54 protein-coding genes, 1 tRNA gene and 1 riboswitch (1 of these 56 running past the window's edge) are annotated in these 55151 nt (G+C 66.5%); of the genes, 32 read left to right on the top strand and 23 right to left on the bottom strand.

Annotation, left to right across the window (positions count from 1 at the left end; translation table 11 throughout):
• Positions 1-147: the final stretch of a phosphonate metabolism protein/1,5-bisphosphokinase (PRPP-forming) PhnN gene (phnN, locus tag M4578_RS01185; protein ID WP_258091604.1), read on the top strand. The gene continues 396 nt to the left of window position 1, outside the view; only the last 147 of its 543 coding nucleotides appear in the window; the start codon falls outside the window, past its left edge; it ends in the stop codon at positions 145-147.
• Here the strand turns inward: phnN and M4578_RS01180 are convergent.
• Complete coding sequence (locus M4578_RS01180) at positions 129-824, bottom strand: DUF1045 domain-containing protein (RefSeq protein WP_258091603.1); 696 nt, start codon at positions 822-824, stop codon at positions 129-131. The genes phnN and M4578_RS01180 overlap by 19 nt on opposite strands.
• Positions 825-868: 44 nt before the next feature.
• Here M4578_RS01180 and M4578_RS01175 point away from each other — a divergent pair, with 44 nt between their 5' ends.
• A complete protein-coding gene (locus M4578_RS01175) occupies positions 869-2038 on the top strand; it encodes an alpha-D-ribose 1-methylphosphonate 5-triphosphate diphosphatase (protein ID WP_258091602.1) in 1170 nt (389 codons plus the stop codon).
• A gap of 93 nt (positions 2039-2131) precedes the next feature.
• Here M4578_RS01175 and M4578_RS01170 read toward each other — a convergent pair whose 3' ends face one another.
• Positions 2132-2389 carry a BolA family protein gene (locus M4578_RS01170; RefSeq protein WP_258091601.1) on the bottom strand — a complete coding sequence of 86 codons (258 nt, stop codon included), beginning with the start codon at positions 2387-2389 and terminating at the stop codon, positions 2132-2134.
• Between the two features lie 74 nt (positions 2390-2463).
• On the opposite strand from M4578_RS01170, the gene M4578_RS01165 reads away from it, so the two are divergent.
• Positions 2464-3090, top strand: a complete 627-nt coding sequence (locus M4578_RS01165) for a J domain-containing protein (RefSeq protein ID WP_258091600.1) — start codon at positions 2464-2466, stop codon at positions 3088-3090.
• A 35-nt stretch (positions 3091-3125) separates the two neighbouring features.
• A complete protein-coding gene (locus tag M4578_RS01160) occupies positions 3126-3899 on the top strand; it encodes an SDR family NAD(P)-dependent oxidoreductase (RefSeq protein ID WP_258091599.1) in 774 nt (257 codons plus the stop codon).
• 313 nt (positions 3900-4212) lie between these two features.
• Here M4578_RS01160 and msrB read toward each other — a convergent pair whose 3' ends face one another.
• From msrB to fabI, 4 genes are all read right to left on the bottom strand, one after another.
• Complete coding sequence (gene msrB, locus M4578_RS01155; protein WP_258091598.1) at positions 4213-4689, bottom strand: peptide-methionine (R)-S-oxide reductase MsrB; 477 nt, start codon at positions 4687-4689, stop codon at positions 4213-4215.
• Positions 4690-4828: 139 nt separating this feature from the next.
• Positions 4829-5347, bottom strand: coding sequence for a DUF4177 domain-containing protein (locus tag M4578_RS01150; RefSeq protein ID WP_258091597.1), 519 nt, complete (start codon positions 5345-5347; stop codon positions 4829-4831).
• A 271-nt stretch (positions 5348-5618) separates the two neighbouring features.
• Positions 5619-6809 carry an acetate/propionate family kinase gene (locus tag M4578_RS01145; RefSeq protein WP_258091596.1) on the bottom strand — a complete coding sequence of 397 codons (1191 nt, stop codon included), beginning with the start codon at positions 6807-6809 and terminating at the stop codon, positions 5619-5621.
• A 94-nt stretch (positions 6810-6903) separates the two neighbouring features.
• Positions 6904-7668 carry an enoyl-ACP reductase FabI gene (gene fabI, locus M4578_RS01140; protein WP_258091595.1) on the bottom strand — a complete coding sequence of 255 codons (765 nt, stop codon included), beginning with the start codon at positions 7666-7668 and terminating at the stop codon, positions 6904-6906.
• A 365-nt stretch (positions 7669-8033) separates the two neighbouring features.
• Here fabI and M4578_RS01135 point away from each other — a divergent pair, with 365 nt between their 5' ends.
• A complete protein-coding gene (locus M4578_RS01135; RefSeq protein WP_258091594.1) occupies positions 8034-8738 on the top strand; it encodes a Crp/Fnr family transcriptional regulator in 705 nt (234 codons plus the stop codon).
• Positions 8739-8834: 96 nt separating this feature from the next.
• Here M4578_RS01135 and M4578_RS01130 read toward each other — a convergent pair whose 3' ends face one another.
• The 3 genes from M4578_RS01130 to M4578_RS01120 form a co-directional block, all read right to left on the bottom strand.
• Positions 8835-8999: a hypothetical protein gene (locus M4578_RS01130; RefSeq protein ID WP_258091593.1), complete on the bottom strand. Its 165-nt coding sequence runs from the start codon at positions 8997-8999 to the stop codon at positions 8835-8837.
• A gap of 15 nt (positions 9000-9014) precedes the next feature.
• Positions 9015-10367, bottom strand: a complete 1353-nt coding sequence (locus tag M4578_RS01125; protein WP_258091592.1) for an ammonium transporter — start codon at positions 10365-10367, stop codon at positions 9015-9017.
• Between the two features lie 318 nt (positions 10368-10685).
• Positions 10686-11420: a type 1 glutamine amidotransferase gene (locus M4578_RS01120; RefSeq protein ID WP_258091591.1), complete on the bottom strand. Its 735-nt coding sequence runs from the start codon at positions 11418-11420 to the stop codon at positions 10686-10688.
• Positions 11421-11685: 265 nt separating this feature from the next.
• On the opposite strand from M4578_RS01120, the gene M4578_RS01115 reads away from it, so the two are divergent.
• The 4 genes from M4578_RS01115 to M4578_RS01100 all read left to right on the top strand — a co-directional run bounded on the left by M4578_RS01115 (position 11686) and on the right by M4578_RS01100 (position 16963).
• On the top strand, positions 11686-12564 hold the full coding sequence (locus M4578_RS01115; RefSeq protein ID WP_258091590.1) for a choline/ethanolamine kinase family protein: 879 nt from the start codon (positions 11686-11688) through the stop codon (positions 12562-12564).
• Positions 12561-14996 (top strand): GcvT family protein, encoded by a 2436-nt coding sequence (locus M4578_RS01110; protein ID WP_258091589.1) that lies wholly within the window; start codon positions 12561-12563, stop codon positions 14994-14996. Before M4578_RS01115 ends, M4578_RS01110 begins: the two co-directional genes overlap by 4 nt.
• A gap of 30 nt (positions 14997-15026) precedes the next feature.
• Complete coding sequence (locus M4578_RS01105; RefSeq protein ID WP_258091588.1) at positions 15027-16178, top strand: iron-containing alcohol dehydrogenase; 1152 nt, start codon at positions 15027-15029, stop codon at positions 16176-16178.
• A gap of 146 nt (positions 16179-16324) precedes the next feature.
• Entirely contained in the window at positions 16325-16963 is a 639-nt protein-coding gene (locus tag M4578_RS01100) for a helix-turn-helix domain-containing protein (protein WP_258091587.1), read from the top strand.
• 61 nt (positions 16964-17024) lie between these two features.
• Here the strand turns inward: M4578_RS01100 and pepN are convergent, their stop codons facing one another.
• Entirely contained in the window at positions 17025-19574 is a 2550-nt protein-coding gene (gene pepN, locus M4578_RS01095; protein ID WP_258091586.1) for an aminopeptidase N, read from the bottom strand.
• 110 nt (positions 19575-19684) lie between these two features.
• Here pepN and M4578_RS01090 point away from each other — a divergent pair, with 110 nt between their 5' ends.
• Together M4578_RS01090 and M4578_RS01085 are read left to right on the top strand one after the other, a co-directional pair.
• Positions 19685-19942 carry a hypothetical protein gene (locus M4578_RS01090; protein ID WP_258091585.1) on the top strand — a complete coding sequence of 86 codons (258 nt, stop codon included), beginning with the start codon at positions 19685-19687 and terminating at the stop codon, positions 19940-19942.
• A 108-nt stretch (positions 19943-20050) separates the two neighbouring features.
• Positions 20051-20722, top strand: coding sequence for a DNA-3-methyladenine glycosylase I (locus M4578_RS01085; RefSeq protein ID WP_258091584.1), 672 nt, complete (start codon positions 20051-20053; stop codon positions 20720-20722).
• On the opposite strand, the gene M4578_RS01080 is transcribed toward M4578_RS01085, so the two are convergent.
• The gene (locus M4578_RS01080; RefSeq protein ID WP_258091583.1) at positions 20719-21591 is read right to left on the bottom strand and encodes a LysR family transcriptional regulator ArgP; all 873 of its coding nucleotides are present in this window, start codon (positions 21589-21591) and stop codon (positions 20719-20721) included. The genes M4578_RS01085 and M4578_RS01080 overlap by 4 nt on opposite strands.
• A 103-nt stretch (positions 21592-21694) precedes the next feature.
• Between M4578_RS01080 and M4578_RS01075 the strand changes: the two genes are divergently transcribed.
• The 7 genes from M4578_RS01075 (at position 21695) to M4578_RS01045 (ending at position 26985) form a co-directional block, all read left to right on the top strand.
• Positions 21695-22288 carry a LysE/ArgO family amino acid transporter gene (locus tag M4578_RS01075; RefSeq protein WP_258091582.1) on the top strand — a complete coding sequence of 198 codons (594 nt, stop codon included), beginning with the start codon at positions 21695-21697 and terminating at the stop codon, positions 22286-22288.
• Positions 22289-22349: 61 nt separating this feature from the next.
• A complete protein-coding gene (locus M4578_RS01070; protein WP_258091581.1) occupies positions 22350-23249 on the top strand; it encodes a DMT family transporter in 900 nt (299 codons plus the stop codon).
• Between the two features lie 113 nt (positions 23250-23362).
• The gene (locus M4578_RS01065) at positions 23363-23560 is read left to right on the top strand and encodes a hypothetical protein (protein WP_258091580.1); all 198 of its coding nucleotides are present in this window, start codon (positions 23363-23365) and stop codon (positions 23558-23560) included.
• Between the two features lie 94 nt (positions 23561-23654).
• Positions 23655-24221, top strand: a complete 567-nt coding sequence (betI, locus tag M4578_RS01060; RefSeq protein ID WP_258091579.1) for a transcriptional regulator BetI — start codon at positions 23655-23657, stop codon at positions 24219-24221.
• Positions 24218-25876, top strand: a complete 1659-nt coding sequence (gene betA, locus M4578_RS01055; RefSeq protein WP_258091578.1) for a choline dehydrogenase — start codon at positions 24218-24220, stop codon at positions 25874-25876. Before betI ends, betA begins: the two co-directional genes overlap by 4 nt.
• A gap of 88 nt (positions 25877-25964) precedes the next feature.
• The gene (locus tag M4578_RS01050; protein WP_258091577.1) at positions 25965-26636 is read left to right on the top strand and encodes a thermonuclease family protein; all 672 of its coding nucleotides are present in this window, start codon (positions 25965-25967) and stop codon (positions 26634-26636) included.
• Positions 26637-26739: 103 nt separating this feature from the next.
• The gene (locus M4578_RS01045; RefSeq protein ID WP_258091576.1) at positions 26740-26985 is read left to right on the top strand and encodes an HP1242/YdcH family protein; all 246 of its coding nucleotides are present in this window, start codon (positions 26740-26742) and stop codon (positions 26983-26985) included.
• Positions 26986-27026: 41 nt separating this feature from the next.
• Here M4578_RS01045 and M4578_RS01040 read toward each other — a convergent pair whose 3' ends face one another.
• The gene (locus M4578_RS01040; protein WP_258091575.1) at positions 27027-27542 is read right to left on the bottom strand and encodes a glutathione peroxidase; all 516 of its coding nucleotides are present in this window, start codon (positions 27540-27542) and stop codon (positions 27027-27029) included.
• A gap of 104 nt (positions 27543-27646) precedes the next feature.
• Between M4578_RS01040 and M4578_RS01035 the strand changes: the two genes are divergently transcribed.
• On the top strand, positions 27647-27916 hold the full coding sequence (locus tag M4578_RS01035; RefSeq protein ID WP_258091574.1) for a DksA/TraR family C4-type zinc finger protein: 270 nt from the start codon (positions 27647-27649) through the stop codon (positions 27914-27916).
• A gap of 296 nt (positions 27917-28212) precedes the next feature.
• Here the strand turns inward: M4578_RS01035 and M4578_RS01030 are convergent, their stop codons facing one another.
• The 5 genes from M4578_RS01030 to M4578_RS01010 all read right to left on the bottom strand — a co-directional run bounded on the left by M4578_RS01030 (position 28213) and on the right by M4578_RS01010 (position 34036).
• A complete protein-coding gene (locus tag M4578_RS01030; protein WP_258091573.1) occupies positions 28213-30027 on the bottom strand; it encodes a M3 family oligoendopeptidase in 1815 nt (604 codons plus the stop codon).
• A 96-nt stretch (positions 30028-30123) separates the two neighbouring features.
• Entirely contained in the window at positions 30124-31719 is a 1596-nt protein-coding gene (locus tag M4578_RS01025; RefSeq protein ID WP_258091572.1) for an ATP-dependent DNA ligase, read from the bottom strand.
• Entirely contained in the window at positions 31716-32738 is a 1023-nt protein-coding gene (locus tag M4578_RS01020) for a ligase-associated DNA damage response exonuclease (RefSeq protein ID WP_258091571.1), read from the bottom strand. Before M4578_RS01020 ends, M4578_RS01025 begins: the two co-directional genes overlap by 4 nt.
• Before the next feature lie 37 nt (positions 32739-32775).
• Entirely contained in the window at positions 32776-33744 is a 969-nt protein-coding gene (locus M4578_RS01015; RefSeq protein ID WP_258091570.1) for an alpha/beta fold hydrolase, read from the bottom strand.
• Between the two features lies 1 nt (position 33745).
• A complete protein-coding gene (locus M4578_RS01010) occupies positions 33746-34036 on the bottom strand; it encodes an SCP2 sterol-binding domain-containing protein (protein WP_258091569.1) in 291 nt (96 codons plus the stop codon).
• Between the two features lie 125 nt (positions 34037-34161).
• On the opposite strand from M4578_RS01010, the gene M4578_RS01005 reads away from it, so the two are divergent.
• The 5 genes from M4578_RS01005 (at position 34162) to M4578_RS00985 (ending at position 39237) form a co-directional block, all read left to right on the top strand.
• Positions 34162-34671 (top strand): tetratricopeptide repeat protein, encoded by a 510-nt coding sequence (locus M4578_RS01005; protein ID WP_258091961.1) that lies wholly within the window; start codon positions 34162-34164, stop codon positions 34669-34671.
• Between the two features lie 28 nt (positions 34672-34699).
• Positions 34700-37654, top strand: coding sequence for a helicase-related protein (locus tag M4578_RS01000; protein ID WP_258091568.1), 2955 nt, complete (start codon positions 34700-34702; stop codon positions 37652-37654).
• Positions 37655-38038 (top strand): RNA-binding S4 domain-containing protein, encoded by a 384-nt coding sequence (locus M4578_RS00995; RefSeq protein ID WP_258091567.1) that lies wholly within the window; start codon positions 37655-37657, stop codon positions 38036-38038. It begins immediately after the preceding gene.
• A gap of 58 nt (positions 38039-38096) precedes the next feature.
• Positions 38097-38435: a ferredoxin FdxA gene (fdxA, locus tag M4578_RS00990; protein ID WP_258091566.1), complete on the top strand. Its 339-nt coding sequence runs from the start codon at positions 38097-38099 to the stop codon at positions 38433-38435.
• Between the two features lie 292 nt (positions 38436-38727).
• Positions 38728-39237, top strand: coding sequence for a CarD family transcriptional regulator (locus M4578_RS00985; protein WP_076702946.1), 510 nt, complete (start codon positions 38728-38730; stop codon positions 39235-39237).
• Positions 39238-39441: 204 nt separating this feature from the next.
• On the opposite strand, the gene M4578_RS00980 is transcribed toward M4578_RS00985, so the two are convergent.
• The gene (locus M4578_RS00980) at positions 39442-41316 is read right to left on the bottom strand and encodes a monovalent cation:proton antiporter-2 (CPA2) family protein (RefSeq protein ID WP_258091565.1); all 1875 of its coding nucleotides are present in this window, start codon (positions 41314-41316) and stop codon (positions 39442-39444) included.
• 179 nt (positions 41317-41495) lie between these two features.
• A riboswitch (SAM riboswitch) is annotated at positions 41496-41573 on the top strand.
• Positions 41574-41636: 63 nt separating this feature from the next.
• Here M4578_RS00980 and metZ point away from each other — a divergent pair.
• The 3 genes from metZ (at position 41637) to M4578_RS00965 (ending at position 44412) form a co-directional block, all read left to right on the top strand.
• On the top strand, positions 41637-42818 hold the full coding sequence (gene metZ, locus M4578_RS00975) for an O-succinylhomoserine sulfhydrylase (protein WP_258091564.1): 1182 nt from the start codon (positions 41637-41639) through the stop codon (positions 42816-42818).
• A 110-nt stretch (positions 42819-42928) separates the two neighbouring features.
• Positions 42929-44020 carry a GTP cyclohydrolase FolE2 gene (gene folE2, locus M4578_RS00970; protein WP_258091563.1) on the top strand — a complete coding sequence of 364 codons (1092 nt, stop codon included), beginning with the start codon at positions 42929-42931 and terminating at the stop codon, positions 44018-44020.
• Positions 44021-44184: 164 nt separating this feature from the next.
• A complete protein-coding gene (locus M4578_RS00965) occupies positions 44185-44412 on the top strand; it encodes a hypothetical protein (protein ID WP_258091562.1) in 228 nt (75 codons plus the stop codon).
• 86 nt (positions 44413-44498) lie between these two features.
• Here M4578_RS00965 and M4578_RS00960 read toward each other — a convergent pair whose 3' ends face one another.
• The gene (locus M4578_RS00960; protein ID WP_258091561.1) at positions 44499-45587 is read right to left on the bottom strand and encodes an alpha/beta hydrolase; all 1089 of its coding nucleotides are present in this window, start codon (positions 45585-45587) and stop codon (positions 44499-44501) included.
• A 293-nt stretch (positions 45588-45880) separates the two neighbouring features.
• Here M4578_RS00960 and M4578_RS00955 point away from each other — a divergent pair, with 293 nt between their 5' ends.
• From M4578_RS00955 to M4578_RS00945, 3 genes are all read left to right on the top strand, one after another.
• Positions 45881-46327: a cyclophilin-like fold protein gene (locus tag M4578_RS00955; RefSeq protein ID WP_258091560.1), complete on the top strand. Its 447-nt coding sequence runs from the start codon at positions 45881-45883 to the stop codon at positions 46325-46327.
• A 150-nt stretch (positions 46328-46477) separates the two neighbouring features.
• Positions 46478-47371: a LysR family transcriptional regulator gene (locus M4578_RS00950; protein ID WP_258091559.1), complete on the top strand. Its 894-nt coding sequence runs from the start codon at positions 46478-46480 to the stop codon at positions 47369-47371.
• Between the two features lie 123 nt (positions 47372-47494).
• Positions 47495-48943, top strand: a complete 1449-nt coding sequence (locus tag M4578_RS00945) for a TrkH family potassium uptake protein (protein ID WP_258091558.1) — start codon at positions 47495-47497, stop codon at positions 48941-48943.
• A 244-nt stretch (positions 48944-49187) separates the two neighbouring features.
• Here M4578_RS00945 and M4578_RS00940 read toward each other — a convergent pair whose 3' ends face one another.
• The 4 genes from M4578_RS00940 to M4578_RS00925 all read right to left on the bottom strand — a co-directional run bounded on the left by M4578_RS00940 (position 49188) and on the right by M4578_RS00925 (position 53593).
• Positions 49188-52265, bottom strand: coding sequence for a valine--tRNA ligase (locus M4578_RS00940; protein ID WP_258091557.1), 3078 nt, complete (start codon positions 52263-52265; stop codon positions 49188-49190).
• Positions 52266-52368: 103 nt separating this feature from the next.
• Complete coding sequence (locus tag M4578_RS00935; RefSeq protein ID WP_258091556.1) at positions 52369-52800, bottom strand: EamA family transporter; 432 nt, start codon at positions 52798-52800, stop codon at positions 52369-52371.
• A gap of 283 nt (positions 52801-53083) precedes the next feature.
• Positions 53084-53159: transfer RNA gene (locus tag M4578_RS00930), tRNA-Ala, on the bottom strand.
• Between the two features lie 35 nt (positions 53160-53194).
• Positions 53195-53593: an excinuclease ABC subunit B gene (locus M4578_RS00925; protein WP_258091555.1), complete on the bottom strand. Its 399-nt coding sequence runs from the start codon at positions 53591-53593 to the stop codon at positions 53195-53197.
• A 201-nt stretch (positions 53594-53794) separates the two neighbouring features.
• Here M4578_RS00925 and M4578_RS00920 point away from each other — a divergent pair, with 201 nt between their 5' ends.
• Together M4578_RS00920 and M4578_RS00910 are read left to right on the top strand one after the other, a co-directional pair.
• The gene (locus tag M4578_RS00920) at positions 53795-54595 is read left to right on the top strand and encodes an I78 family peptidase inhibitor (protein WP_338054469.1); all 801 of its coding nucleotides are present in this window, start codon (positions 53795-53797) and stop codon (positions 54593-54595) included.
• Between the two features lie 76 nt (positions 54596-54671).
• The coding region (locus M4578_RS00910) for an REP-associated tyrosine transposase (protein ID WP_258091554.1) at positions 54672-55151 on the top strand (480 nt) is incomplete at its 3' end.

The raw sequence follows: 55151 nt of genomic DNA, 5'->3' as shown, positions 1-55151 counted from the left end.
GAGAGCGCGGAGGAGATTGCGCGGCGGCTGGCACGGGCCGGCGCGTCGCTGCCCGAGGGGCTGACGGTGCATGAGATCGACAATTCCGGCGCGCTGGAGGCGGCGGTGATGCGGCTTGTGGCGCTGCTTCAGCCGGCGAGGGCGTAGCGGTGCAGGATGTGGAAGCGCCCGTCCGGCGCCTCGCCGAAGAGCACCAGCGACGCGACCCGGAAGGGGCGCGGCAGCAGCGGTGCGAGGGCGGGCTCCAGAACGTCGGCGGTCTGCGTGGCATCCTCGGGCGAAAGCCGGCCCGACAGGGTGAGGTGGAAGCGGAATTCCTCCATCACGTAAGGGTAGCCCCAGCGCGCGAGGTTCTCTTCCTGCGCGGGCGAGAGCCGCGCCTTGCGGCGGCGCTCCAGCTCGGCCTCGGAGGGCGGCGCGCGGTGGGCATCCAGCGCGCGCACCGTTTCGGCGGCGAGGGCGGCCAAGGCCGTGGTGTCGCCCTGAGGGGTGAGCGCCAGGAACGAGCCGAGCCGCGAGAGTGTCAGCCCCGGCATCTCGACCGGGGCGAGGCGCTGGGCGAGGGCCGCCAGATCCGCCTCCAGCGCGGCGCGGGTGCCGGTGAGGCGGAAGGGCGGCTTCAGCGTGCCATGGAAACCGTATTTGCGCGGGGTGGCGGTGATCTCGGCCACCGGCAGCGGCAGGCCGGGCAGGTCGGGATGCGGGCACGGGGTGCCCGCTGCGGCATCCCAGCCCAGCCAGCTTGCGCAGAAATCGGCAAACGCGCCCGGCTCGGGCGCGTAGTAGATCGCGAAACGGGTATAATCGGTCATGGGGGCGGGCATAAGCGCCTCATGTCACGGAATGATGACGGAGCAAAGAGCAGATGATGGGCGAGATGAGTGTGGGCCACATGCAGGCCATGGGCGAGCTGGCGCTGGCCAATGCGCGGATCGTGCTGGAGACGGAGGTGATCCGGGGCTCTGTGCTGATCCGCGACGGGCGGATCCAATCGGTGGATCAGGGCGCGGCGCCCATGGGCGCGGTGGATTGCGGCGGCGATCTGCTGATTCCGGGGCTGATCGAGCTGCATACGGACAATCTCGAACGCCATATCCAGCCGCGCCCCAAGGTCGACTGGCCGCATGCGGCGGCGATCCTTGCCCATGACGGCGAGCTGGCCTCGGTGGGTATCACCACGGTGTTCGACGCGATGCGCGCGGGTTCGGTGGTCGAGGGGCGCACGGATTACCGCAAATACGCCCGCGCGCTGGCCAGCGAACTGATGCAGGCGCGCGCCAGGGGCATGCTGCGGATCAGCCATTTCCTGCATCTGCGCGCCGAGATCTGTTCGGAGACGCTGCTGGAGGAACTGGCGGAGTTCGGAGAGGCCGACCGGGTGGGTATCCTGTCGCTGATGGACCATACGCCGGGGCAGCGGCAGTTCCGCGATATTTCGAAGCTGAAGGATTACGTCTGCGGCAAGCACGGGCTGTCGGAAAGCGAATTCGCCGATCACGTGGCGCATCAGAAAGCGCTGCGCGCCCGGCTGGGGGCGGCGCATGAGGCGGGCGCGGTGGCGGCGGCGCAGCGGCTGGGCGCGGTGCTGGCCAGCCATGACGATACCACGGCCGAGCATGTGGCGGTGAGCGCGGCGCATGGCATCCGCCTGGCCGAGTTCCCGACGACGGTGGAGGCGGCGCGGGCCTGCCACGATCACGGCATCGCGGTGATGATGGGGGCGCCGAACCTGATCCGGGGCGGCTCGCATTCCGGCAATGTGGCGGCGGCGGAACTGGCCGAGAAGGGGCTGCTCGACATCCTGTCGTCGGACTATGTGCCCTCGGCGCTGATGACGGCGGCGTTCCAGCTGGCCGATCTCTGGGGCGACCTGCCGCGCGCGGTGGCCACGGTCACGGCAGCGCCGGCGCGGGCCACGGGGCTCGACGATCGCGGGGTGATCGCCAAGGGGCTTTTCGCCGATCTGGTGCGGGTCACGCATCTCGACGGGGTGCCGGTGATCCGGGGTGTCTGGAGCCACGGGCGGCAGGTCGGCTGAGCCGCCGATCAGGTGACCATTGCTCCTGGGCACAACGACAGGCGCCGCGTCCGCAAGGCGGGGCGGTTTGCCGCAACGTAAAGGCCCCTGAGATCAGGTGCCGAGATCCAGCGACAGCGCGTGGATCGCGCTCACCAGCTCGGGACCGAGCGCCGCGTGAACCGCGCGGTGCCGCGCGATGCGGCTTTTGCCGGCAAAGGCCGCCGTGCGGAGATGCACATGAAAATGGCTCTCTCCGCTGCCGTCATGACCGGCATGGCCCGCATGCCGGTCGCTGTCGTTGCGCACAACCAGCTCGGTCGGCGCAAAGGCCTCGCGCAGCCGTGTCTCGATTTCCGCCGAGCGTGACAAATTTCGCCTCCTGCCCTCTTCAAACTGACTGAGGATTGTCTAAACTCCCTCGTCCGAGTCGAAAAGGTGAGACCATGAGCAGAGATGACCCCTTCGGTTTCGATATGTCGGTGAAGTCTTCGAAGAAGAAGAATCCGCGCGGACGACGCGGCATGTCCGGCGAACAGGAGACATCAACCCGCATCTGCGATCATGACGGATGCGAGGAACCGGGCAAATTCCGGGCGCCCAAGGCGCCGGATGTGCTCGACGAGTATTTCTGGTTCTGCAAGGACCACGTGCGCGAATACAACAACCAGTGGAACTTCTTCCACGGCAAGACCGAAGCCGAGATGAATGCGCAATTGACCGAGGACAAGGTCTGGGAGCGCAAGACCAAGGATTACCGCGACCCCGAGGCCCGCGCCTGGGCGCGGCTGGGCATCGAGGACCCGCATCAGGTGCTGGGCGAAAACGCCACGCGCAACCCCGGGCGCAACGGCCAGGCGAGCGGGCGGCGCCTGCCGCCGACCGAGAAGCGCGCCATCGAGATCCTGGAAGTCCGGGAAAGCGCCAGCAAGGCCGACGTGCGCAAGGCCTACAAGGCGCTGATCAAGGTGCTGCACCCCGATATGAACGGCGGCGACCGTAGCCAGGAAGAGCAGTTGCAGGAAGTGGTCTGGGCCTGGGACCAGATCAAGGACAGCCGCAATTTCAAATAGGCACAGCCTGACGCGGCCCCGGCGGGAGTGACACGATGAGCCCGGAACGCGCGGGGATCTCTCTGGAGGGGAAGACGGTGCTGGTCACCGGCGCGTCGGGGGGCATCGGCGGTGCGATCGTGCGCCGGATCGCGGCGCTGGGCGGGATGCCGGTGATCCATTATGCGCGCAATGCCGCCGCCGCCGAGGCGCTGCTGTCCGAGATCGGCGGCGCGGGCACGCCGGTGCAGGCGGATCTTTCGGTGCCCGAGGGGGCGACGGCGCTCTGGCAGGAGGCGGTTGCGCGCTGCGGGCGGATTCATGCGCTGGTCAACAATGCCGGGGTGCGGGGGCTGGCCCGGGTCGGGGACGATCTGGCGCTTTGGCAAAGCGCCTGGGACAGCGACCTGCGGGTCAACCTGCTGGCGCCGGCGGATTTGTGCCGTCTCGCGATCCGGCATTTCCGGGACGCGGGCGGCGGGCGGATCGTCAATATCGCCAGCCGTGCCGGGCAGCGCGGCTATACCGAGGATCACATGCCCTACGGGGCGTCCAAGGCCGGGCTGATCAATCTGACGAAATCCATCGCGCGGAATTTCGGCAAGGACGGGGTGACGGCGGTGGCCATCGCGCCGGGCTTTGTCCGGACCGAGATGGCCGAGAGCTTTGTCGCGGCGCACGGGCGCGCGGCGGCGGTCGGTGACATCCCGACGGGCGAGATGGTGACGCCGGAAGAGCTGGCCGATCTTGTCGCCTTTACCTTGCGCGACGCGCAAGTTTCGCTCAACGGGGCGACGCTGGATGTGAACGGCGGCAGCTATTTGCGGTGACATGCGGCGGGGGGCAGGGGGCCTCGGGCAGCGGGCTTCCGGAAGGGCTGTTTCCGGCTTTGCCACAATATTGGGATCTTTTCGGAAATTCTTGAAGAATCTCTCTTCCTACGCATTTCTGGCGATAGACATACCCGTTTGGGTTGTGCTAGCGTGAGGTTACGGCGTGCTTGTCACGTCGCGACGTTTCCGGGCTCCCTGCTCCGGGCACTCACGGACCGAACGGACCTGTGCGCCAATCCCCTGGGCGCACAGGTCTTCGTGTTTTTGGGGCGGCGTTTTCCTTGGTGTTTTCCTTGAGGTGCCGGTCGTGTCAGGCCGGGCGGAACCGCAGCGACACGCCGTTGATGCAGTGGCGCTTGCCCGTGGGGGCGGGGCCGTCGTCGAAGATATGGCCCAGATGCGACCCGCAGCGCCGGCAGTGGCATTCGGTGCGGGTGACAAAGAGCTTGCGGTCGGGCTTGGTGGCGATGGCACGGGGCAGCGCCTGGTAGAACGAGGGCCAGCCGGTGCCGCTGTCGAACTTGGTATCGGAGGCGTAGAGCGGCAGGTCGCAGCCCCGGCACAGGAAGGTGCCCGCGCGTTTCTCGTCGTTCAGCGGCGAGGTGAAGGCGCGCTCGGTGCCTTCCTCGCGCATCACGCGGTATTCCAGATCGCTGAGCATCGCGCGCCACTGGGCTTCGCTGCGGGTGATCTCGAACCGTTCGGCGGCATTGGCCTGTGCGGGGCCCAGAACGGGGCCCAGACCCAGCGCCGCGGCGCTGGCGGCGAGGAAACCTCGGCGGGTCATGGTGGTCCTCCTCCTGTATCGGTGTTGCAGAAGGATGCGCCTCCGGCCCCGCTGCGTCCAGCCAACGGCCATGCACGATTGCGCGAGAGGTTGAAACCTTTGCGGCGGCGCGGGGCGCCGTGCCGAGGCGGCGGGGCGGTTATTCGGCCGCGGAACTCTGCCGCAGACGCGCCGCGCGGTCGGCGAGGATGCTGCTGGGCCCGTCGAGCGAAAGCGTGTCCTCTACCCCGTTGTCGCTTGTGATCGGGGCGCCCAGGCGCATCGGCGCCGCGTCGTTCTCGGCCTCCTCGCCCGGGGTCATGGCGGGCGCCGCTTCGGGGGCGGCGCTGCCGGGCGCCTCGGTCTCGTCATCCTCCTCGACGAGATCGGGCGCGGCGGCCAGACGGCGGCCTTCGAGCGTGTCGGGGGGCTCTGCCGTCTCGGCGCCGCGCGGGCGGCGGAACACCAGCAGGTTGCGCCAGACCGTCTGGCTGGAGGTCAGCCCGCTGCGTTCCTCGCTGGGCAGCGTTTCGGCGCGCTGGTATTCCCAGCCCTCCGCCGCCATCTCGTTCATCAGCCTTTCGATGGCAAAAGCGAAGCGCCCCTCGGGCCCTTTGACGCCGCGCGTCTTCTCGCCCTTGGCGGGGGCGGGAACAACCTTGTATTCGTAAGTCGCCATGAAAACACTTTCCCGTTGCGTTTCCGCATCCTAGCAGCGGAGTTCCGCGCCGTCACCCCACGCAAAAGCCGGGAGGCGGCACTTGGCCCGCCCCCCGGTGCGTGCTGAAAAAAGGATGCAGCTATGCGGTTTGTTCCGCCTCCGATCTATCCTGGAAACGGTGCCGAGCGTCTCACGGACCCGGTGGGAAATCTTTAGCATCATTCCCCTTTCCGGGCCGAGTCAGGGATTCCTTACGTTCGGGAATACGCATCCATGCGCCGCCCGCCCGTCAGTCCCGCGTGTCGAGGAAATGCTTGGCGGCGCGGGCGATGACCAGCTCTTCGTTGGTGGGCACCACCATGACCCGCGCGCGGCTCATCCCGGTCGAGATCACCGTGTCGTTGCGTCCGTTGCGCTCGCGGTCGAGCTCGAGCCCGATCCAGCCCATGCCTTCGCAGACCCGTTCGCGGATCAGCCGCGAGTTTTCGCCGATGCCGCCGCAGAACACCAGCGCGTCGAGCCCGCCGAGGGCTGCGGCCAGACCGCCCAGCTCGCGGCGGATGCGGAAGACGAAATAGTCGATGGCCTCATTGGCCTCGACGGTGCCGGCGGCCTCGAGCGCGCGCATGTCGTTCGACAGGCCCGAGAGGCCCAGCAGACCGGATTTCGAATAGAAGAGCTGGCGCACCTCGTCGATGCTCATGCCCTCCTGCTGCACCATGTAAAAGATCACGCCCGGGTCGATCTGGCCGGTACGTGTGCCCATCGGCAGCCCGTCGAGCGCGGTGAAGCCCATGGTCGAGGCCACCGAGCGCCCGCCGATCATCCCGCACATGGAGGCACCGTTGCCCAGATGCGCGACGATCACCCGGCCGTCGTGGATCAGCGGCGCGATGCGCTTCAGCTCGCCCGAGATGTAATCGTAGCTCAGCCCGTGGAACCCGTAGCGCCGCACACCCTTGTCGTAATATTCGCGGGGCAGGGCGAAGACATCGTTCACCTTGGGGTGCGTGCGGTGGAAGGCGGTATCGAAACAGGCGACCTGAAGCGCGTCGGGAAAGGCCGCGACCGCCGCCTCGATGCCGGCGAGGTTGTGCGGCTGGTGGATCGGCGCAAAGGGCGAGAGCCGGCGCAGCTCGGTCATGACCTCGGGGGTCAGCACCATCGGCTTGTCATAGCTCGGCCCGCCATGCACCACGCGGTGGCCCACCGCGCTGGCCCTGGCATCGGGAAAATGCTCGCGCAGCACCGTGAGCGCGGTGGCCAGCGCCGATTTGTGATCGGCGGCCTCGGCCGGGGTGAGATCGCGGCTGACCGGCGACATGCCAGGCCCGAAGCTGGCCTTGAGCCGGGGTGTCTTGCCGATGGATTCGATCAGCCCCACCGCCATTTCCACCGGCGTGCTCTCGATCGAGAAGAGGCCGAACTTGAGCGAGGAACTGCCGGCGTTGAGGGTCAGGGCGACGGAGGTGGTGGTCATGATGCGATTGGCTCTTGTCTCGGGGTCGGAAGGGGCGTGCGCGTCCCCGGGGCACTATCTCTAGCGCGCGGGGCGGGCACAACCGGCATCGGGATCAGGCGGTGATGGAATAGCCGCCGTCGATCTCGTGAATGCCGCCGGTGAGGTGGCTGGCCTCGGGCGCGGCGAGAAAGGCGGCCATGGCGCCGACATCTTCGATGCTGGCCAGCACATGCATCGGCGCGCGCTCGGCGGCGCTGTTCAGCAGATCGTCGAAATGGCCGATCCCCGAGGCGGCGCGGGTCTTGAGCGGGCCGGGCGAGAGCGCATGCACCGAGATGCCCTTCTCGCCCAGTTCGGCGGCGGCATAGCGCACGGCGCTTTCCAGCGCCGCCTTCACCGGGCCCATGATATTGTAGTTCTTCACCACCCGCATGGAGCCCGAAAAGGACACCGTGAGGCAGGTGCCGCCCTGCGGCATCAGCGGTTCGGCAAGGCGGATCATGCGCAGGAAGGAATGCACCGAGACATCCATGGCCAGGGTGAACCCCTCGGCCGAGCTGTCGATGACCCGCCCGTGCAGATCTTCCATCGGTGCGAAGGCGATGGAGTGCAGCAGCGTATCGAGCCGCCCCCAGCGCGACTCGATCTCGGCAAATACCGCGTCGAGCTGGCCCGGTTCGCTGACATTCAGCGGCAGGATGATCTCGGCTCCCAGCTCTTCGGCGAGCGGGCGCACAAAGCGTTCGGCCTTGTCGTTGAGATAGGTGACCGCGATCTCGGCCCCCTGTGCGCGCAGCGCCCGGGCGCAGCCCCAGGCGATGGAGTGCTCGTTGGCGATTCCGACGATAAGGGCCTTCTGCCCGTCCAGTGAAAACATCCCGGTTGCTCCTGCTGATTCGCGGTCCGATCCTGTGTTTCAGCATCGGCTCTAGGCGATGAACGTGAAGTTTCTGCGGCGCAGCGACGCGGGCAAAGCGGCGGAATGTCAGGAAATAGGCGGGGTTTCGGCGCTCACGGGCAAGCGTGATGCGAAAGCGGAGAAGGCGCGCGGATACAAGCAGGCCACGCGCGGGAACGCGCCCGCGCGTGGCCTGAGGGCTCAACCTTTACCGAGAAGACCAGAAACCGTGATGATCGAGGATCATCAACCCCGCGCCTTCTCTATTGCGCTTCCCCGGCAAGATTGTTCAAAAGCCGACAATCGGAACGAATTTAAGCACTCTTTTCACGACCTTTCGCGACATGAAACTGATCGAGACAGAGATGGCCAGTCTATGGACCGTGGCCGAACGGGGCTGGCTGGGCGAGCGCTCCGGAGGATTCCGGCAGGCGCTGCGGCGGGAGGCGCATCTCCAGCGGTTTGCCCAAGGCGAATATACCCATCACATCGGCGACGGTCCCGGCGGCATCTACGGTGTCGTCGAGGGCAGTTTCGGCGTCTACACCCAGAGCGAGGCGGCGGGGGTGGTGCTGGTGCATATCTTCCGCCCGGGCGCCTGGTTCGGGCAGGGGCCGCTGACCTCGGGCCGGCCGCGCTATCTGGCCTTCCGCGCGATGGAGCCGTCGCGGGTGGCCAGCGTCGCGCTGCCGGCGGTCGAGCGGGTGATCCGCGACCGGCCCGATGCGCAGCGCGAGGTCCTGTCGCTGTCGGAATACAATCAGGTGCTGATGGCGCGGGCCTTGTCGGAAGTGCTGATCCGCAAGGCGGATCTGCGCATCGCCTCGGTTCTGCTGCGGATTCTGGAGAACGGCGCGCAGGAGGCCGAGGCGGATCGGCTCTGGCACGGAAGCGTGACCCAGTCGGAGCTGAGCGAGATGGCCAATGCCTCGCGCCACACGGTCAACACGGTGCTGAAACGGTTCGAGGCCGCAGGCTGGATCACGCTTGGATACGGGCGGATCGGGTTGCGCGACGCGGCGGCGCTGCGGGCCTTCACGCTGGGCTAAAGCGCCGTCCGATCCCGGGCCAGCGGGCGCTTCGGCGCAAGTGAAAGGGGGCGGCCCGCATGGGCCGCCCCCTTCCTTTTCACAGACCAAGGGACGTCAGTGATTGTTGTAGGCGTGCTTTTCGTGCACCGCCGCGATGATGATCGTGCCGAAGGTGATCACCACGGCGATCAGCAGGAACAGCATCATGATGGCCGGCTTGTCGGCGAAGGTGAAATAGGCTTCGGCGCCGTCCCAGCTTTCGATCGGAGAGGTGTTCATGAGAAAGATCCTTTCTTACTCGGCCGGGGTAGCGGCGGCATCGGGGGTTGCAGTGTTGACCGGAGCCGGGGTGTAGCTCTCGGGATAGGCCGCGACCGGAACCTTGACGATGTCGAGGCCCTTTTCCTGGATGTGATCCGGCACGCGCAGCAGGCCGAGCACTTTCAGGATGTAGGAGGCGACATAGCCCGGCACAAAGCCCAGCACCGCCATGGTCACGGCGCCGACGATCTGGCCCCAGAGGGTGACCGGCGGCATGCCATCGACGTTCGGATAGCCGGCGGCGAAGATCCCGCAGGACACCACGCCGATCAGGCCGCCCACACCGTGCACCGGGAAGGCGCCCACGGCGTCGTCGATGCCCATCTTTTCGAGCTGGGTGGCGACCATCGGCACGACGAAGCCGCCGAAGGTGCCGAGCGCGAAGGCCACCGGCGGATAGTAGACATCGAGGCCCGAGGCCGCGGCGAAGATGCCGATCAGCGCGCCGGACATCATCCAGAACGGATCGCGGGTCTTGACCCAGGCGCCGATGATGCCGCCGGCCATGCCCATCAGGGTGTTGAAGGCAAAGGCGGACAGGGTGGTCGGCTGGCCGTAGATGTTGATCCACTGTTCGCCGGGCATGTAGATGATGCAGCCGCCGAGGAAGCCGAAGAAGCCCACGATGATCAGCATCAGGCCGGTGATGGTGAAGGGCACGTTATGCGCCATGATCGCATTGGCGCTGCCGTCCGCGTTGAACTTGCCCACGCGCGGGCCGAGGTTCAGCAGCACCCCCAGCGCGAAGAAGCCCGCGACCATGTGCACGACGCCGGCGGCGCCCACATCGTGATAGCCGAACTTGACGGTCAGCCAGCCGGTCGGGTGCCAGCCCCAGGCGCCGCCCAGGATCCACACGACCGAGCCCAGCAGGATCGCCAGGATCAGGAAGCCCGCGGTCTGGATGCGCTCGATCACCGCGCCCGAGAAGATCGAGGCGGTGGTGGCGGCAAAGAGCGTGAAGGCGGCCCAGAAGATGCCGGTGGCGTTGTCGGCGAGGTTCGGCCCCATCGACAGCTCCCACGGCAGGCCCGAGGCGTCCTCGGCGGGCAGCAGGCCGTTGTAGAAGGACAGGTAGATGTACCAGCCGAAGAAATAGAAGGTCGGCACCATGAAGGCGAAGGCGAGGATGTTCTTGATCCCCGAGGCCAGCACGTTCTTCACGCGGCTGGCGCCCATTTCATAGGCCAGGAAACCTGCGTGGATGGCGATCATCAGCGCCGTACACCACCAGTAGAAGATTTCCGAATTGATCGTGCCCGACATCGCGGTGCTGCTCTCCAGAGCAGCCAACCGCTCAGTCAGCGCGGCGAGTTCCTGTTCCATCGTTCATAATTCCCCATTGCGGATTTTATGTGTGGGAGGGTCGTGCCTCCTGAAATCAGGAGTGAATAAAGTTTCCTCAGGGCAAAACGTGACGATGGGCCCAAGCGGTGGATTCCCCTTGTTTGTTCAATCTGCGGTGCGTTTGCCTCGGATCTGCCCGTTTCACAGGCAATGCGTGAACGGTGACTGCCGTTTGGGCGAGTCTCTATCTTGATATGAATAATTTATTCTTTATGGGAATATTTCGGATGCATGGCAGCGCGCCCGACCGAACGATCCGCGCGGGGATCCGTTGCCGCCCCGGAGTTCTTCGACGTGTCAGTTCTGGGCCGGGGCGATCTCTGCCGAGGGGATCCCGCATTCCCGGCACCAGTTGTCGAAGACCTGGCGCGCGGCGGTCGTAAAGCCCGCCATCTTCGCCTGGGCCTCTGCCTCGAGCCGCGCCACGGCGCCGATGCCGAGGGTGTCTTCCAGCGATCGGGCATATTCCGGGATCGCCGACCATAGCGCCACCGTGTCGGGCTCCACTTCGAGGTGAAACTGCGTGGAGAAGGCACGTGGCCCCCAGCTCATCGCCTGCACGGCGCAGGCCGGAGAGCGGGCAAGCACGTTTGCGCCCTCGGGCACCGCCGTTACCTCGGCCCCGTGCCATTGCAGCACGTCCAGAGGGTCGGGCACGCTCTCCAGAAACGGCGAGGCTGCGGTCTGCGTCACTTGCAGAATGCCCACCTCTGCCTGACCCCGTCCGCAATCGCCGCCAAGCGCGCAGGCCAGAAGCTGATGGCCGAGACAGAGCCCGAGATAGGGCAGGGCGCGGCCCACAACCGCCTCGCGGATAAAGGCTTTCTCGGCTTTGAGCCAGGGGTGTGCGTCTTCCTGCCAGACATCCATCGGCCCGCCCAGCACCCAAAGCGCATCGACCCCGTCGAGCGCGGGCAGAGCCTCGCCCTCGTTCAGATGCACCGGGGTCCAGTGATGCCCGGCGCCCTCGATCATCGCGCGAAAGCTCGCCGGATGTTCGATCCGCTCATGTTGCAGGACGAGAAAATGCATGTCCGTCTCCCCGGCTTTGGGCCGCTGCCTCATCCTTGGGCAACGCGCCGCGCGTCTTTGGCAAACTCTCACCGCCCCGCCGGATCGGCAAGAAAGTTTATTGCGCATGGGTGAAGATTTGTAACCATGAGGAAAACCTGCACAAACGGAGCACAAGGGTGATGAGAATTTGCGGGATCGCGCCCGGTTTGCCGCCTGAGCGGAGGGCTGGCCCCGGCGCAGTCGGAAGGTCCAGGACCGCCCCGGCGAAAGGACACGCCGCCGCATGACTCCCGAAGACCGCGTGCGGGCGATGGGCTTCTGGTCCGGCCCGGTAACGATCGAACCGCTGTCCGGCGGGATCACCAATCTGAACTACGTCGTCACCGACGGCGGGCGCCGATATGTGGTGCGGCTGGGGCAGGACATCCCGGAACATCTGGTGATGCGCTGGAACGAACGCGCCCTGACGGCGGCGGCGGCGGAGGCGGGGATCTCGCCCGCGCTGCGCCATGCCGAGCCGGGGATCATGGTCACCGATTTCGTGACCTCGCAGGCGCTGGCCGAGGCCGATCTGCACGAGCCGGAAACGCTGTCGCAAGTCGTGGCGCTGGTCGCCCGCGTGCACCGCGAACTGACGCCGCGCGTCACAGGCCCTGTGCTGACCTTCTGGGTCTTTCATGTGCTCCGCACCTACGCGGCCTTCCTGACCGAACGCGGATCGCCGCATCTGGCAAAGCTGCCGCGCCTCATGGGCGAGGCGGCAGAGCTGGAGGCGGCGGTGGGCAAGGTCGGGCTGATCCTCGGGCACAACGACCTCCTGCCGCAGAACATCCTGCGGGCCGAGGACGGGCGCTTCTGGCTGGTCGACTGGGAATATGGCGGCTTCAACTCCGCGCTTTTCGATCTGGGCGGGCTCGCCAGCAATTCGGGTCTTCCCGAAGAGGCGGAGGCCGAGATGCTGCGCCTCTATCACGGTCACACTCCCGACACGGGCTATATGCGACGCTACGGCGCCATGAAATGCGGCTCGCTCTTGCGCGAGGCGATGTGGAGCATGGTGTCGGAGCTGACCTCCGAGATTGATTTCGACTACGCGGCCTATACGGCAGAGAACCTTGCCCGCTACGCCGCAGCACTGGACGCCTGGAAGGAGGGCGCATGAACGACTTTCCCACCACCGCGCAGGCGGTCATCGTCGGCGGCGGGATCATCGGCTGTTCGACGGCCTATCACCTGGCCAAGCTCGGCTGGGAGGTGGTGCTGCTCGAACGTCACAAGCTGACCTCGGGCACCACGTTCCATGCGGCGGGGCTGGTCGGCCAGCTGCGCAGCTCGGCCAATATCACCGAGCTTCTGGGCTATTCGGTGAAGCTTTACGATACGCTGGAGCAGGAGACCGGGCAGGCCACCGGCTGGAAGCGCAACGGCGGGCTGCGGCTGGCCTGCAATCAGGAGCGCTGGACCGAGGTCAAGCGCCAGGCCACCACCGCGCGCAGCTTTGGCCTCGACATGCAGCTGCTGACGCCGAAAGAGGCGCAGGTGCTCTGGCCGCTCATGGATGTGAGCGACGTGGTGGGCGCGGCCTTTCTGCCCACGGACGGGCAGGCAAACCCCTCGGACATCACCCTGTCGCTGGCCAAGGGCGCGCGCATGGCGGGCGCGCGGATCATCGAGGATTGCGCAGTGCTTTCGGTCACCCGCGAAAAAGGCGTGATCACCGGGGTCGAGACGCAGCACGGCTTTATCAAGACCGGCATCGTGGTGGCCTGCTGCGGCCAGTGGACCCGCGATTTCGCGGCGCCTCTGGGCGTGACCGTGCCGCTCGTCTCGATGGAACACCAGTATATGGTGACCGAACCCATCGACGGTGTGACCCGCGACCTGCCGACGCTGCGCGACCCCGACCGGCTGACCTACTGGAAGGAGGAGGTGGGCGGGCTGGTCATGGGCGGCTACGAGCCGAACCCCAAGCCCTGGGCCGTTTCGGGGATTCCCGAAGGCTTTCATTACACGCTGCTCGACAGCGATTTCGACCATTTCGAACAGATCATGGAACTGGCGCTGGGCCGCGTGCCCGCACTGGAAACGGCGGGGATCAAGACGCTCACCAACGGGCCGGAGAGTTTCACCCCGGACGGCAATTTCATTCTGGGCGAGGCGCCGGAGCAGCCGGGCTTCTTTGTCGGCGCCGGGTTCAACGCCTTTGGCATCGCCTCGGGCGGCGGTGCGGGCATGGCGCTGGCGGAATGGGTGGCCAAGGGCGAGCCGCCCTTCGACCTCTGGCCGGTGGACATCCGCCGCTTTGGCCGCCCGCATTTCGATACGGACTGGGTGCGCACCCGCACGGTCGAGGCCTATGGCAAGCATTACACCATGGCCTGGCCCTCCGAGGAACACGACAGCGGCCGCCCGGCGCGGCGCTCGCCGCTTTACGAGCGGCTGAAGGCCAAGGGCGCGGTGTTCGGCGAGAAACTGGGCTGGGAGCGGCCCAACTGGTTCGCCGCCGAGGGAGAGCCGGCCAAGGATATCTACACCTTCCAGCGGCCCAACTGGCATAAGGCGGTGGCGCGTGAGCACAGGGCCGCGCGCGAGGCGGCGGTGCTGATCGACCAGACGAGCTTTGCCAAGTTCACGCTCAAGGGGCCGGACGCCGAACCCGTGTTGCAGCAGATCGCCGCCAACGATGTCAGCGGCCCGGTGGGCAGCCTGACCTATACGCAGATGCTGAACGACAAGGGCGGGATCGAGGCGGATGTGACCGTGGCCCGCGTGGCGGAGGACGCGTTTTACATCGTCACCGGCACCGGCTTTGCCACCCGCGATTTCGACTGGATCAAGCGCGGTATCCCGGCGGGCGCCAATGCCCAGCTCATCGACGTGACCTCGGGCTATGCGGTGCTCTCGCTCATGGGGCCAAGGGCACGCGACATCCTGCACCATGTCACCCGCGCGGATGTGTCGAACGGTGCTTTCCCCTTCGGCACCGCGCAGAAACTTGCCATCGCGGGCGCGCCGGTCTGGGCGCTGCGCGTCTCCTACGTGGGCGAGCTGGGCTGGGAGCTGCACCTGCCGGTGGAATACGCGCTCACGGTCTATACCGCGCTGCATATGGCGGGCGCCGATCACGGGCTGGTGGATGCGGGCTATCGCGCCATCGAGACGCTGCGGCTGGAAAAGGGCTATCGCGCCTGGGCGGGCGACATCGGGCCGGATACCACGCCGCTGGAGGCGGGTCTGGGTTTTGCGGTGAAACTCTCGAAACCGGCCTTCCGGGGGCGCGAGGCCATCGTCAAGCAGAAGGAGGCGGGCGTCAAACGGATGCTTGCGACCTTCACCGCCGCGCCGGAGGTCATCCTGCTGGGCCGCGAGACGATCTTCCGCGATGGCGTGCGGGTGGGTTATCTCAGCTCCGGCGGGTTCGGCCATACGCTCGGGCGATCCATCGGCATGGGCTATATCAGGAACCCCGAGGGCGTGACCCGCGCTTATATCGAAAGCGGGCGCTACGAGCTGGAGGTGGCGACCGAGCGCGTGCCCTGCGAGGTGACGCTCGCGCCCCTTTACGACCCGACGCACAGCCGGCTGAAATCGTAGCCGCAAGACAAGACAGCAAGGACACGACCCATGACGCTTTCCGCCAACTGGTCCTACCCCACCGCCATCCGCTTTGGTGCGGGCCGGATCGACGAGCTGCCCGAGGCCTGCCGCGCCGCAGGCATCAAGAAACCGCTGCTGGTCACCGACCGGGGGCTGGCGGATCTGCCGATCACCGCGCGGGCGCTGGAGATCCTCAGCCGCGCGGGCTTTGACGCGGATCTGTTCGCCGATGTCGATCCCAACCCGAACGAGCGCAATCTGGGCGTGGGTGTGGTGATGTTCAAACAGGGGCGCCACGACGGGGTGATCGCGTTCGGTGGCGGCTCGGGGCTGGACCTGGGCAAGCTCATCGCCTTCATGGCGGGGCAGAGCCGCCCGGTCTGGGAGTTCGAGGACATCGGCGACTGGTGGACCCGCGCCGATGCCTCGGCCATCGCGCCGATTGTGGCGGTGCCCACCACCGCCGGGACCGGCTCGGAAGTGGGCCGGGCGGCGGTGCTGACCAATTCCGAAACGCATGAGAAAAAGATCCTCTTTCATCCCAAGATGCTGCCCGCGCAGGTGATCTGCGACCCGGAGCTGACCGTGGGCATGCCGCCCGCGATCACCGCAGGCACAGGCATGGACGCCTTTGCCCATTGTCTCGAAGCCTATTGCTCGCCTGCCTATCACCCGATGGGCGACGGCATCGCGCTGGAAGGCATGCGGCTTTGCAAGGACTACCTTCTGCGCGCCTACAGGGACGGCACCGACCTTGAGGCGCGGGCGCAGATGATGACGGCGGCGGCGGCAGGGGCGACGGCCTTTCAGAAGGGGCTGGGGGCGATCCATTCGCTGAGCCATCCCATCGGCGCGCATTACGACACCCATCACGGCACCACCAACGGGGTGGTGATGCTGCCGGTGCTGCGCTTCAACCGGCTCGCTATCGAGGACAAGCTCGCCCGTGCCGCCGCCTATCTGGGGCTGGAGCCGAGTTTTGACGCCTTCTACGGTTTTACCGAAGGGCTGATCGCGGCGCTGGACATCCCCGCGACGCTCGACGCGCTGGGCGTCACCGATCCCGATTTCGGCGTGCTGTGCGCCGCCGCGCTGAAAGACCCGACCGCGGGCACCAACCCGGTGCCGATGACCGAGGACAATATCCTGCCGCTCTACCGGAGCTGTTTCAAAACGTGAGGTGTGTATGACCATCCATCGCCGGTTTTCCGTCCCCGTCCCCCGCCGTGCCCACGTCGGTCAGGGCTTTGTGATCCGGGAGGAGGGTTGACATGCCCACCGCCGCGCCTGCACCACGGGACACCCCAACCGGCGATGGAAAGAGTATGAAGAACGGCTCCCGGTCGAAACTGAACCAGAACCCGCATGCCGTCCGCGAGCTGCGGGAAAAGAACCTCGAAGTGGCCATCGGGCGGCAGGTGCGCGAGCTGCGCAAGCGCCAGCGCATGACCGGATCCGAGCTGGCCCAGCAGACAGGCCTGTCGGTCGGCATGCTGTCGAAGATCGAGAACGGGGTGATTTCGCCCTCGCTCAACACGCTTCAGGCGCTGGCCAATGCGCTGCGGGTGCCGCTGGTGCAGCTATTTTCCGGCTTCGAGGAGCCGCGCGGCGCAATGCATGTAAAGGCGGGCCAGGGCGCCGAGATCGAGCGCGCGGGCACACGGGCGGGCCATCAGTACAACCTGCTGGGCCATATCGGGTCGAACAATTCCGGTGTGGTGGTGGAGCCCTATCTGATCACGCTCGACAGCGAGAGCGACCGCTTTCCGGCCTTCCAGCACGAGGGGATCGAGCTGATCTATATGCTGGAAGGGGTGATCAATTACCGTCACGGCGATCAGCTCTACCTGCTGGAACCGGGCGATTCGCTGCTGTTCGATTCCGATGCGCCGCACGGGCCCGAGGTGCTGATGGAGCTGCCCTCGCGCTATCTGTCGATCATCACCTATCCACAGGCGCGGTAAGGGGCGCCCCGCGCGGGGCGCCGCCGCCTTTCGCCTTGCAGGGGCCGCGCGCGGCAGCCGGTCAGGACAGAAGCCGGGTCACCATCTCGGTCACGTCGCGCGACAGGCCGGGCTTGGCGGCGATGCGTTCCAGTTCGGCTTTCATCAGCGCCTGACGGTCGGCGTCATAACGTTTCCAGGTCTGGAAGACCGAGCACATCCGCGCCGTGGTCTGCGGGTTCTTTTCATCCAGTTTGATGAGCCAGTCCGCCAGCAGCCTGTAGCCGCGCCCGTCCCTGGCGTGGAACCCCGCATGGTTCATCGCCAGCGAGCCGAAGACCGCGCGGAACCGGTTGGGATTCTTCCAGTCGAAATCGGCCCGCTGCGTCAGCGCCTCGGCCCGGGCGGCGGCGTTTTGCGGCGCCGTCGCCGCGACCTGTAGCGCAAACCACTTGTCCATCACCAGCCGGTCGTCTTTCCACTGCGCCTCGAAAGCGGCCAGAGCCGCCTCTTCGGCGCCGGCCTGCACCAGACAGCTCAGCGCGCCGAGTTGCAGCGTCATATTGTCGGCGGCGTCGAACTGCGCCTGCGCGGCGGCACCGCCGTCGAGCCGGGTTTGCAGCGCCATCACCACATTCCCCAGCGCCCGCTTGCCCGATTGCACCGCGTCGGGGCTGTAGGCCGCATCGACCTTCGCTTCGGCCATCAGCGCCGGAAGCGCGGCCTGCCAGCGCTCGGCCATGGCGTTGCGCAGCGCCTCGGTGGCGGCATAGATCGCGTCCGGGTCGGGCGTGACGCCCTTGGCATGTAGCATCTGCGCCAGTTCCGACTGGGTCGGCAGCGCCAGCATCAGCGCCCGGAACGCCGGGTCGAGCGTATCTTCCCGCACCACCCGTTCCAGCGCGTCGAGCCAGGCGGTATCGGGCGCCGCGCCCGTGGTGATCGTCGCAAAAAGGCTGGCGCGGGCCAGATCGCGGCTGGCCTCCCAGCGGTTGAAGGCATCGGTGTCATGGGCCAGAAGGAAGGCGCGTTCCTCGGCGCTGCTCTCCCGTTCGAGCACCACAGGGGCGGAAAAACCCCGCAGGATCGAGGGCACCGGCTTGCTGCTCAGCCCCTCGAAGGAGAAGCTCTGCTCGCCTTCGGTCATTTCCAGCACCGTGGTCGGCACCACCTCGTCGCCATTGGGATTGAGCAGCCCCACGGCGATGGGCAGCACCTGCGGCGCCTTCTCGGGCTGGCCGGGGGTGGGGGGCGTATCCTGCCTGAAGGTCAGCGTGTAGGTGCCGTCGGCATAGTCTTCGGCGACGCTGAGATGCGGGGTGCCCGATTGCGAATACCAGCGCTTGAACTGGGTGAGGTCGCGGCCGGTGGCATCCTCGAACACCTTCAGCCAATCCTCGATGGTGGCCGCGTCGCCGTCATGCCGCTGGAAATAGAGATCCAGCGCCTTGGCGTAATCGGCATCACCCACGAGGCGTTTGAGCATGCCGATGACCTCGGCGCCTTTCTCATAGACCGTTGCGGTGTAGAAGTTGTTGATCTCCTGAAAACTTTCCGGGCGTACCGGGTGCGACAGCGGCCCCTGATCCTCGGGGAACTGGCGCGCGCGCAGGTCGATCACATCCGAGATCCGCTTCACCTCGGCCGAGCGCATGTCAGAGGTGAACTGGCTGTCGCGGAACACCGTCAGCCCCTCTTTCAGACAAAGCTGGAACCAGTCGCGGCAAGTGATGCGGTTGCCCGTCCAGTTGTGGAAATACTCATGCGCGATGATCGCCTCGATGCGCTCGAAATTCGCGTCGGTCGAGGTCTCGGGAGAGGCGAGAACGCAGGAGGAGTTGAAAATGTTCAACCCCTTGTTCTCCATCGCGCCCATATTGAAGTCATCGACCGCAACGATATTGAAAATATCCAGATCGTATTCGCGCCCGTAAACCTCTTCGTCCCATTTCATCGAGGCTTTCAGCGCCTCCATGCCGAAGGCGCATTTGCCCTCGTCGCCGGGGCGGACCCAGATGTTCAGTTCGACCGTCTTGCCGGACATCGTGGTGAAACTGCCGGGGTGGTTCACCAGATCGCCGGCCACCAGCGCAAAGAGATAGGCCGGTTTCGGCCAGGGATCGTGCCATTCGGCCCAGCCCTCGCCGCTGCCGGTGGGGTTGCCGTTCGATAGCTTGACCGCCTCGTCGCCCTCGATGCGCACGGTGAAGGTGGACATCACGTCGGGGCGGTCGGGGTAATAGGTGATCTTGCGAAACCCCTCGGCCTCGCATTGCGTGCAATACATGCCGTTCGACATGTAGAGCCCTTCGAGAGCAGTGTTCTCCTCGGGCGCGATCTCGACCTCGGCTTCCCAGAGGAACGGGCCCGAGGGCACCGCGCAGGTCAGCCCCTGCGGCGTGATCTCGGGGGTGACGGTCTCTCCGTCGATCGCCGCGCGGATCAGCGTCAGTTCCTCGCCGTGCAGGAAGAAGCTCTGCGCGGGGGCGTCCGGGGCGGGGGTGAAGTGGATGCGCGAGGTCACCCGCGTGGCCCGGGGCGCCAGGGTGACGGTCAGATGGACATCGGCGACCTGCCAGCCGAACGGTGTGTAATCCTCGAGATGGATCGTCTGGGGGCTCGCGTCTTTCATGTCTCGCATCCTTGGGCTGGAACGGCGCCGGAACCGGGCCGGCAGGCAAAGTGTTAGGCCCATGCGTGACGGGCGGCAACCGCAGGCCCGGAAAAATCGAGGAGGTTCCCATGTCGGCGCCCAATACCGATCTTCAAAAGCAGCAGCACCAGCACCGCGTGCCCCTCTGGGGGATCTGGGGCGGGTTGGGCCTTGTGGCGGCGATGTTCCTTGTCTGGCTGAGCTGGGTCTTCGCCGGCGGGCAGATGCCGGAGCGCCCGCAAACGGTGATCGACGATTTCACCGGCCGGCCCATGGCGGTGAATCCTGACGCCGCCCTCGAACGCGTCGCGCAGACGCTCGACCGTGTGCCGCCGGGCGCCGACTGACACGGCGTTCCGGCCGCCCTGCGAAGGGCGTCCGTTCTTAATTTGTTCTTTACGGCCCGCGGGCTTTCCGGCAGTCTCCCGATGGAACCGGCGAACCGGAGAGGGCCCATGCACCGCTTTGAAGAGATCCTGGACATTGCCGTGGCCCGCAAGGGCAGCCGCGAGGCGGTGCTTGCCGATTGCCCCGTACCGAAACCGGTGGAGGAGATCGCGGCCATTCCCGATGACCGCTGGCTTGCGGGGATGGCGCGGGGGATCTTTCAGGCGGGCATAAGCTGGACGGTGGTCGACAAGAAATGGCCCGAGATCGAGGCGGCGTTTCGCGGGTTCGACGTGGGCGCCGTGTCGATGATGTCCGAGGCATGGTTCGACGAGCTGGTCGCCGATACGCGGGTCATCCGCTCGGCACCGAAGATCGCCGCGATCCGCGACAACGCCACCTTTCTCCGCGCCCTTGCCGAAGAGGGAACCGGCGGATTCGGGCGCAGGGTGGCGGACTGGCCGGAGGAGGATTTCATCGGCCTGCTCGACTGGCTGAAGCGCGAGGGCGCGCGGCTGGGCGGCGGCACCGGCGCCTATCTGCTGCGCAGCATGGGCAAGGACAGCTTCATTCTCAGCAAGGATGTGGTGGCGCGGCTGGTGGCGGAAGGGGTGATCGACAAGGCGCCAGGCTCGCGCAAGGCGATGCAGGCGGTTCAGGACGCCTTCAACACATGGCGGGCGGAAAGCGGAGAGACATTGACCACGATCAGCCGGGTGCTGGCAAAGAGCATCGGCTAGGGTCTCAGCCGCGCGGTGGCGGTGCGGAGGACGGCGCCCGTCAGTGGCCGGAGCGCGCCGGCCACCAGCCGGTTGACCTGCCAGAACAGCGCCACCTCCTGCGGCTGATCGGGGAGCAGCGGCACTAGCTCTCCGCGCGCGATGGCGCCGCTGACCAGCACTTCGGGGTTCAGCCCCCAGCCAAGCCCCAGCCGCGCGGCCTCGACAAAGCCCTGCGACGAGGGCAGCCGATGCGCGGGCGGGGCCAGCGCCGAGCCGGTGACGCGGCGCAGCCAGTCGTGCTGAAGCGTATCCTTGGCGTTGAATTGCAGCATCGGCGCGTGACGCAGGCGCTCGGCGGTGACACCGCCGGAGAAATGCGCCGCGTGGAAGGCCGGCGCGCAGGTGGCGATATAGCGCATCTGTCCAAGCGCGTGGGAATCGCAGCCCTGCACCGCGCGGCCATGGGCGGTGATCGCCGCCGACACCTCGCCGCGCCGCAGCCAGTCGGCGGAATGGGATTCGTCGTCGAGTGCGATGTCGAACAGCATCTCCTGCCCGGCGAGCGCCGGCAGGAACCAGACCGCGAGGCTGTCGGCATTCACCGCAAGCCGCAGCCGGGCCGGCGCGGCGGGCAGCGCCAGATCCCGCGCCAGCGCCGCGTCGAGCAAGGCGATGTCGGAGGCGTGGCGCGCCAGACGCATGCCGGCCGGGGTGGCGTTGCAGGGGGTGCCGCGCACGATCAGGGCCGTGCCGATGCGGTCCTCCAGCGCCTTGATCCGCTGCGAGACCGCCGAGGGCGTCACATGCAGCGCCCGCGCCGCGGCGTCGAAGCTGCCGAGGCGCAGGACCGCGTCGAGGGCGGCAAGCTGGGCGGGATCGTGTGACATTAGCCAAACTTAACAGAGTACAATTTAATTAACTAGGGTGATGCACCCGCCCGTGCTAGGCCGCTGCGCAGCAGGCAGGTGACGGTTGAGAAGGGCAGGGCGGATGCAGGTGGTGATGGCGGGGTTTGCGCTGGGATTGTCGCTGATCGTGGCGATCGGCGCGCAGAATGCCTTTGTGTTGCGGCAGGGGCTGACGGGGCGGCACGTCTTCGCGGTCTGCGCGCTCTGTGCCCTGTCGGATGCGGTGCTGATCGCGGCGGGGGTGGCCGGTTTCGGAGCGCTCAGCGCCGCGCTGCCCGGGCTGGAGACCGCCATGCGCTGGCTCGGGGCGGGGTTTCTGCTGTGGTACGGGGCACGGACCCTGCGCGCGGCCTGGCGCGGCGGTGAAAGCCTGCGGGCGGGGCCGGAGGCGGGCAGCCTGCGCGCGGCGCTTATGACCTGCCTGGCGCTGACCTGGCTCAATCCGCATGTCTACCTCGATACGGTGGTGCTGCTGGGCGCGGTCTCGGCGCAATATGACAACCGCGTGGGCTTTGCCCTTGGGGCGATGAGCGCCTCGCTGATGTTCTTCTTCGCGCTTGGCTATGGCGCCCGTGCGCTGGCGCCGGTCTTTGCCCGGCCCGCCGCCTGGCGGGGGCTGGATCTGGGGATCGGCCTCGTCATGTGGGCCATCGCGGCAAAGCTGCTTCTGGAGTGATCAGCCTGCGCACGGCGCTTTGGCCTTGCGTGCCGCCGGTCCTGCGCTAACAGTCTGCGCCATGAACGCTGCCGTATCGGCCCCGGTGCGGGGCATTCTCTGGATGATCCTGTCGGGACTGTGCTTTGTCGGCGTGACCGCTCTGGTCAAGCTGATGGGCCCGCGCATGCCGGCGGCCGAGTCGGCCTTTCTGCGCTACCTGCTGGGCCTCGTCTTTCTGCTGCCGGCCTGGCGCGGCCTGCGCAGCCTGCGTCTGACCCGCCGGCAACTGGGGCTGGTATCGTTGCGCGGCGCGTTGCAGACACTGGGGGTGATCTGCTGGTTCTTCGCCATGTCGCGCATCCCGCTGGCCGAGGTTACGGCGATCAATTATCTCTCGCCGGTCTATGTCACGATCCTGGCGGTGTTCTTTCTGGGCGAGCGGCTTGCCATCCGCCGGATCCTCGCCATCGCCGCGGCGCTTGGCGGGGCGCTGCTGATCCTGCGCCCGGGGTTCCGCGAACTCTCGCCCGGCCATTTCGCCATGCTTGCCACGGCGCTGGCCTTCTCGATCTCCTATCTCATCGCCAAGATCATTTCGAACGTGCTGAGCCCGGCGATCATCGTCGCGCTGCTGTCGATCACGGTGACGATCGGGCTGTTTCCCTTTGCGCTTGCCGTCTGGGTGACGCCCACGCTGGGCGATCTGGGCATCCTCTTCGGTGTCGCCTGTTTCGCCACGGGCGGGCATTACACGATGATGCTGGCCTTTGCGGCGGCGCCGGTCACGGTGACGCAGCCGGTCAGCTTCCTGCAACTCGTCTGGTCGGTGCTGATCGGCGCGCTGTTCTTCGCCGAGCCGGTGGACGCCTGGGTGGTCGCGGGCGGCATGGTGATCATGAGTTCGGTGCTGTTCATCACCTGGCGCGAGGCGGTGCTGAAGCGGCGCATCTCGCCATCGGGGCCGGAAACCCACGGCTGAGCGAGGCTGGAAACGCACCGTTTCCAATTCCAGAAAAATCCACATCCGTTGCGCAGTTTCGCCTTATTTCGCCCGCAGGTTCGGGGTCAGGCGAAGAGCTGATGGAGAGTGATATGTTTGCTGAAAATAAACTGACCGAAGACATGAACGAAGTGCGCAGCTTCCTGCTGAACGAACGCGCCAAGGTATTGTCCGAGGCCGAATGGCGCTTCCGGATGCGCGGCTACGGCTACAATCTGCGCCGCACCGATGGCGGCATGGAAGTCGCGCGGCTGCCGCAGAATCGTGTGCTGGGAACGCTGGAACTGTGATCCCGGCCCGCCCCAAGGCGGCGCGATTTTTATTGATTGATGAGTCAATCAACCTGATTTAGCCTTTCCGCGATACGGTTTCGCGGAGGGGCGGATGCCCAGAATGGGACAGGAGCCGAAGCGCCGGGCGGCGCTTCTGGCGGCGACGGTCGAAGAGGTGGGCCTTGCGGGCACGCTCGACGTGACCGTCGGACAGATCGCGCGCCGGGCCGGAATGTCGCCGGCCCTTGCGCATCACTATTTCGGTGGCAAGGCCGATATCTTTCTGGCCGCCATGCGCCAGATCCTGACCGATTACGGCGCCGAGGTCCGTGCCGCGCTGCGCACGGCGCCCGAAGGGCGGCGGCTGGAGGCGCTGATCGCCGCCAATTTCTCGGAAAGCTGCTTTGCGCCGGCCACCGTGTCGGCCTGGCTCAACTTCTATGTTCTGGCCCGCCGGGATGCGCAGGCGGCGCGTCTCTTGCGCGTCTATCAGGCGCGGCTCCGGTCCAACCTTGTCCACGCGCTGCAACCGCGCGCCGCCGCGCCGCAGCTTGCCGCGCGGCGTATCGCGGCGCTGATCGACGGGGTCTATCTGCGCGCGGCGCTCTCGGGCGAAGGCGTGGCGGGCGCGGCGGAGGAGGTGATCGCTGCCGCCCATGCTCTGGCGGACATCCGGTGAGCGGGCAGGCGGATTACGTCATCGTCGGCGCCGGCTCGGCGGGCTGCGCGCTGGCCTATCGGCTGGCCGAGGCCGGGCGCTCGGTCATCGTGGTGGAATTCGGCGGCACCGACGCGGGCCCTTTCATCCAGATGCCCGGCGCGCTCTCCTATCCGATGAACATGCGCCGCTATGATTGGGGGTTTGCCACCGAGCCCGAGCCGCATCTCGGCGGGCGCGTTCTGGCGGTGCCGCGCGGCAAGGTGCTGGGCGGCTCGTCCTCGATCAACGGCATGGTCTATGTGCGCGGCCATGCGCGGGACTACGATCACTGGCGCGAGACCGGCGCGACCGGCTGGGGCTATGCGGATGTGCTGCCCTATTTCAAGCGGATGGAGCATTGGCATGACGGCGGCCATGGCGGCGATCCCGCCTGGCGCGGACAGGCGGGGCCGCTGCATGTGACGCGCGGCAGCCGCCGCAATCCGCTGGTGCGCGCCTTTGTCGAGGCCGGGCGTCAGGCGGGCTATCCGGTGACCGGCGATTACAACGGCGCGCAGCAGGAGGGGTTCGGCCCCTTCGACATGACCGTCTGGCGCGGACGGCGCTGGTCGGCGGCCAACGCCTATCTGCGCCCGGCGCAGCGACTGGGCGCGCGGGTGCTGCGCGGGCTGGCGACACGGGTGGTGATAGAAGAGGGCCGCGCCACCGGGGTCGAGATCGCCACGCGCGGCGGGCTGCGGGTGATCCGGGCGGGGCGCGAGGTGATCCTCGCCGCCTCGTCGATCAACACGCCAAAGCTGCTGATGCTGTCGGGGGTGGGGCCGGGGGCGCATCTGGCCGAGCATGGCCTGCCGGTTCTGGCGGACCGGCCGGGCGTGGGACGGAATCTTCAGGACCATCTGGAGATTTATCTCCAGATGGCGGCGCGGCTGCCGGTGAGCCTCTACCGCTACTGGAACCCGCTGGGCAAGGCGCTGGTCGGGGCGCAATGGCTGCTGACCCGCAGCGGGCCGGGCGCCTCGAACCAGTTCGAAAGCGCAGGCTTCATCCGCTCGCGGGCGGGGGTGGCCTATCCCGACATCCAGTTCCATTTCCTGCCGCTGGCGGTGCGCTACGATGGCAAGGCCGCCGCCGAGGGGCACGGGTTTCAGGCCCATGTCGGGCCGATGCGCTCGCTCTCGCGCGGGGCGGTGACCCTGCGCGCCGCCGATCCCGCCACGCCGCCGCGCATCCGCTTCAACTACATGAGCCATGCGCAGGACTGGGAAGAGTTCCGTGCCTGCGTCCGGCTGACGCGCGAGATCTTTGCGCAGGGGGCTTTTGCACCCTTCGCCGGGCACGAGATCCAGCCCGGCGCGGCGGTGCAGAGCGACGACGAAATCGACGATTTCCTGCGCACCCATGTGGAGAGCGCCTATCACCCCTGCGGCAGCTGCCGGATGGGGCGGGCGGACGATCCGGGCGCGGTGGTCGATCCGGAGGCGCGGGTGATCGGGGTGGCGGGGCTGCGGGTGGCCGACAGCTCGGTCTTTCCGCGCATCCCCAATGGCAACCTGAACGCGCCGTCGATCATGGTGGGCGAGAAGGTGGCGGACCATCTTCTGGGGCGGCAATTGCCCCCCGAGCCCGCCGACCCCTGGAGCCATCCCGCCTGGCAAAGCGCGCAGCGCTGAGCCTTGGTCCCGGCTGCGGCAACATGGCCGCGACGAGAGCGCGGAAATCGCCTTGCAATCCCTGGTCCGCGCGCAGAGATCAGGCGCCATGTTTAGACTTTGTTCAGCTCTTGTTCTGCTGCTCTGCGTCTCGGCGGCTGCCGAGGCCGGCCCTTCGGGGCGGCTGCGGGTGATCGACGGCGATACGGTGGATGTGGGCGGCACGCGGGTGCGGCTGCACGGCATCGACGCGCCCGAGGCGGATCAGATGTGCGGCGGCAACGGCTCTCCCATGTGGGCCTGCGGCGCCTGGGTGACCGGCGAGGTGCGGGCGCGCTATGACGGGCGCCGCGCGCGCTGCGAGGCGCTGGATACCGATCAATACGGGCGGGTGGTGGCGCGCTGCACGGTTGCGGGCACGGATATCGGCCGGGCGCTGGTGCGCGACGGGCTCGCCTTTGCCTACCGGCGCTATTCGATGGACTACGATCTGGAGGAAAAGGGCGCGGCGGTGCAGGGGCGCGGCCTGCATGGCGCGGGCGTGCAGTCTCCGGCGGCGTTCCGGGCGGCGGCGCGCAACGGGGCCGCGGCGGCGAATGCGGCGAGCGCGCCGGCGGGCTGCGTGATCAAGGGCAATATCTCGCGCGATGGCAAGCGCATCTATCATGTGCCGGGACAGCGCTATTACGGCAATACGCGGATCAGCCCGCAAAAGGGTGAACGCTGGTTCTGTTCCGAGGCCGAGGCCCGCGCCGCGGGCTGGCGCAAGTCCCGGCAATAGCGGCGCAAAACCGTGCCGGGTTTGATCCCGGTCAAGGCCGGGGCCGCGCGGCACATGCAAGTTTGTGATCCGGGTAACGGATCATAACAGGAGGAGACGCCGCATGTCCCACGTTCCGCACGAGCTGGCCGAAGAATTTCCGGCCTATGCCGACAGGATCTCGGCGCTGAAACAGAGCGACAAACACTTTGCGCATTTGATGGCGCAGTATCACGACATCAATCGTCAGGTGCACCGCGTCGAGACCAATGTCGAGCCGATGGACAGCCTCGCCGAGAACGATCTGCGCAAGAAACGCGCAGCGCTGAAGGATCAGATCTACGCCATCCTCAGCCACGAAACCGCCTGACCGGGCGTGCCGCGCTCCGGGGCTGCCGGAGCGCGGCGCGGTCAGTCGAGCAGCGCCTCGATCTGCGCCGTGACCGGCGCGGAGAGCGGGCGGGTGGTGGCGCCCCAGCCGGCGACGAACCGCCCGTCCGGCGCGATCAGCGCCTTGTTGAAATTCCAGTTCGGCTCGAAGCCCTGCGCGGCGAGCCAGAGATAGAGCGGATGCGCCGCCGCGCCCCGGACATGGGTGATGGTGGTCATCGGCAGATTGAGGTCGAAATTCACCTCGCAGAAGGCCTTGACCTCGGCCTCGCTGGCCAGTTCCTGCCGGAAATCGTCGGAGGGCACCGCCAGCACGATCAGCCCGCGGTCGCGATAGCGGTCGTAAAGCGCCTGCAACCCGTCATATTGCGGGGTGAAGCCGCATTGCGAAGCGGTGTTCACCACCAGCACGGGGCGGCCCTTCCACTGGTCGAGCGAGAGCGTGCCGCCGTCGATATTGTCGAAGGTGAAGCTCTGCGCGGCAAAGGCCGGCAGGGCGATCAGCAGCGCGGCCAGCGCGGTGAGGAAACGGATCATGGGCGGCACTCCTTTTCCTGTCTAGATAGGTGCGGACGGGGAAATTCAATGGCTCTGGTCAGCCGGCGCGGAGGCGCCTATTCTACCGGGCCTGGAGGTGTGCCATGGCCGGAGGCTGGAGCCGCGACGGGGCGGTGAACGAACAGATCGAGGCGTCGATTTCGGACGAGCTCGAGCGGATGCGGGCGCGCCGCGCGCCGGTGGGCGAGAGCCTGACCCATTGCGCGGAATGCGAAGAACCGATTCCCGAGGCGCGGCGCAGCGCGATTCCGGGCGTGAAGCTCTGCATCGATTGTCAGCAGGAGCGCGACGGGGCGTTTCGGACGCGCGGGGGGATCAACCGGCGGGGCTCCAAGGATTCTCAGTTGAAGTAAGCCGGTTGGCGTGATCCGGCGGAGCGCGGCTCTGCCGCGCGCGGTTTGTCTCGGCGCCGGCCTGCGGCCCGCGCCTCGGGCGGGCGCCTGTGGGGGCCGTTTTGCCCGGCGGTCCGGGCGTGGTGCCTTTGGGATCTGTCGCGGCGATCTGCCGAGAGGCGTCTGAGGGGCAGGTCTGCCCTCAGAGCGCCTTGTCGATTGTGCGAGGCGAGTCGCGCCCGCCTCAAGGACAGGCCGCGCTGCGTGCGGTCGGCTGCGCCGATCCTTGACCCGGGCGCGACTCACCGGGGGGCCGGTCAGTCCTCCATCGCCTCCAGCTCGTCGATGAAGCCTTCGATCATCGACAGGCCCTTGTCCCAGAATTTCGGATCCGACGCGTCGAGCCCGAAAGGCGCCAGCAGCGCCTTGTGGTGCTTGGAGCCGCCCGCCTTCAGCATGTCGAAATACTTCTCCTGAAAGCCTTCGGGATTTTCCTCGTAGACCGCGTAGAGCGCGTTCACCAGCCCGTCGCCGAAGGCATAGGCGTAGACGTAGAAGGGCGAATGCACGAAATGCGGGATATAGGCCCAGAAGGTCTCGTAGCCCGGCATGAACTCGAAGGCCGAGCCCAGGCTTTCCGCCTGCACCGACATCCAGAGTGCGTTGATGTCGTCGGGCGTCAGCTCGCCGCCGCGCCGCGCCGCGTGCAGCTTGCATTCGAAATCGTAGAACGCGATCTGGCGCACCACCGTGTTGATCATGTCCTCGACCTTGCCCGCCAGCATGACCTTGCGTTCTTTCTGGTCCTTCGCCTTGTCGAGCAGCGCGCGGAAGGTGAGCATCTCGCCGAAGACCGATGCCGTCTCGGCCAGCGTCAGCGGGGTGGAGGCCAGCATCTCGCCCTGACCGGCAGCCAGCACCTGGTGCACCCCGTGGCCCAGCTCATGCGCCAGCGTCATCACGTCGCGCGGTTTGCCGAGGTAGTTCAGCATCACGTAAGGGTGCACGTCGGTCACCGTGGGATGGGCGAAGGCGCCGGGCGCCTTGCCGGGCTTCACGCCCGCGTCGATCCAGCCCTTGCTGAAGAACGGCTCGGCGATCTCGGCCATGCGGGGATCGAAGCCCGCATAGGCCTCCATCACCGTGGTTTGCGCCTCGTCCCAGCCGACGATCCGGTCGCTTTCCATCGGCAGCGGCGCGTTGCGGTCCCAGACCTGCATCACGTCGAGCCCCAGCCATTTGCGCTTCAGCTCGTAATAGCGGTGCGACAGGCGCGGATAGGCGGCGACCACCGCGTCGCGCAGCGCCTCGACCACCTCGGGCTCCACATCGTTGCTGAGGTGCCGTCCGGTCTGGGCGGTGGGCATGCCGCGCCAGCGGTCCATGATTTCCTTTTCCTTGGTCTGGGTGTTGTGCACGCGGGCGAAGGTCTTGATGTTCTCGCCAAAGACGCGGGCCAGCTCATGCGCCGCCGCCTCGCGCTTGGCGCGGTCCTGTTCGGTCATCAGCGTGAGGGTGGATTCGATCGACAGCTCCTCGCCGTCGATGGTGAATTCCAGCCCGGCGATGGTTTCGTCGAAAAGCTTCATCCAGGCGTCGCCCACCACGCCCATGTCGTGCAGGAAGCGCTCCAGCTCGTCGGAGAGCTGATAGGGTTTCATCGCGCGGATGCGGTCGAAGGCGGGTTTGTAACGGGCCAGATCGGTGTCGGCGGCGAAGAGCGCCTCATAGGGCGCGTCCTCGATGCTGTTGAGTTCCAGCGAGAAGAACACCAGCGGGGTGGTGTAGTTGGTGACTTTTTCCTGCAGGTCCGAGAGGAACTTGGCGCGTTCCGCATCGGTGGTCTGCTGGTAATAGCGCAGCCCGGCATAGGACATGAGCCGCCCGCCCACGGACTCGATCTTTTCGTGGCGCTGCACCATTTCGAGGAAGCCCGCCGCGTCGAGCGTGCCGAGCTTGCCCTCGTAATCGGTGGCAAAGCGGGCGCAGGCGTCCTCAAGCCAGTCGAGATCGCGCTTCAGCTCGGGCGCGTCCTGGGAGGGGTAGAGATCGCTCAGATCCCAGTCCGGCAGATTGCCCAGATCGCGGCCTCCGGCCGAGGCGTTGGCGTCGAAGAGGGGGCGGATGGTCATGGGCGTGTCTCCTGATAAGCGTCTTTGAGAGGTAAGGGGCAGGAGGCCCCGGCTTCAAGGGAAAAGCGGCGTCTTTCTGCGCTTGGCATGCGTGTCTCAGGCGCCGTAGGCCGCAAGCATCGCCTTCAGATCGTCGAGCGTGTTGGCCTCCTGCGCGGGCTTGTCGCGGCGCCAGCGCGCCATGCGGGGGAAGCGCAGGGCGAGGCCGGATTTGTGGCGCGGGCTGGGCTGGATGCCTTCGAAGGCAATCTCGAAGACCAGTTCGGGTTTGACCTGCCGCACCGGGCCGAAGCGTTGCAGCGTGTTGCGCCGGACCCAGTTGGTGATCTCGTTGAACTCGGCATCGGTGAGGCCCGAATAGGCCTTGGTGAAGGGCACCAGCTCGTTGCCGTTCCAGGCGGCAAAGGTGAAGTCGGTGAAAAGGTTGGCGCGGCGCCCGTGGCCCTGCTGGGCATAGATCATCACCGCATCGACGCTGAGCGGATCGAGCTTCCATTTCCACCAGTCGCCCTTTTTGCGGCCCGCCAGATAGGGGGCTGCGCGGCGTTTCAGCATGAGCCCCTCGGCGCGCTGCTCGCGGGCGGTGGCGCGGGTGTCGGCCAGCGCCTCCCAGTCGTCGAAACGGATGGGGGGCGAGGGGCGCAGCGGCGCGTCCGGGGGCAGATCGGCGAGCAGGGCGTCGAGCCGGGCGCGCCGCTCGGCAAAGGGGCGGTCGCGGATGTCCTGCCCGTCCGCTTCCAACAGGTCGTAGGCGAGCAGGATCACGGGGGCGTCTTTCAGCAGCTTTTTCGGCACGGTCTTGCGCCCGATGCGTTTTTGCAGCGCGTTGAACGGCAGGGGGTGGGCGCCGTCCCAGGCGACGATCTCGCCGTCGAAGACATGGCCGGGCGGCAGGAAATCCGGCACGCGGGCGAATTCCGGGAAGCGGTCGGTCATCAGCTCTTCGCCGCGCGACCAGACGTGATGTGTACCGCCGCGCAGGACAAGCTGGCCCCGGATGCCGTCCCATTTCCATTCCGCCTGCCAGTCCTCCGGTGCGCCCAGCTCCTCGGGCGCGCTGTCGAGCTGATAGGCGAGGTAGAAGGGATAGGGCCGGCTGTCGTCGGCCTGCGGGTCGGGCGCCGCGATCAGCGTTTGCCAGGTGGTGGTCTGCGGCGTCCAGTCGCCCATGAGGCGCAGGGCCAGCGCCGCCTCGTCCTGTCCGGTGGCCTGCGCCAGCGCGCGGGTCATCAGCTTGCGGCTGACACCGATGCGGAAGCCGCCGGTGATCAGCTTGTTGAAGAGAAAGCGCCCGGTCTCGTCGAGCCCGTCCCAGGCGGTCAGGATCTGCGCCTTTCGGGCGTCCTGACCTGCTTGAGAAAGATCGACCAAGAGATTGATCCAGTGGGATAATGAGTGATCCGAAGGGGCGTCCGGCGGCGGCAGGATCAGCGCGATGGTCTCGGCCAGATCGCCCACCACCGGATAGCTTTCCTCGACCAGCCAGAGCGGCAGCCCGGCGCGCTCGGCGGCCCATTCGCGTAACTGTGTGGTGGTGACCGCGCGTTTCGGGCGCCGCCCGGAGAAGAGCGCGATGGTCCAGAGCCGGTCCTCCTCCGAAGCGCTGCGGAAATAATCGGCGAGCGCGGCCGTCTTGACCGAGGTCCTGGTGCTCTGGTCGATGGCGGCGAAGAGCTGGGCAAAGGCTTTCACGCGGCATCCTCCCCGGTCTCGGGGGTGCTGTCCTCCTCGCCACCGAATTCGGTGGGCACGACCTGCGCGTCATAGCCTTGCGTGGCCAGCCAGCGCGCGAAGATCTCGGTGTAACCATGCGTGACGAATATCTTTTCCGCGCCCGTCTCGCGGATAGCCATGTGCAGCTCGTCCCAGTCCGCATGATCGGAGAGCACAAAGCCCCGGTCGGCGCCGCGCCTTCGCCGCACCCCGCGCAGCCGCATCCAGCCCGAGGCCATGCCGGTGGACGCAGGCCCGAAGCGCCGCGCCCAGGCCGATCCCAGCGCCGAGGGCGGTGCGATGACCATGGCGCCGGGATGGGCTTTGACATCCAGATCGGGCGTCGCATGCTTCGTTTCGGGCAGGGCATAGCCTTGCGCGCGCAGCACCGCGTTGGTGTTTTCCACCGCGCCATGGGTGAGGATCGGGCCGATGGCCGGGTCGAGCAGCGCCAGCAGCCGCTGCGCCTTTCCCAGCGAATAGGCGCCGAGGATCGAGGCGCGCCCCTCGGCGGCGTTGCCCGCCCACCAGGCGTTGATCTCGGCGGCGATCTCCTGCTGCGGGCGCCAGGAAAAGACCGGCAGGCCGAAGGTGCATTCGGTGATGAAGGCGTGGCAACGCACTGGCTCGAACGTCTCGCAAAGCCCGTCCGGCGCTAGCTTGTAATCGCCCGAGACCACCCAGATCTCGCCGCCCACCTCCACCCGGATCTGCGCCGAGCCGGGGATGTGGCCTGCGGGATGAAAGCTGACTGTGGCGCCGCCGAGTAGACGCTTTTCGCCAAAACGAACGGTGTCGAGCGCGATGTCGCCGAGACGGAGGCGGATTACCGAGGCGGCGGCGGCAGAGGCGAGATAGGCGCCATGGCCGGGGCGGGCGTGATCCGCATGGCCATGGGTGATGAGCGCGCGGGGGACAGGGCGCCAAGGGTCGATATAAAAATCGCCCGCCGGGCAGTAGATGCCTTTGTCAGTGAAGGTCAGAACCGCTGCGCTCATGCCCGGCAACCTAGCACGCGCCGGGGCGCGGGCCAGATCAGGCGGTCAGCGCCATCTCTTCGGGATCGCGCGCGCCGTCGAAGAGCCGCGCCATCTGGCTGAGGATGCGGCCACGGGTCACCGCGTCTTCCATCAGCACCTCGTGATGGCCGCCCGGCACCGTCTCGAGCCGCCCGTCCGCCCAGCCGGCCATCCGTGCCACGATGCGCGGCAAGTCGACGATGCGTTCGTTGGCGCCGACAAAGGCGAGGCAGGGCACGCGCGGCGCGGGCAGCCGCGCCAGCGTCAGGCATTCCGCCAGCGCCTGATGCAGCCAGCGCAGCGACGGCCCGCCGAGCTGAAGCTCGGGCAGGCTGGTCACCTGACGCTGCATGTAGTCCCAGCCGTCGCGGTCGCCGGTGAGCAGATTGTCCTCGAACGGGCCGGTGGCGACATAGCTGTCGGGGCCGGTGGAGGGGGCGTAGATATGGCTCAGCCCGACACGCGCGCTGCTCCAGCCCAAGGCCCAGGCGGCGGGGCGCAGCGGCGCGGCAAGGCGAATCCCCCACATCGGCCCGGTAAAGGCGCAGGCGGCCACGGGCAGCCCCTCGACCAGCGCGCGCAGCCCGATGCAGCCGCCCATGGAATGGGCGACCAGGAAATAGGGGCGCGGCAGATCCAGCGCGGCGGCGGCATCGAGCATCGCCGCCACATCGTGCTGATAATCCTGGAACAGATCCACATGCCCGGCCCGGGGGTCGGTCAGCATCCGGTCGGCCAGCCCCTGGCCGCGCCAGTCGATGGTCAGCGTATGAAAGCCCAGATCGGCGAAATCGCCGGCAACGCGCCCGTATTTCTCGACATATTCCGTGCGCCCGGGAAACATCAGCACGGTGCCGCTGGCCTCGGCCGGGCCGGGGTAATGGGCCACACGGACCCGCAGCCCGTCCTCGGTGCGCAGCCAGAAGGCGCGCGCGTCTTCGGGGCCCTCGGCCAGATCGGGATAAAAGGGCGCGGTCTGCATCATGTTACGATAAAACTCCACCAAGGCGCATCGCGGCGCTCATGTCACCATCCACCGAAAGCCGGTTCGTCATAAAAGCGGTCATCGGGTTCAGACCGCCTTCGAGGATCTTGCGGAACGTGTCGGTATCGGCGCTGAGCGTCACATCGGCGGCGTCGTCGCCCGCGCGGGCCCCGGCGCTGTCGATGATAAGGCTGCCTTCGCCTTCGATCACGAATTTGGCCACGCCGTCAAAACCCTGCCCGTCCAGTTTTGCATTCAGTGCCTCGACCGCCGCGCTCACGATGTCGCTCATGCTGTTCGTCCTTCCATCACGAAAACCTGTGCTGGCAATCCAGCATCTTCGGGTTACACTCGGAAGCTATGAGCATGGGTCCAGGCAAGAGCAAATTTATCGTGGCGGCAGTTTCCGCCCTAGTCATGTTTTCCTTACCTCCTGCCGCTTTTGCGCAGGATCGTGCCGGAGAACTGCTGGAGGAGCTGGGCGGCGCCGACACTCAGGCCGCCGCCGAACGTCTGGAAAAGGCGCTGTATCTGGAATGGTCGAAATCCGGATCGGCGGCGATGGACCTGCTGCTGAAACGCGGTCGCGATGCGCTCGAGGTGAACGACGTCACCTCGGCAATCGACCATCTGACCGCGTTGACCGATCATGCGCCGGCCTTTGCCGAAGGCTGGCACGCTCTGGCGCTGGCCTATTACCAGGCCGAGATGTTCGGCCCTGCGATGGATGCGCTGGAACATGTTCTGGCGCTGAACCCCGAACATTTCGGCGCGCTGCGCGGGGTGGGCGCGGTGCATGAGCAGCTTGGCAACGATGCGCTTGCCTATGATGCCTATACCCGGGTACTGGAGCTGCGACCGTTTGACGATGAGGTGACCGAGGCGCTGGAGCGGCTGGCAGGCCGGGTGCAGGGCATCGAGATCTGATCTTCTGAACAAAAAACAGGGCGGCATCATGCCCCAGCGCGCACGGGTTGCGGCCGTTCTCGGCCCGACCAATACAGGCAAGACCCATTACGCCATCGAGAGGATGCTGGCGCATCGTACAGGCATGATCGGCCTGCCGCTGCGGCTGCTCGCCCGCGAGGTCTATGACAAGGTGGTCGCCGCACGCGGCCCCTCGGTGGTGGCGCTGGTCACCGGCGAGGAGCGCATCGTGCCGCCGCGCGCCGCCTATTGGGTCTGCACGGTCGAGGCGATGCCCGAGGGGCTGGGCTGCGATTTTGTCGCCATCGACGAGATCCAGCTTTGCGCCGATCCCGAGCGCGGCCATGTCTTCACCGACCGGCTGCTGCGCATGCGCGGCCAGCACGAGACGCTGTTTCTGGGCGCCGACACCATGCGCGGGCCGATCGCGGCGCTGGTGAAGGGCTGCGAGTTCATGCGCCGCGAGCGCATGAGCCAGTTGAGCTATATTGGTTCGAAAAAGATAAGCCGAATGCCCCCACGCTCGGCTATCGTGGGGTTCTCTGTCGATAATGTCTATGCCATTGCCGAGCTGATCCGGCGCACCAAGGGCGGTGCGGCGGTGGTGATGGGGGCGCTGAGCCCCCGGACGCGCAATGCGCAGGTGGATCTCTACCAGAATGGCGAGGTCGATTACCTCGTGGCTACCGATGCCATCGGCATGGGGCTCAATCTGGACATCGACCATGTGGCGTTTTCCTCGCTGACCAAGTTCGACGGGCGCCGGATGCGGGCCTTGCAGCCCAACGAGCTGGCGCAGATCGCGGGCCGGGCCGGGCGCGGGATGCGTCCGGGCACCTTCGGGACCACCGGCGACGCCGGCCAGATCCCCGAGGACTGGGTCGAGGCGATTTGCAACCACACATTCACTCCGCTCCGCAAACTCAACTGGCGCAACGCAAACCTGCGCTTCGGCACGGTCCAGACGCTGATCGAGTCGCTGGAGGAGGCGCCGCAGGACGACTGGCTGACCAAGGCGCGCGAGGCCGACGACCTGATGGTTCTGAAATCGCTCTCGCGCGAGGCCGAAGTGATGGCGCGCGCCTCGAGCCCCACGTCGGTGCAACTGCTCTGGGATGTCTGCCGCATTCCCGATTTCCGGGGAATCAGCCATGCGGAACATGCCGGGCTGTTGCAGGTGATTTTCCAGCATCTGCACGAGCGCGGCGCGATCCCGCGCGACTTCATGGCGCGGCAGGTCAAGCGGATCGACCGCACCGATGGCGATATCGACACGCTCTCCAAACGATTGGCGTATATCCGCACATGGACCTATGTGGCGCAGCGGCGTGGCTGGGTCGATGACGAAAGCCATTGGCGCGAGGCGACCCGCGCGGTAGAAGACGCCTTGTCCGATGCGCTCCACGAGCGACTGACTCAGAGATTTGTTGACCGGCGGACATCTGTACTGCTCCGCCGGTTGAAGCAGAAGGAGGCCCTCTTGGCCGAGGTGAACGACAAGGGTGAAGTGACCGTCGAAGGCGAATTCGTCGGTCGGCTGGAAGGGTTCCGGTTCCGTCAGGATCAGGGCGCGACGGGTCAGGAAGCGAAGACGCTGAAACAGGCGTCGTTGCAGGCGCTGGCGCCGCATTTCCATCTGCGCGCGGACCGGTTCTACAACGCGCCGGATACCGAGATCGACTTTACCGAGCAGGGCGGCCTGATGTGGGGCGACCAGGCGGTGGGCAAGCTGGTCAAGGGCGACGACGCGCTGAAACCGCGCGTGGTCGGGTTTGTCGATGACACCGCGGGCCCCGATGTGATCCAGAAGGTCGAGCGCCGGCTTCAGCATTTCATCGACCGCAAGATCGCCGCGCTGTTCGAGCCGCTGCTGACCCTCCAGCGCGACGAGACGCTGACGGGGCTGGCGCGGGGCTTTGCCTTCCGCATGGTCGAGGCGATGGGCATCCTGCCGCGCCAGCTTGTGACCGACGAGGTCAAGCAGCTCGATCAGGAGGCGCGCGGGGCGCTGCGCAAGCACGGGATGCGCTTCGGCCAGTACACGATCTTCATGCCGCTGCTGCTGAAACCGGCGCCGACGCGGCTGCGGCTGGTGCTCTGGTCGCTGTTCAGCGATCTCGACACCTTCCCCGAGGCACCGCCGCCGGGGCTGGTGACGGTGCCGAATATCCGCGACATTCCGATGCAGCATTATACGCTGTCAGGCTACCGCCCGGCGGGCGAGCGGGCGATCCGCATCGACATGCTGGAACGGCTGGCCGATCTGCTGCGCGCGCAGGACAGCCGCGGCGGCTTCGAGGCCAATCCCGACATGCTGTCGATCACCGGCATGACGCTGGAGCAGTTCGCCGATCTCATGCAGGGCCTTGGCTACAAGGCCGAGAAGGGCGAGCGCGAGAAGGTGCGCAGCGCCGATGAGGTTGTGACCGAGACCTCGGACCCCTCGGGCGAACCGGGCGAGACCGAGCCGGTCATGGACGCCGCGCAGGAAGAAGAGAACACTCCCGCCGCGATGGCCGATCCTTCGGCGACGCCGGAAGCGGCGGATGTCGTGGCGGGGTCCGAGGGCTACGACGACGAGGGCGTGGCGCCGATCGCCGAGACCCCCGAGGCGGTGGAGATCGACGACAACATCCCCGAGGTGGACGATACCGACCTGCTGCCGGGCAGCGCCCCCGACGAGGCGCTGGCGGGGCCCGAGACCGAGATGTTCTTCACCTTCACCTGGGGGGGCGGCAACCGCAACCGGGGCCCGCGCCGCGAGGCACGCGAAGGCCGCGAGGGCCAGGGCCACAGGGGGGCGCCGCGCGGCAACAAGGGCGGCGGGGCACCCAAGGGCAAGGGTGGCAAGAAGCCCGGCAAGGGCAAGCCGCAGGGTCAGAAGGGACCCAAGACCTACGAATCGCGTCCCCGCAAGGAGGACAAGATCGACCCGGACAACCCCTTCGCCGCCGCGCTCATGGGGTTCAAGGGCAAGTCGTAAGTGGCCGAGGCACCCGGCAAACTGCGCATCGACAAATGGCTGTGGCAGGCCCGCTTCTTCAAGACGCGGAGCCTGGCCGCCAAGGCCGTGTCGGGCGGGTTGCGGGTCAACGGGCTGACGGTGTCGAAACCGGCCTTTGCGGTTGGTCCCGGCGATGTGCTGACCTTTGCGCAGGGACGTGTGGTGCGGGTGATCCGGGTGGCGGCGCTGGGCACGCGGCGCGGTCCGGCGCCCGAGGCACAGGCGCTTTACGACGATCTCGACCCGCCGGCGGCGCGCCCGTCCGAGCCCGCAGAGGCGCAGGCGCCGCGCTTCGAGGGCGGGGGGCGGCCGACCAAACGTGACAGAAGAGCGCTGGATCGCAGCCGGGATATGCTTGAATGATCCGCATGGCTGGTCTAGCTAGACGCAAATCATCCGGCTGAACGGGACCGCTACGCCCATGACCTACGTCGTCATCGACAACTGCATCGCCTGCAAATACACCGATTGCGTCGAAGTTTGCCCCGTGGACTGTTTCTACGAAGGCGAGAACATGCTGGTGATTCACCCCGACGAATGCATCGACTGCGGTGTGTGCGAACCGGAATGCCCCGCCGACGCGATCCGCCCGGACACCGATCCGGACATGGAGAAATGGGTGGAGTTCAACCGCAAATACTCCGAATCCTGGCCGGTGATCATCTCGAAGAAAGATCCGCTGCCCGAGGCGGAGGACCGCGATGGCGAGCCGGACAAGGTGAACAAGTACTTCTCCGAGGCGCCGGGCGAGGGCGGCTGAGCGCCGATTCGCCGTTTTTGCTCCAAAGCGGTTGCATTTAGGTGAAGAGCGGTCTTCAATCGCCTGATTCCGCGTGAATTCTCTGTTTCCAGCAAGATTCTGGGAAAAGCGTTCAAGTTGTGCTATGTTACATGGCACACATGACGAAACCACAGACTCGCGGCCGGGTTGGTCTGCTCCCGGGGGTATAGCAAAGACACGTAAGTTTTCAGGCGAACGGAATGCAGCGCATATCCGTCCGTCTTTTCTGTCGCCTGTGTATCTGTGGTTTGGCTGCTGAGGACGCTGTTGAATGACCAAGACCAAGAAAAACGAGTTCCGCCCCAATGATTATGTGGTCTACCCCGCCCATGGCGTGGGTCAGATCATGTCGATCGAGGAGCAGGAAGTCGCCGGCATGAAGCTGGAACTGTTTGTGATTTCCTTTGAGAAGGACAAGATGACCCTGCGGGTCCCGACCCACAAGGCGACCGAGATCGGGATGCGCTCCCTGTCGACGCCGGATGTGGTGAGCCAGGCGATGAAAACGCTGAAAGGCAAGGCCAAGGTCAAGCGCGCCATGTGGTCGCGCCGGGCGCAGGAATACGAGCAAAAGATCAATTCCGGCGATCTGATCGCCATCGCCGAAGTGGTGCGCGACCTGCACCGCGCCGACGACCAGCGCGAGCAGAGCTATTCCGAGCGTCAGCTTTACGAAGCGGCGCTGGAGCGTCTGACCCGCGAAGTGGCCGCCGTTTCCGGTGGCGACGAAGTGGCCGCCGCGCGTCAGGTGGACGAGGTTCTGGGGCTGCGCGCCGCCTGAGCCTTGCCGCTTGAGGGATCGAAAAGACGGGCCTTCGGGTCCGTTTTTTTTTAAGGAGCGGTGGGCAGATTGCCCACCCTACCTGGGCCAAGTGTGGCTCTCGGTAGAACCGTCGTCGGGCCAGAGGCGTGGGATTAAGGGCGGCTAGAAGACCGTCGCACCATGGGCGTGACCCGTAGGGTGGGCAATCTGCCCACCGCCCCCTCACGCCGCGTCGTTTTTCTGTTCCGCCAGCGCCGTGTAAAGCGCCGTTTCCAGCTCTTTCTCCAGCTCGCGGGCGCGCTTGATATAGGCTTCGTTCTCCGCCGAGGGGATGTTCGGATCCCAGAGCTGCGCCAGCTCGCTGACCGTCTCGCGGTCGTGGTGATAGAAGGTCTCCTGCGCGATGGCCGCCTCGTATTCGGTCATGCCCACCTCTTCCAGCACATAGCGGCCCGCGCGCAGCGAGCTGTCGAACATCTCGCGGACGATCTTGTTCGCGCCGGCCTGGTAGAGCTCGTAGACATGCGTCCGGTCATGGGCGCGGGCGACGATGAACACATCCTCGCGCATCCGCCGGGCAAAGCGCACCAGCTTGGTGGTGGCCTTGGGGTCGTCGAGCCCCGCCACCAGCACCTTGGCATCCTTGATCCCCGCCGCGTGCAGCAGTTCGGGCCGGGTCGGATCGCCGAAGAAACCGCGGAAGCCGAAGCGCCGCATCAGCTCGATCGTCTTCATGTCGTGGTCGATCACCACGGTCTTGTAGCCCGAGCTTTGCACCAGCCGGTTCACGATCTGACCGAAGCGCCCGATCCCGGCGATGATGATCGGCCCGTCGGCCTCGACCTGATCGGCGGGCTGCGTGTCGCGGGTCTCTTCCAGCCGGTGCGACACCCAGTCGAAGAGGATGAACAGCAGCGGTGTGATCAGCATCGACAGCGCGACCACCAGCAGCAGCCGCTGACCCATGGATTGCGTGAAGATGTTGAGTTGCAGCGCAAAGGACACCAGCACAAAGCCGAACTCCCCGGCCTGTGCCAGGGACAGGGTGAACAGCCACCGCCCCCGCGCGCGCAGCCGGAACACCCGCGACAGCCCGTGCAGGATCGCGCCCTTGAGCAGAATCAGCCCCAGCGCCAGCCCGACGATCGTGACGGGCTCGCGCATGAAGGCGCCCAGGTCGATGCCCGCACCCACGGTGATGAAGAACAGCCCCAGCAGCAGCCCCTTGAAGGGCTCGATGTCCGACTCGAGCTGGTGGCGGAACTCCGAGTTGGCCAGCACCACCCCGGCCAGGAAGGTGCCGAGCGCCGGCGACAGCCCCACCAGCTCCATCAGGAAGGCGATGCCCGCGACGATCAGCAGCGCCACGGCGGTGAACATCTCGGGCAGGCGGGCGGAGTTGATGTGGCGGAAGAGCGGGCGGGCGCCGTAGATCCCCGCGAGGATGATCAGCGCCACCGCCGAGAGCGTCACCAGCGCCACGCCCCAGCCCGGCAGCCCTTCGACCAGCGACAGCCCGTGATGCGCGTCGGCGGCCTCCTGCGCGGGGCGCTGGATCGACCCGTCGGGGGCCAGCGTCGCGGTGGTCTCGACCGCCAGCAGCGGCAGGACGATCAGCATCGGGATCACCGCGATGTCCTGCGTCAGAAGCACCGAAAAGGCCGAACGCCCGCCCGAGGATTGCATCAGCCCCTTTTCGCTGAGCGTTTGCAGCACGATGGCGGTTGAGGAGAGCGCAAAGACCATGCCGCAGGCCAGCGCCGGCCCCCAGTTCATCCCCATTGCCATGGCGGCGGCCATGACCGCGAACATGGTGAGCATGATCTGCGAGCCGCCAAGCCCGACCAGCCTGTGGCGCATGTCCCAGAGCGCGCGCGGCTCCAGTTCGAGCCCGATGATGAAGAGCATCATCACCACGCCGAATTCCGCGAAATGGCGCAGATCGTCGGTGGCGGCGACGAGATGCAGGATCGGGCCGATGATGATGCCGGCCAGCAGGTAGCCCAGGACGGAGCCCAGCCCGAGCCGGGCGGCGATCGGCACGGCGATCACCGCGGCGGCAAGATAAACCGAGGCTTGAAAAAGAAATCCGTCCATACCCGTCCCGTGACTTAAATCCGCAACATCATGTGGCATGCCGCCGGGGAATGACAACCGCTGTCGTGCCGGGGCCGGGGGTATCTAAGCGCAATCCGGTTACAATCGCTTGAAACGGTGGCGGAGCGCTGCCGGCTGACACAAGGGTGCAACTTGACGCAGGGCGCGCGCGGGCGTAAGGCGCGGCCTGTGGCGATTTGTTACCTGATTGCGGGCCACGTTAAACATGCCGCTAAAGAGGTCAGACGAAAGCCCCTTTCGCTTGACCGCGGCTGGGGCTTTTTCAATGGCGGCGTTGGGGCGCCGCGGAGGGACGACGGATGACGACCAAGGGACGACGCACGCAGGCGGTTCACGGCGGCACGCAACGCAGCCAGTGGGGCGAGCTGAGCGAGGCGATCTTTCTCACCCAGGGCTTTGCCTATGACAGCGCCGAGCAGGCCGAGGCGCGTTTTGTAAAGGCGGGCCCCGACGAATATATCTACGCCCGTTACGGCAACCCGACAGTGGCGATGTTCGAAAAGCGTATCGCGCTGCTGGAAGGCGCCGAGGACGGCTTTGCCACCGCCAGCGGCATGGCGGCGGTCAACGGGGCGCTGACCTCCTGTCTGCGTGCGGGCGACCGGGTGGTCGCGGCGCGGGCGCTGTTCGGCTCCTGCCTCTACATCCTCGAAGACATCCTGCCGCGCTTCGGCGTCGAGGTGGTGTTTGTCGACGGGGCCGATCTGGCCCAGTGGGAAGAGGCGCTGAAACCCGGCGCCAAGGCGGTGTTCTTCGAGAGCATGTCGAACCCGACGCTGGAGCTGGTGGACATCGAAGCCGTTGCAAAGCTCGCGCATGATGCGGGCGCGGTGGTGATCGTGGACAACGTGTTCTCGACCCCGGTGTTTTCGGACGCCATCGCGCAGGGCGCGGATGTGGTGGTCTATTCGGCGACCAAACATATCGACGGGCAGGGACGGGCGCTTGGCGGGGTGATCCTCGGCAGCCGGGAGTTCATCCGCAAGACCGTCGAGCCCTATATGAAGCATACCGGCGGCTCCATGAGCCCGTTCACCGCCTGGATCATGCTCAAGGGGCTTGAGACGATGGACCTGCGGGTGCGCGCGCAGGCGGCATCCGCCCGTGCCATCGCCGAGGCGGTCTCGGGCCATGGCAAGGTGACGCGCGTCAGCTATCCGGGGCTGGAAAGCCACCCGCAATACGCGCTGGCGCAGCGCCAGCTTGGCGGCGCGGGCGGCACGATGGTGGCCTTCGAGATCGCGGGCGGCAAGGAGGCGGCCTTCCGCTTCTGCAACGCGCTGGAGATCATTCTGATCTCGAACAACCTCGGCGATGCGAAATCCATCGCGACCCATCCGGCGACCACCACGCACCAGCGGCTGAGCCCGGAACAGCGGGAAAGTCTTGGGATTTCTGACGGGTTGATCCGGCTTTCGGTCGGAATCGAAGAGACCGGCGACCTTGTGGCGGATATAGTGCAGGCGCTCGACGCGGTCTGAGGCGCGGGGGAAATTCCCGCGCGCGGTCTCCGGCGCGCGAAGAAAAAATTGGAAATGGGATATATCATTCCTATTTCTGGCTTGTTGGAAGGGCCGAAGGAGAGCCTCTGATGAACGTCCATACGCCGGAAATCGACCGCAAGCCGAGCCGTGAGGAGGCGCGCGCCGCGCTGGAGCTGCTGCGCCGCTATGCCGACAAGGCCCAGGACGGCGAGCTGAACGCGCTCGACCCGGCACTGTCGGTGCTGCGCGACGGCGTGGCCTATCCCACGCTGTCGCACGTCTATCCCGAGGACTTCACCGCCGACGCTGCCTATCGCGCCACGCTGCCGGACCTTCAGAACGGCCCGGCCTCGCTGATCCGGGGCGAAAAGCGGATGATCCAGCATGTGGGGATCTCGAATTTCCGCCTGCCCATCGGCTACCGCACCCGCGACAACGGCGAGCTGACGCTGGAGACCTCGGTCACCGGCACCGTGAGCCTTGAGGCGGACAAGAAGGGCATCAACATGTCGCGCATCATGCGCAGCTTCTATGCCCATGCGGAAAAGACCTTTTCCTTCGATGTGATCGAGGCGGCGCTGGACGATTACAAAAGCGATCTGGAAAGTTTTGACGCGCGGATCGAGATGCGGCTGTCTTTCCCGATGAAGGTGGACAGCCTGCGCTCGGGGCTTCAGGGCTACCAGTATTACGACATCGCGCTGGAGCTGGTGGAAACCGCCGGTGTGCGCCGCAAGATCCTGCATCTGGATTACGTCTACAGCTCGACCTGCCCCTGTTCGCTGGAGCTGAGCGAGCATGCGCGCCGCGCGCGCGGTCAGCTCGCGACGCCGCATTCGCAGCGCTCGGTGGCGCGCATCTCGGTCGAGATGAAAGAGGGCCGCTGCCTGTGGTTCGAGGATCTGATCGGGCTTTGCCGCAAGGCGGTGCCGACCGAGACCCAGGTCATGGTCAAGCGCGAGGACGAGCAGGCCTTTGCGGAGCTGAACGCCGCCAACCCGATCTTTGTCGAGGACGCGGCGCGGCTTTTTGCAGAGCAGCTTCAGGCGGACCCCCGCATCGGCGATTTCCGCGTGTTGGCCAGCCATCAGGAGAGCCTGCACTCTCATGATGCGGTGTCTGTGCTGACAGAAGGCACCACATTTGCGAATGACAGCCTTGATCCGCAGCTGTTCTCGACGCTGATCCACGCGCGCTAAGGCACTTTTCAGCGCCGGATTTCCATGCGCGGCCGGGGTTGGCCGCGCATTTCCTGTGCATATTGCTGCGCTGCAGCAAAACGTGATCGGCGGGTTCGGGAAAGTTTCAGCAATTGCTCTAAACTGAGGGGCGGGAGGAAACCAAAGCGAGCAGAGGTTTCCAGATGACCGCAAATAACGTCCAGATCGCGATGGGGCGCACGTCCCTGAGGCAGAAGATCGACATCTATTTCACCAATCTCGGGCTGGGGCTGAACCCCTATTCCCTGCGCCGGGCGCGCATGCGCGAGATCATCTCGCTGGAGATGAAAAGCGACGATCAGCTCGCCCGCATGGGGCTCAGCCGCGACGACATCCTGCCGCATGTGTTCCGGGATCTGCTTTCCGCCTGAGCGGGCGCTGTCCCGATACGGAAAGGCGGGCAAAAAACAAAGCCCGCCGGTGAGGGCGGGCTTTGTCCTGGATGTCTTGATGTGGCTCAGGCGAGGTTCTGGTCGAAGAACGCCTGCAGCTTGTCGAAGGGGATGATGTCCACCTGATCGTAAAGATCGACGTGGTCGGCGCCGTCGATGATCATCAGTTCCTTGGGTTCCGCCGCGGCGGCATAGGCGTCTTCGCTGAAGTAGCGCGAATGCGCCTCGGACCCTGCGATGATCAGCATCGGGCGCGGCGAGATCTCGTTCACATAGCTCAGCAGCGGCATGTTCATGAAGGACAGCGGGTTGGTCACCGTCCAGCCGCCGTTCGAGTTGACCGAGCGTGCGTGATAGCCGCGATCGGTCTTGTAATAGCCGAAATACATGCTGATCACCGGATCGTCGATGCCGTCGAGGCTGTCGGGCAGGCCGCCCGCCATGGCCGGGGTGCCGGTCTCGGCGTCGGTCCAGCGCTGCTGGCTCATCTGTGCCAGTGCCCCGGCGCGCTGCTCGGCGGTCATCGCATCGTAATAGCCCTTCGCCATCACGCGCGACATGTCATACATGCTGGTGGTCGCGACGGCCTTGACGCGCTTGTCAGCGGCCACCGCGTTCAGCGCCATGCCGCCGAAGCCGCAGATGCCGATGATGCCGATCCGCTCACGATCCACCGAGTCTTGCAGGCCGAGGAAGTCGATGGCCGCCATGAAATCCTCGGTGTTGATGTCGGGCGAGGCCACATCGCGCACCGCGCCGCCGCTTTCACCGACAAAGGACGGGTCGAAAGCCACCGTGATAAAGCCGCGCTCGGCCATGGTCTGGGCATAGAGCCCGGCAGCCTGTTCCTTGACCGCGCCGAAGGGACCGGCAACGGCGATGGCGGGCAGTTTGCCGGCGGGGCGATCGGCGGGCATGTAAAGATCGCCGACAAGCGGCACGCCGTAGCGGTTGGTGAAGGACACCTTGCTGTGGGTGACAGCATCGCTCTTGGCAAAGGTCTTGTCCCAGTCGTCGGTGGCCTGGGCCAGAACCGGCAGCCCGGTGAGGGAGGCGACGCCAAGGGCGGCGGCGCCGACGCCTGCCATCTGAAGCAGGTTGCGGCGCTCGGCGTCCGGGGTGTCGGGGGTGATCGGGGTGTTGGTATCGGTCATTTTAGTATCTCCTGTCGAAGTCTCGCTCTGCACAGGATGTGGGGCCAATGCCGCTCGGGATTAGACGCCCGTTATTGTATGCGGCGATGAGCGGGATTCATGAATGCCGGGGCCGGGGTGGCGGGTGCCGGGATTGATCGAAAAGGCTCATGACTGCCTTCCGATTTCCGCTATTCTCCGCAGGCCGCCCGCAGGGTAGACGCAAGGGCAAGATGCGACAGGATCGCGGTGTCGGCGCGCAAGCGGTCCGCACCCCGTCGATGACCCTGGCCCGCCCCTTAACGGAGAGGACCATGACGACATCCGCCCCCCTCGGCCGCCGCGATTTTCTGGCCGGAGCCGCCGCCTCCACCCTGCTGCCCGCCACCGCCCGCGCGCAGAGCACGCCGCTGCGCATGCGTTGCAGTTTCGACAGCCAGAGCGTGATCTACACGCTGTTCGACAATCCGACGGTGCGGGATCTGGTCTCGATGCTGCCGGTGGTGCTGACCATCGAGGATTTCTCGACCAACGAGAAGATCATCCACCTGCCGCGCCGTCTCGACGAGGGCGGGTTTGCGCCCTTCGATGACGAGACGCCGGGCGATCTGTGCTATTTCCTCGGCTGGGGCAATCTGGCGCTGTTCCACGGCGCCTATCGCTTCCGCAACGACCTCATCCGGCTGGGCCATCTCGAAGGCGGGGTGGCGCCGCTGCTGCACAAGGGCGAATATCCCGTGCGTCTCGAGCTGCTGGGCTGACGCTGCGGGCTGCGCGGGAACACGGCCCGATGAGGCGGGGGCAGGGCCGGCGCAAAGGCCCGGACGCCGGGGCACCCGCGTGGATCTCTGTCTTTCGAGGCGGGGCGCCGCCGATCTTCCCCTTGGAAACGCGCTTCGGTAGGGTGACCCATGCCCCGTGAAAACGTCAACGATCTCAGAGCTTTCATCGCCGTCGCGCAGGAACGCAACTTCACCCGTGCCGCCGCCCGGATCGGCGTGTCGCAATCCGCGCTCAGCCATACGATCCGGCAGCTCGAAGAGCGTCTGGGCGTGCGGCTCCTGACCCGCACCACCCGCTCCGTGGCGCCCACCGAGGCCGGTCAGCGCCTGCTCGACGGGATCGCCCCGCATTTCGAGGAGATCGACGCGCATGTGGAGGCACTGGGCGCGCTGCGCGATGTGCCCGCGGGCACCGTCCGGCTGGTTGCGTCGGATCTCGCGATCAGCCAGGTGCTCTGGCCGAAACTGAAGCCCTTCCTCAGCGCGCATCCCGACATCAAGCTCGAGATCACGCTCGACAACGGGCTGAACGATGTGGTGAGCGAAGGCTATGACGCGGGCGTGCGGCGCGGCGAGCATCTGGCGCGCGACATGATCTCGGCGCGGATCGGGCCGGATCTGCGCTATATCGTCGTTGCGGCCCCCGCGCTGTTCGACCGCTTTCCGCGCCCCGAGCATCCGCGCGATCTTGCCGATCTGCCCTGCATCAATTTCCGCCTGCAATCCTCCGGGGTGAATTTCGCCTGGGAGTTTCAGGAGGAGGGCCATCTGCTGCGCGTCCGGGTCGAGGGCCAGCTTGCCTTCAACAATATTTTCCACTGTCTGGAGGCGGCGCTGGACGGCTTCGGCCTCAGCTACATGTCCGCCGATCTGGCGGAGGCGCATCTGAAGGCCGGGCGGTTGGTTCAGGTTCTGGACGATTACTGCCCGTTCTGGGACGGATTTCACCTCTATTACCCCAACCGGCGGCAGGCCTCTCCGGCGTTTCGCGCGGTTCTGAACGCCCTGCGGCACCGAGGCTGAGGCCCGCGTGGACCGCCCCCTGCCAGTCAAGGCGGCGATCTGCCCGTGTATCGCGGTCGCACCGCGCGGCAAACGGCCCGCGGCTGCTTGACAGCCGCGAGGGGGCAGGCCAACGCTGCACCCATGTTCGACATACGCCCCGTCGCCTATGTGATCGGCCTTCTGGTCGCCACGCTCGGCGCCACCATGTTTCTGCCGATGCTCGTGGACATCGCCGAAGGGCGGGGCGAGTGGCATGTGTTCCTTGAAACCGGGCTGGTGACCATGCTCACCGGCGGACTGATCTCGCTGGCCTGCGCCAATGCGGTGAAGGAGGGGCTGACCCTGCAGCAGACCTTTCTGCTGACCACCGGCGTCTGGGCGGCGCTGCCGGTCTTCGGCGGGCTGCCGTTTATCTTCGGCGCCACCGAGGCGAGCTTTACCGACGCCTATTTCGAGGCCATGTCGGGGCTCACCACCACCGGTTCGACGGTGTTTTCGGGGCTCGACGATCTGCCCAAGGGGCTGCTTCTGTGGCGCGGCATCCTGCAATGGCTGGGCGGCATCGGGGTGATCGTGGTCGCCATGGTGTTCCTGCCCGAGCTGCGGGTGGGCGGCATGCAGGTCTTCCGCTCCGAAGCCTTTGAGACCATGGGCAAGATCTTGCCGCGCGCGACCGAGATCGCCTCGTCGATCTCGACCATCTACGTGGCGCTGACCCTGGCCTGCGCCGTGGCCTATCTGTTCTGCGGGATGAACCCGTTCGACGCCACGGTGCATGCGCTCACCACGCTGTCGACCGGCGGCTTCGCCAATTACGACGCCAGTTTCGGCGCCTTCTCGGGGCCTGCGGAATATGTCGCCTCGGTCTTCATGATCCTCGCGGCGCTGCCCTTCGTGCGCTACGTGCAGATGCTGAACGGCCATAGCACGGCGCTCTGGCGCGACAGCCAGGTGCGGGCCTTTCTCTATACGATCGCGGCGCTGGTGCTGGTGATGGTGGTCACGCTGCTGTCGATCTTCCCGCATCACCCGGAACAGGCGGTGCGCGAGGCGCTGTTCAACATCACCTCGATCATCTCCGGCACCGGCTATGCCTCGGTCGATTACATGGGCTGGGGGCCGTTCCTGATCACGCTGTTCTTCTTCATCGGGCTGATCGGCGGCTGCGCGGGCTCGACCGCCTGTTCGGTCAAGATCTTCCGCTACCAGCTTCTGTTCGCCTCGATCCGGGTGCAGCTCAAGCGCATCCGTGCGCCGCACGGGGTGTTCACCCCGCGCTTTCAGGGCCGCCCGGTGGATGACGAGACGCTTTATTCGGTGCTGGCCTTCTTCGGGTTTTTCGTGGTGTCGCTGGGGGTGCTGGCGGTGGGGCTGGGCATGACCGGGCTCGATTTCATCACCTCGCTCTCGGGGGCTGCGACGGCGCTGGCCAATGTCGGCCCCGGTCTGGGCGACATGATCGGCCCGGCGGGCAATTTCGCCGAGATCAACGACACCGCGAAATGGATGCTGGCCTTTGCCATGCTGACCGGGCGGCTGGAGGTGATGGTGGTCTTCACGCTCTTCACCCTGCGGTTCTGGCGCGCCTGAGGGTTCGACCGTAGGTGTCACGGGCGCCGGGTCCGGCGGCGTCGCCCCGATGCCGGGCGAGAGGCGCGGGGAGTGCGCTGGGCGCCAGAGATGTGACACCCCCAGGCACGGGAGGTCCGTCCGACCTGCGGCGCAAGGCGGATGGTGTTTTTTTTACGTATTTTCAGAAAGATGAAAGGGCAGGGGGCGCATGCGAAACGGGCCGGGGAGAGACCCGACCCGTTTCATGAAGTGGCTTGCCGTGTCAGCCGATTTCCGAGAGCCGCGCCAGCGCGTCTTTCAGCTTGGCTTCTTCCTCTTCGCGCGCGGCGAGGTTCGCGCGGGTCTCCTCGACCACCTCCTCCGGCGCGCTTTCGACGAATTTCGGGTTCTTCAATCGGCCGCGCAGCCCGCCCAGTTCCTTGGCGAGCTTGGCGATGCCCTTTTCCAGCCGGGCCTTTTCCTCGTCGATGTCGATGATGTCGGCCAGCGGCAGGCCGAAGACCGCGCCGCCCACCGGCACCGTGATGCAGCCCTTGGGGAAGCTCTCGACACGGGTCAGGCTTTCGAGCCGCGCAAGGCGCATGATCAGCGTCTCGTTATTGGCCCAGGCGGCCTCACCGGCGGCGTCGATCTCGGTCACCAGCACCGGCACATAGAGCCCCACCGGCACATGCATCTGTGCCCGCGCCGAGCGCACGCCCTCGATCAGCGAGATTGCCCAGGTCATTTCCGCATCCGCTGCAGGGTCGAGCAGATCGGCCACCGTGTAGGCGGGCCAGTCGCCATGCACGAGCATCTTGGCGCGCGCGCCCAGCGTGCCCCAGAGCTCTTCGGTGATGAAGGGCATGAACGGGTGCAGCAGGATCAGGCACTGGTCGATGACCCAGGACATGGTGGCCTGTGTCTCGGTCTTTGCCGCCGCGTCCTCGCCTTGCAACAGCGGTTTGGAGAACTCCACATACCAGTCGCAGACCACGCCCCAGACAAAGGCGTAAAGCGCCTGCGCCGCGTCGTTGAAGCGGTACTCGGCCAGCGCCGCATCCACCGTCTCGCGCACCTTGGCGGTCTCGCCCAGGATCCACTTGTTCACCGTGGCCGAGGGTTGCGGAATGCCACCGCCCAGACCCACCGCGCCGTTCATCTCGGCAAAGCGCGCGGCGTTCCAGAGCTTGGTGCCGAAGTTCCGGTAGCCCGCGATGCGCTGCATATCGAGCTTCAGAACGCCGCCAAGCGAGGCCATGGCGGCGTTGGTGAAGCGCAGCGCGTCGGCGCCGTATTCGTCGATGATCTCCAGCGGATCGACCACGTTGCCGAGCGATTTGGACATCTTCTTGCCCTTCGCGTCGCGCACCAGCCCGTGCAGATAGACCGTGTGGAACGGGATCTCGTTCACCACGGCGAGCTGCATCATCATCATCCGCGCGACCCAGAAGAACAGGATGTCCTGCCCGGTCACCAGCACGTCGGTGGGGAAGTATTTGCCCAGCTCTTCGGTCTGCTCGGGCCAGCCCAGCGTTCCGATGGGCCAGAGCCCCGAGGAGAACCAGGTGTCCAGAACGTCCGGGTCGCGGAAGACCGGGATCGCCTGCGCGCGGCGGCGCTGGTCGACGCCGGTGTAATCGGTGCCCTGCGACAGCAGATCGGCCAGAAGATCCTCGGCGGCGGCGGCATCCTCGACCATGAGGAATTCCGCGTCCTCGCCGAAGAAGTCGTGCATCTTCTTCAGCGCCTCTTCCTCGGTGGCCGCGCAGAAGCTGCGCCATTCCTCACCAAAGCCCGGCGTGTGCCAGACCGGGATCTGGTGGCCCCACCAGAGCTGGCGCGAGATGCACCAGGGCTCGATATTTTCCAGCCAGTGATAATAGGTCTTTTCGCCGCTCTCGGGCAGGATCTTGACCGTGCCGTCCTTGACCGCGTCGAGCGCGGGCCCGACGATCTTGGCGGTATCGACGAACCACTGGTCGGTCAGCATCGGCTCGATGACCACCTTGGAACGGTCGCCGAAGGGCTGCATGATCGGCTTGGCCTCGACCAGCGGCACCCATTGTGCCTCCTCGTCGCGCGGCTCTCCGCCCTCTTCGGGCGCGACCGGCGCCTTGCCCGCGGCCTTGCCCAGACGCGGGTCGGTGACCTCGGTCATCACGGCAAGCCCCTCGCCGGTGATCTCAGCCACCACCGCGTCGCGCGCCTCGAACCGGTCGAGCCCGCGCAGATGGTCGGGCACGAGGTTGATCGCGTCCGCCTCGGCCTCGGTCAGCGTCAGTTCGCCGCGCGCGACCTGCTGTGCGATCTCGGCGCAGTCCGCATAGGGCTTGCCGTCCTCGCGCATCCGGCCGCGCGTGTCCATCAGCCGGTACATCGGGATGCCGCCGCGCTTGGCGACCTGATAGTCGTTGAAATCATGCGCACCGGTGATCTTCACCGCGCCCGAGCCGAATGTCGGATCGGGGTATTCGTCGGTGATGATGGGGATCAGCCGGCGGTGCTCCTTCGGCCCCACCGGGATCTCGCAGAGCTTGCCGACAATGGCCGCATAGCGCTCGTCCGATGGGTGCACCGCGACGGCGCCGTCGCCCAGCATGGTCTCGGGACGGGTGGTGGCGATGGAGATGTAATCCCGCTCTTCGCGGAAGATCACGTTGCCGTCTTCATCTTTCTCCAAATACTCATAGGTCTCGCCACCGGCGAGCGGGTATTTGAAATGCCACATATGGCCCGCGACCTCGACATTCTCCACTTCCAGATCGGAAATGGCGGTCTCGAAATGCGGGTCCCAGTTCACCAGACGCTTGCCGCGATAGATCAGCCCCTTGTCGTACATATCGACAAAGACCTTGATCACCGCGTCGTGGAAATTGCCCTCTTCGCCCTTGGGCGCCCCTTCGGCGCCGGACATGGTGAAGGCGTTGCGCGACCAGTCGCAGGAGGCGCCGAGGCGCTTGAGCTGGTTGATGATCGTGCCGCCGGACTGCGCCTTCCACTCCCAGATCTTCGCGGTAAAGGCCTCGCGCCCCATCTCGCGGCGGGTGGCGTTGGTCTTGTCCTTGGCCAGCTCGCGCTCGACCACCATCTGGGTGGCGATGCCCGCGTGGTCCTGGCCGGGCTGCCACAGCGTGTCGAAGCCGCGCATGCGGTGCCAGCGGATCAGGATGTCCTGCAACGTGTTGTTGAAGGCATGACCCATGTGCAGCGAGCCCGTCACATTGGGCGGCGGGATCATGATGCAGAAGGTTTCCTCGCGCGAGGCGTTGGCCCCCGCCTTGAAGGCGCCCGCCTGTTCCCAGGCCGCGTAGATACGGGCCTCGGCCGTGCCTGCGTCGAATGTCTTTTCCATCGCCATGGGTCGTGTTCCCGTGCCTGCCTTTGTCGTCCCGCCTCGTCTACCGAAAGGCGGCAGAAAGGGAAAGAGCGGGCAGGGGGAATCGCAACCTTGCCCGGCGCGGTCAGTTCAGCGCGACAAGAATGGCCCCGGCGGCGATCAGCCCCACCCCGGACCAGGCCGCCGGTGAGAGGCGTTCGCCGAGAAAGGCCGCCGCGATGACGGCGACGAGTACGACGCTCAGCTTGTCGATCGGCGCGACCTGCGCCGCCTGGCCGAGTTTCAGCGCGCGGAAATAGCAGATCCAGGACAGGCCGGTGGCAAGCCCCGACAGCAGCAGGAAGACCCAGGTCCGGGCGGGGATCTCGGTCGGGTCCTGCCAGTGGCCGGTGGCCAGCACGATGCCGCCGGCGGCGAACAGGATGACGATGGTGCGGATGAAGGTCGCGAAATCGGAGTCGACATTCTCGATCCCGATCTTGGCGAAGATCGCCGTGAGCGCTGCGAAACAGGCCGAAAGCACGGCCCAGACCAGCCAGACATCGAAATATTTCATATTGCGCCTTTCCATGTCAGCGACGGCCCGCGCGCTGCCCGCCTACGACTGGCCCGGGATCGGGCTGGCGCCGCCGCGTGAGGCGTGGCCCCCGGTGAGAGGGGCCCTGCGTCATGCGGGAGGGCGACGGGTGGCCCGGATCTACAACGGGGAGCGTAGCCGAGCGCTGGGGCCCGCGCCAGAGTCGCGCCGCCCTGCGGCATGCGGCGCGCAGCGCTGCCCGAAAGGCGGGCAAGGCTGGCAGGTTTTCCGGTCTCGGTAGCCCTCGGCGATATGTGGGAAATGGTGGAGCCTAGGGGGATCGAACCCCTGACCTCGTCATTGCGAACGACGCGCTCTCCCAGCTGAGCTAAGGCCCCTCAGGCCGAGGCATTGCGGCAATCGCGGGACCGAGTCAAGAGTCGGACACGGGCGTCTCGGGGTAGGTCAGCCGGCATTGCGCCATATCGGCCTCGGCGGCGCGGCGCAGCCCGGGAAGGGCGCGGGCCAGCTCGGCGTCGCGGGCGCGCAGCGCCGCGGCATCGACCGGAATGCGCCGGGTTTCGGGCTGCATGTCGTCGTCCCAGCAGGGGTACATCCGCCCCTGGCCGTCGCTGCACCAGCGAAAGCGCGTGACGCGCACGAAACGGGTCTCGTAGGTGAAGCCGCGCGCCAGATCCTTGGCGATGCGCTCGCGCTCCTGCAGGGCGGCGCGCCAGGGCGCCGCCGCATCGCGCAGGCAGCGGTCCTGCGGGGTGGCGCAGGCGGCCAGGAGCATCAGCCCCAGAAGGGGAATCGCGAAGAGGGGACGCATGCTGCCACTTTAGGCGCCTTTCCCGCGCTGTCGATCCCCGTCCTGACGGATGCGGGGCACCGCGCGGAGTTGTGATGCGCGGCGTCGGGGGCGGCCGCCCCCGCGAAGGGCAAGCGCTGGCGAGTCGACGCGGCACCGGCTGCCGGTTAGACAGGGGGGGAGGCTGCCACCAGGGTCGGCACGACAGACGGGAGAGAGACGATGACCGCCATTCGAACCATCACGCTGGCCGGAGCTCTGATGCTCGCCGGGGCCGCAGGCGCCGAGACGGTGGTGAACATCGCCCGGGGCGTGCCCTCGGTCCGGGTCGAGACCGAGCAGGGGCCGGTGGAGATTTCCCGCATTCAGGATGTGGCGCACGAGATCTCCGGCCAATGGGCGGTGACCTCGCGGCCCTGTCCGGATTTCTGCATTCAGCCGATGACCCCGGCCCCGGGCGTGACCACCATCGGCGAGCTGGAGCTTTTGGAGATTCTGAAGGACCCCGAGGCGCTGGTGATCGACAGCCGCACCCCCGACTGGTTCGAGGGCGGCACCATCCCGGGCGCGGTGAACATCCCCTATACCTATGTCATCGACGAGCTGGCGCGGCTGGGCTGCGAGCCGGATTTCGAGGGCTGGGACTGTGCCGGGGCCAAGCGCGTGGCGCTGTTCTGCAACGGGCTCTGGTGTGGCCAGTCGCCCACCGCGATCCGCAACATGATCGAGGCGGGCTATCCGGCGGAGCGGATCTCTTATTACCGGGGCGGCATGCAGAGCTGGCGCCTGCTGGGGCTGACGGTGATCGGACGGGAGGGCGTGGCCGAGCAGGCTGCCATGGTCTGCGATCCCGAGGCCCATACCGAACTGGTCGGGCAGAACATCGCCGCCGTGACTCTGCCCGCGCTGGACAAGATCCGCGTGGTGCGCGAGGGTCAGCCCATGACGATGGAGTTCAACCCCGAGCGGCTGAACATCGAAACCGATGATGCTGGGGTGATCCTGCGGGTCTTCTGCGGCTGAGCGTAGGGTGGGCAATCTGCCCACCGCCGCCCTGCGGTTAACCCGCCATTTACCGTCACCATGTCTTATCGGCCTCATGCCGAATTACCGCCGATTTCATGTGCCGGGAGCCACCTATTTCTTCACCGTCGCGCTGGCGCGGCGGCCCTCCGCCTTGCTGCTGGACCGGATCGACGATCTGCGCGCGGCCTATCTGGACACCATCCGCGACGCACCGGTGACCTGCGACGCGATGGTGATCCTGCCCGATCATCTGCACGCGGTCTGGACGCTGCCGCCGGGGGACAGCGATTTCCCCGACCGTTGGCGCAGGATCAAGGCGCGCTTTTCACGGCGGGTCGGCGCGGGTGTTGCGGGCGCGGGGGCGGTGGGCAGAATTGCCCACCCTACGCAGGTTTCGCGCAGCAAGCGGGCCAAGCGCGAATGCGGCATCTGGCAGCGGCGCTATTGGGAGCACATGATCCGCGACGAGGCGGATTATCAGGCGCATGTGGCCTATTGCTGGGGCAATCCTGTGCGGCATGGGCTGGCGGCAAGGCCCTCGGACTGGCCCTGG

The organism is Salipiger pentaromativorans (assembly GCF_024721115.1).
Taxonomy (GTDB): Bacteria; Pseudomonadota; Alphaproteobacteria; order Rhodobacterales; family Rhodobacteraceae; genus Salipiger; species Salipiger pentaromativorans.
Note: the sequence above shows the minus strand (reverse complement) of the source record. Positions and strands in the feature narration are given on the sequence as shown.

Bases quoted from the DNA above. Each gene is read 5' to 3' on its own strand.
- M4578_RS01120 (WP_258091591.1), bottom strand. From the start codon at position 11,420: ATGCATTTTCTCGTCCTGCAACATGAGCGGATCGAACATCCGGCGAGC.
- M4578_RS01180 (WP_258091603.1), bottom strand. From the start codon at position 824: ATGCCCGCCCCCATGACCGATTATACCCGTTTCGCGATCTACTACGCG.
- M4578_RS01005 (WP_258091961.1), top strand. From the start codon at position 34,162: ATGTTTTCCTTACCTCCTGCCGCTTTTGCGCAGGATCGTGCCGGAGAA.
- fdxA (WP_258091566.1), top strand. From the start codon at position 38,097: ATGACCTACGTCGTCATCGACAACTGCATCGCCTGCAAATACACCGAT.
- M4578_RS01130 (WP_258091593.1), bottom strand. From the start codon at position 8,999: ATGAACACCTCTCCGATCGAAAGCTGGGACGGCGCCGAAGCCTATTTC.
- M4578_RS01040 (WP_258091575.1), bottom strand. From the start codon at position 27,542: ATGATCCGTTTCCTCACCGCGCTGGCCGCGCTGCTGATCGCCCTGCCG.
- M4578_RS01035 (WP_258091574.1), top strand. From the start codon at position 27,647: ATGGCCGGAGGCTGGAGCCGCGACGGGGCGGTGAACGAACAGATCGAG.
- M4578_RS00985 (WP_076702946.1), top strand. From the start codon at position 38,728: ATGACCAAGACCAAGAAAAACGAGTTCCGCCCCAATGATTATGTGGTC.
- M4578_RS00960 (WP_258091561.1), bottom strand. From the start codon at position 45,587: ATGACCGATACCAACACCCCGATCACCCCCGACACCCCGGACGCCGAG.
- M4578_RS00940 (WP_258091557.1), bottom strand. From the start codon at position 52,265: ATGGCGATGGAAAAGACATTCGACGCAGGCACGGCCGAGGCCCGTATC.
- pepN (WP_258091586.1), bottom strand. From the start codon at position 19,574: ATGAAAGACGCGAGCCCCCAGACGATCCATCTCGAGGATTACACACCG.
- M4578_RS01165 (WP_258091600.1), top strand. From the start codon at position 2,464: ATGAGCAGAGATGACCCCTTCGGTTTCGATATGTCGGTGAAGTCTTCG.
- msrB (WP_258091598.1), bottom strand. From the start codon at position 4,689: ATGACCCGCCGAGGTTTCCTCGCCGCCAGCGCCGCGGCGCTGGGTCTG.
- M4578_RS01080 (WP_258091583.1), bottom strand. From the start codon at position 21,591: ATGTCACACGATCCCGCCCAGCTTGCCGCCCTCGACGCGGTCCTGCGC.
- folE2 (WP_258091563.1), top strand. From the start codon at position 42,929: ATGAACGTCCATACGCCGGAAATCGACCGCAAGCCGAGCCGTGAGGAG.
- M4578_RS00925 (WP_258091555.1), bottom strand. From the start codon at position 53,593: ATGCGTCCCCTCTTCGCGATTCCCCTTCTGGGGCTGATGCTCCTGGCC.
- M4578_RS01010 (WP_258091569.1), bottom strand. From the start codon at position 34,036: ATGAGCGACATCGTGAGCGCGGCGGTCGAGGCACTGAATGCAAAACTG.
- M4578_RS00965 (WP_258091562.1), top strand. From the start codon at position 44,185: ATGACCGCAAATAACGTCCAGATCGCGATGGGGCGCACGTCCCTGAGG.
- M4578_RS01100 (WP_258091587.1), top strand. From the start codon at position 16,325: ATGAAGAACGGCTCCCGGTCGAAACTGAACCAGAACCCGCATGCCGTC.
- M4578_RS01050 (WP_258091577.1), top strand. From the start codon at position 25,965: ATGTTTAGACTTTGTTCAGCTCTTGTTCTGCTGCTCTGCGTCTCGGCG.
- M4578_RS01085 (WP_258091584.1), top strand. From the start codon at position 20,051: ATGCACCGCTTTGAAGAGATCCTGGACATTGCCGTGGCCCGCAAGGGC.
- M4578_RS00980 (WP_258091565.1), bottom strand. From the start codon at position 41,316: ATGGACGGATTTCTTTTTCAAGCCTCGGTTTATCTTGCCGCCGCGGTG.
- M4578_RS01020 (WP_258091571.1), bottom strand. From the start codon at position 32,738: ATGAGCGCAGCGGTTCTGACCTTCACTGACAAAGGCATCTACTGCCCG.
- M4578_RS01000 (WP_258091568.1), top strand. From the start codon at position 34,700: ATGCCCCAGCGCGCACGGGTTGCGGCCGTTCTCGGCCCGACCAATACA.
- M4578_RS01090 (WP_258091585.1), top strand. From the start codon at position 19,685: ATGTCGGCGCCCAATACCGATCTTCAAAAGCAGCAGCACCAGCACCGC.
- M4578_RS00920 (WP_338054469.1), top strand. From the start codon at position 53,795: ATGACCGCCATTCGAACCATCACGCTGGCCGGAGCTCTGATGCTCGCC.
- M4578_RS01160 (WP_258091599.1), top strand. From the start codon at position 3,126: ATGAGCCCGGAACGCGCGGGGATCTCTCTGGAGGGGAAGACGGTGCTG.
- M4578_RS01070 (WP_258091581.1), top strand. From the start codon at position 22,350: ATGAACGCTGCCGTATCGGCCCCGGTGCGGGGCATTCTCTGGATGATC.
- M4578_RS00950 (WP_258091559.1), top strand. From the start codon at position 46,478: ATGCCCCGTGAAAACGTCAACGATCTCAGAGCTTTCATCGCCGTCGCG.
- M4578_RS01110 (WP_258091589.1), top strand. From the start codon at position 12,561: ATGAACGACTTTCCCACCACCGCGCAGGCGGTCATCGTCGGCGGCGGG.
- M4578_RS01075 (WP_258091582.1), top strand. From the start codon at position 21,695: ATGCAGGTGGTGATGGCGGGGTTTGCGCTGGGATTGTCGCTGATCGTG.
- M4578_RS01135 (WP_258091594.1), top strand. From the start codon at position 8,034: ATGAAACTGATCGAGACAGAGATGGCCAGTCTATGGACCGTGGCCGAA.
- M4578_RS01150 (WP_258091597.1), bottom strand. From the start codon at position 5,347: ATGGCGACTTACGAATACAAGGTTGTTCCCGCCCCCGCCAAGGGCGAG.
- M4578_RS01030 (WP_258091573.1), bottom strand. From the start codon at position 30,027: ATGACCATCCGCCCCCTCTTCGACGCCAACGCCTCGGCCGGAGGCCGC.
- M4578_RS00935 (WP_258091556.1), bottom strand. From the start codon at position 52,800: ATGAAATATTTCGATGTCTGGCTGGTCTGGGCCGTGCTTTCGGCCTGT.
- M4578_RS01065 (WP_258091580.1), top strand. From the start codon at position 23,363: ATGTTTGCTGAAAATAAACTGACCGAAGACATGAACGAAGTGCGCAGC.
- metZ (WP_258091564.1), top strand. From the start codon at position 41,637: ATGACGACCAAGGGACGACGCACGCAGGCGGTTCACGGCGGCACGCAA.
- M4578_RS01145 (WP_258091596.1), bottom strand. From the start codon at position 6,809: ATGACCACCACCTCCGTCGCCCTGACCCTCAACGCCGGCAGTTCCTCG.
- M4578_RS01105 (WP_258091588.1), top strand. From the start codon at position 15,027: ATGACGCTTTCCGCCAACTGGTCCTACCCCACCGCCATCCGCTTTGGT.
- betI (WP_258091579.1), top strand. From the start codon at position 23,655: ATGCCCAGAATGGGACAGGAGCCGAAGCGCCGGGCGGCGCTTCTGGCG.
- M4578_RS01115 (WP_258091590.1), top strand. From the start codon at position 11,686: ATGACTCCCGAAGACCGCGTGCGGGCGATGGGCTTCTGGTCCGGCCCG.
- M4578_RS01175 (WP_258091602.1), top strand. From the start codon at position 869: ATGGGCGAGATGAGTGTGGGCCACATGCAGGCCATGGGCGAGCTGGCG.
- M4578_RS00955 (WP_258091560.1), top strand. From the start codon at position 45,881: ATGACGACATCCGCCCCCCTCGGCCGCCGCGATTTTCTGGCCGGAGCC.
- M4578_RS01125 (WP_258091592.1), bottom strand. From the start codon at position 10,367: ATGGAACAGGAACTCGCCGCGCTGACTGAGCGGTTGGCTGCTCTGGAG.
- M4578_RS01045 (WP_258091576.1), top strand. From the start codon at position 26,740: ATGTCCCACGTTCCGCACGAGCTGGCCGAAGAATTTCCGGCCTATGCC.
- M4578_RS00945 (WP_258091558.1), top strand. From the start codon at position 47,495: ATGTTCGACATACGCCCCGTCGCCTATGTGATCGGCCTTCTGGTCGCC.
- fabI (WP_258091595.1), bottom strand. From the start codon at position 7,668: ATGTTTTCACTGGACGGGCAGAAGGCCCTTATCGTCGGAATCGCCAAC.
- M4578_RS01015 (WP_258091570.1), bottom strand. From the start codon at position 33,744: ATGATGCAGACCGCGCCCTTTTATCCCGATCTGGCCGAGGGCCCCGAA.